This window comes from Streptomyces sp. NPDC002309, assembly GCF_053593375.1.
In genome coordinates this window covers 1-57,671 of record NZ_JBSFCI010000041.1, presented here as the reverse complement: position 1 = coordinate 57,671, position 57,671 = coordinate 1, and the positions used below count along the sequence as shown (strand labels likewise).

Annotated in this window: 45 protein-coding genes and 2 pseudogenes (1 of these 47 running past the window's edge); 18 read left to right on the top strand and 29 right to left on the bottom strand. The window is 68.9% G+C overall.

The window, feature by feature from the left end:
- The 3 genes from ACWCPM_RS28520 to ACWCPM_RS28510 all read right to left on the bottom strand — a co-directional run.
- Nucleotides 1-313 carry the beginning of a class I SAM-dependent methyltransferase gene (locus ACWCPM_RS28520; RefSeq protein WP_450979128.1) on the bottom strand. The gene continues 416 nt to the left of window position 1, outside the view, so the window shows 313 of its 729 coding nt (coding positions 1-313); it begins with the start codon at nucleotides 311-313; the stop codon falls past the left edge of the window.
- 210 nt (nucleotides 314-523) lie between these two features.
- On the bottom strand, nucleotides 524-1,696 hold the full coding sequence (locus ACWCPM_RS28515) for a hypothetical protein (protein ID WP_450979127.1): 1,173 nt from the start codon (nucleotides 1,694-1,696) through the stop codon (nucleotides 524-526).
- A gap of 676 nt (nucleotides 1,697-2,372) precedes the next feature.
- Nucleotides 2,373-2,840 carry a hypothetical protein gene (locus ACWCPM_RS28510; RefSeq protein ID WP_450979126.1) on the bottom strand — a complete coding sequence of 156 codons (468 nt, stop codon included), beginning with the start codon at nucleotides 2,838-2,840 and terminating at the stop codon, nucleotides 2,373-2,375.
- A 241-nt stretch (nucleotides 2,841-3,081) separates the two neighbouring features.
- Between ACWCPM_RS28510 and ACWCPM_RS28505 the strand changes: the two genes are divergently transcribed.
- Entirely contained in the window at nucleotides 3,082-3,783 is a 702-nt protein-coding gene (locus ACWCPM_RS28505) for a bleomycin resistance protein (protein ID WP_450979125.1), read from the top strand.
- 240 nt (nucleotides 3,784-4,023) lie between these two features.
- On the opposite strand, the gene ACWCPM_RS28500 is transcribed toward ACWCPM_RS28505, so the two are convergent.
- A complete protein-coding gene (locus ACWCPM_RS28500) occupies nucleotides 4,024-4,614 on the bottom strand; it encodes a hypothetical protein (protein ID WP_450979124.1) in 591 nt (196 codons plus the stop codon).
- Nucleotides 4,615-5,057: 443 nt separating this feature from the next.
- Between ACWCPM_RS28500 and ACWCPM_RS28495 the strand changes: the two genes are divergently transcribed.
- A complete protein-coding gene (locus ACWCPM_RS28495) occupies nucleotides 5,058-5,513 on the top strand; it encodes a hypothetical protein (protein WP_450979123.1) in 456 nt (151 codons plus the stop codon).
- Nucleotides 5,514-5,805: 292 nt separating this feature from the next.
- Here the strand turns inward: ACWCPM_RS28495 and ACWCPM_RS28490 are convergent, their stop codons facing one another.
- Nucleotides 5,806-6,459 (bottom strand): hypothetical protein, encoded by a 654-nt coding sequence (locus tag ACWCPM_RS28490; protein ID WP_450979122.1) that lies wholly within the window; start codon nucleotides 6,457-6,459, stop codon nucleotides 5,806-5,808.
- Nucleotides 6,460-6,687: 228 nt separating this feature from the next.
- Here ACWCPM_RS28490 and ACWCPM_RS28485 point away from each other — a divergent pair, with 228 nt between their 5' ends.
- Entirely contained in the window at nucleotides 6,688-7,896 is a 1,209-nt protein-coding gene (locus ACWCPM_RS28485; RefSeq protein ID WP_450979121.1) for an acyltransferase family protein, read from the top strand.
- A gap of 19 nt (nucleotides 7,897-7,915) precedes the next feature.
- Here ACWCPM_RS28485 and ACWCPM_RS28480 read toward each other — a convergent pair whose 3' ends face one another.
- Nucleotides 7,916-8,293 carry a transposase gene (locus ACWCPM_RS28480; RefSeq protein WP_450979120.1) on the bottom strand — a complete coding sequence of 126 codons (378 nt, stop codon included), beginning with the start codon at nucleotides 8,291-8,293 and terminating at the stop codon, nucleotides 7,916-7,918.
- Between the two features lie 513 nt (nucleotides 8,294-8,806).
- Between ACWCPM_RS28480 and ACWCPM_RS28475 the strand changes: the two genes are divergently transcribed.
- Nucleotides 8,807-9,871 carry an IS110 family RNA-guided transposase gene (locus ACWCPM_RS28475; RefSeq protein ID WP_053756754.1) on the top strand — a complete coding sequence of 355 codons (1,065 nt, stop codon included), beginning with the start codon at nucleotides 8,807-8,809 and terminating at the stop codon, nucleotides 9,869-9,871.
- A 27-nt stretch (nucleotides 9,872-9,898) separates the two neighbouring features.
- Here the strand turns inward: ACWCPM_RS28475 and ACWCPM_RS28470 are convergent, their stop codons facing one another.
- The 4 genes and pseudogenes from ACWCPM_RS28470 to ACWCPM_RS28455 form a co-directional block, all read right to left on the bottom strand.
- Nucleotides 9,899-11,098, bottom strand: a complete 1,200-nt coding sequence (locus ACWCPM_RS28470; protein ID WP_450979119.1) for a hypothetical protein — start codon at nucleotides 11,096-11,098, stop codon at nucleotides 9,899-9,901.
- A 356-nt stretch (nucleotides 11,099-11,454) separates the two neighbouring features.
- Nucleotides 11,455-11,748 (bottom strand): annotated as a pseudogene (locus tag ACWCPM_RS28465) (transposase); the annotation flags it as partial.
- 22 nt (nucleotides 11,749-11,770) lie between these two features.
- Nucleotides 11,771-12,055 carry a hypothetical protein gene (locus ACWCPM_RS28460; RefSeq protein WP_450979118.1) on the bottom strand — a complete coding sequence of 95 codons (285 nt, stop codon included), beginning with the start codon at nucleotides 12,053-12,055 and terminating at the stop codon, nucleotides 11,771-11,773.
- A gap of 344 nt (nucleotides 12,056-12,399) precedes the next feature.
- The gene (locus ACWCPM_RS28455) at nucleotides 12,400-15,927 is read right to left on the bottom strand and encodes a S8 family serine peptidase (protein WP_450979117.1); all 3,528 of its coding nucleotides are present in this window, start codon (nucleotides 15,925-15,927) and stop codon (nucleotides 12,400-12,402) included.
- Nucleotides 15,928-15,970: 43 nt separating this feature from the next.
- Between ACWCPM_RS28455 and ACWCPM_RS28450 the strand changes: the two genes are divergently transcribed.
- A complete protein-coding gene (locus tag ACWCPM_RS28450) occupies nucleotides 15,971-16,156 on the top strand; it encodes a hypothetical protein (protein ID WP_450979116.1) in 186 nt (61 codons plus the stop codon).
- A gap of 150 nt (nucleotides 16,157-16,306) precedes the next feature.
- On the opposite strand, the gene ACWCPM_RS28445 is transcribed toward ACWCPM_RS28450, so the two are convergent.
- Both ACWCPM_RS28445 and ACWCPM_RS28440 read right to left on the bottom strand, forming a co-directional pair.
- Nucleotides 16,307-16,840, bottom strand: a complete 534-nt coding sequence (locus tag ACWCPM_RS28445; RefSeq protein WP_450979115.1) for a CbrC family protein — start codon at nucleotides 16,838-16,840, stop codon at nucleotides 16,307-16,309.
- A 607-nt stretch (nucleotides 16,841-17,447) separates the two neighbouring features.
- A complete protein-coding gene (locus tag ACWCPM_RS28440; protein ID WP_450979114.1) occupies nucleotides 17,448-17,861 on the bottom strand; it encodes a hypothetical protein in 414 nt (137 codons plus the stop codon).
- 523 nt (nucleotides 17,862-18,384) lie between these two features.
- Here ACWCPM_RS28440 and ACWCPM_RS28435 point away from each other — a divergent pair.
- The gene (locus ACWCPM_RS28435) at nucleotides 18,385-19,485 is read left to right on the top strand and encodes a hypothetical protein (RefSeq protein WP_450979113.1); all 1,101 of its coding nucleotides are present in this window, start codon (nucleotides 18,385-18,387) and stop codon (nucleotides 19,483-19,485) included.
- 252 nt (nucleotides 19,486-19,737) lie between these two features.
- Here ACWCPM_RS28435 and ACWCPM_RS28430 read toward each other — a convergent pair whose 3' ends face one another.
- Nucleotides 19,738-20,364 (bottom strand): TetR/AcrR family transcriptional regulator, encoded by a 627-nt coding sequence (locus ACWCPM_RS28430; protein ID WP_450979112.1) that lies wholly within the window; start codon nucleotides 20,362-20,364, stop codon nucleotides 19,738-19,740.
- A gap of 216 nt (nucleotides 20,365-20,580) precedes the next feature.
- On the opposite strand from ACWCPM_RS28430, the gene ACWCPM_RS28425 reads away from it, so the two are divergent.
- Nucleotides 20,581-21,441 (top strand): MBL fold metallo-hydrolase, encoded by an 861-nt coding sequence (locus tag ACWCPM_RS28425; protein WP_450979111.1) that lies wholly within the window; start codon nucleotides 20,581-20,583, stop codon nucleotides 21,439-21,441.
- A gap of 230 nt (nucleotides 21,442-21,671) precedes the next feature.
- On the opposite strand, the gene ACWCPM_RS28420 is transcribed toward ACWCPM_RS28425, so the two are convergent.
- On the bottom strand, nucleotides 21,672-22,286 hold the full coding sequence (locus tag ACWCPM_RS28420) for a DUF6000 family protein (RefSeq protein ID WP_450979110.1): 615 nt from the start codon (nucleotides 22,284-22,286) through the stop codon (nucleotides 21,672-21,674).
- 619 nt (nucleotides 22,287-22,905) lie between these two features.
- On the opposite strand from ACWCPM_RS28420, the gene ACWCPM_RS28415 reads away from it, so the two are divergent.
- On the top strand, nucleotides 22,906-26,238 hold the full coding sequence (locus ACWCPM_RS28415) for a S8 family peptidase (protein ID WP_450979109.1): 3,333 nt from the start codon (nucleotides 22,906-22,908) through the stop codon (nucleotides 26,236-26,238).
- A 424-nt stretch (nucleotides 26,239-26,662) separates the two neighbouring features.
- Here the strand turns inward: ACWCPM_RS28415 and ACWCPM_RS28410 are convergent, their stop codons facing one another.
- The 8 genes from ACWCPM_RS28410 to ACWCPM_RS28375 form a co-directional block, all read right to left on the bottom strand.
- Entirely contained in the window at nucleotides 26,663-27,433 is a 771-nt protein-coding gene (locus ACWCPM_RS28410; protein ID WP_450979108.1) for a DUF3152 domain-containing protein, read from the bottom strand.
- Nucleotides 27,434-27,855: 422 nt separating this feature from the next.
- Complete coding sequence (locus ACWCPM_RS28405) at nucleotides 27,856-28,569, bottom strand: hypothetical protein (RefSeq protein WP_450979107.1); 714 nt, start codon at nucleotides 28,567-28,569, stop codon at nucleotides 27,856-27,858.
- Between the two features lie 16 nt (nucleotides 28,570-28,585).
- Nucleotides 28,586-29,086: a SigE family RNA polymerase sigma factor gene (locus ACWCPM_RS28400; RefSeq protein ID WP_450979106.1), complete on the bottom strand. Its 501-nt coding sequence runs from the start codon at nucleotides 29,084-29,086 to the stop codon at nucleotides 28,586-28,588.
- Between the two features lie 234 nt (nucleotides 29,087-29,320).
- Nucleotides 29,321-30,523 (bottom strand): ABC transporter permease, encoded by a 1,203-nt coding sequence (locus ACWCPM_RS28395; RefSeq protein WP_450979105.1) that lies wholly within the window; start codon nucleotides 30,521-30,523, stop codon nucleotides 29,321-29,323.
- Nucleotides 30,524-30,690: 167 nt separating this feature from the next.
- Nucleotides 30,691-31,425 (bottom strand): ABC transporter ATP-binding protein, encoded by a 735-nt coding sequence (locus tag ACWCPM_RS28390; RefSeq protein WP_450979104.1) that lies wholly within the window; start codon nucleotides 31,423-31,425, stop codon nucleotides 30,691-30,693.
- Complete coding sequence (locus ACWCPM_RS28385; protein ID WP_450979103.1) at nucleotides 31,422-32,876, bottom strand: peptidoglycan-binding protein; 1,455 nt, start codon at nucleotides 32,874-32,876, stop codon at nucleotides 31,422-31,424. The genes ACWCPM_RS28390 and ACWCPM_RS28385 overlap by 4 nt, the downstream gene beginning before the upstream one ends.
- Before the next feature lie 20 nt (nucleotides 32,877-32,896).
- Nucleotides 32,897-33,835: a hypothetical protein gene (locus ACWCPM_RS28380; protein ID WP_450979102.1), complete on the bottom strand. Its 939-nt coding sequence runs from the start codon at nucleotides 33,833-33,835 to the stop codon at nucleotides 32,897-32,899.
- 382 nt (nucleotides 33,836-34,217) lie between these two features.
- Nucleotides 34,218-34,961, bottom strand: a complete 744-nt coding sequence (locus ACWCPM_RS28375) for a class I SAM-dependent methyltransferase (RefSeq protein ID WP_450979101.1) — start codon at nucleotides 34,959-34,961, stop codon at nucleotides 34,218-34,220.
- A gap of 796 nt (nucleotides 34,962-35,757) precedes the next feature.
- Here ACWCPM_RS28375 and ACWCPM_RS28370 point away from each other — a divergent pair.
- From ACWCPM_RS28370 to ACWCPM_RS28360, 3 genes are all read left to right on the top strand, one after another.
- Nucleotides 35,758-36,237 carry a YidB family protein gene (locus tag ACWCPM_RS28370; protein ID WP_450979100.1) on the top strand — a complete coding sequence of 160 codons (480 nt, stop codon included), beginning with the start codon at nucleotides 35,758-35,760 and terminating at the stop codon, nucleotides 36,235-36,237.
- A gap of 199 nt (nucleotides 36,238-36,436) precedes the next feature.
- Nucleotides 36,437-36,835, top strand: a complete 399-nt coding sequence (locus tag ACWCPM_RS28365) for an ArsR/SmtB family transcription factor (protein WP_450979099.1) — start codon at nucleotides 36,437-36,439, stop codon at nucleotides 36,833-36,835.
- Nucleotides 36,832-37,323, top strand: coding sequence for an SRPBCC family protein (locus ACWCPM_RS28360; protein WP_450979098.1), 492 nt, complete (start codon nucleotides 36,832-36,834; stop codon nucleotides 37,321-37,323). Before ACWCPM_RS28365 ends, ACWCPM_RS28360 begins: the two co-directional genes overlap by 4 nt.
- Nucleotides 37,324-37,794: 471 nt before the next feature.
- On the opposite strand, the gene ACWCPM_RS28355 is transcribed toward ACWCPM_RS28360, so the two are convergent.
- Nucleotides 37,795-38,514, bottom strand: coding sequence for an enoyl-CoA hydratase/isomerase family protein (locus ACWCPM_RS28355; protein WP_450979097.1), 720 nt, complete (start codon nucleotides 38,512-38,514; stop codon nucleotides 37,795-37,797).
- Nucleotides 38,515-40,402: 1,888 nt separating this feature from the next.
- Here ACWCPM_RS28355 and ACWCPM_RS28350 point away from each other — a divergent pair.
- The 6 genes from ACWCPM_RS28350 to ACWCPM_RS28325 all read left to right on the top strand — a co-directional run bounded on the left by ACWCPM_RS28350 (nucleotide 40,403) and on the right by ACWCPM_RS28325 (nucleotide 48,668).
- Entirely contained in the window at nucleotides 40,403-40,693 is a 291-nt protein-coding gene (locus ACWCPM_RS28350) for a hypothetical protein (RefSeq protein ID WP_450979096.1), read from the top strand.
- Nucleotides 40,694-40,717: 24 nt separating this feature from the next.
- Nucleotides 40,718-43,774: a BTAD domain-containing putative transcriptional regulator gene (locus ACWCPM_RS28345; protein WP_450979095.1), complete on the top strand. Its 3,057-nt coding sequence runs from the start codon at nucleotides 40,718-40,720 to the stop codon at nucleotides 43,772-43,774.
- A 569-nt stretch (nucleotides 43,775-44,343) separates the two neighbouring features.
- A complete protein-coding gene (locus tag ACWCPM_RS28340) occupies nucleotides 44,344-45,960 on the top strand; it encodes a 4-hydroxyphenylacetate 3-hydroxylase N-terminal domain-containing protein (protein ID WP_450979094.1) in 1,617 nt (538 codons plus the stop codon).
- A 509-nt stretch (nucleotides 45,961-46,469) separates the two neighbouring features.
- Nucleotides 46,470-47,336, top strand: a complete 867-nt coding sequence (locus ACWCPM_RS28335) for a dioxygenase family protein (protein ID WP_450979093.1) — start codon at nucleotides 46,470-46,472, stop codon at nucleotides 47,334-47,336.
- Nucleotides 47,337-47,591: 255 nt separating this feature from the next.
- Entirely contained in the window at nucleotides 47,592-48,089 is a 498-nt protein-coding gene (locus ACWCPM_RS28330; protein ID WP_450979092.1) for a flavin reductase family protein, read from the top strand.
- Between the two features lie 276 nt (nucleotides 48,090-48,365).
- A complete protein-coding gene (locus tag ACWCPM_RS28325; RefSeq protein WP_450979091.1) occupies nucleotides 48,366-48,668 on the top strand; it encodes a contact-dependent growth inhibition system immunity protein in 303 nt (100 codons plus the stop codon).
- Nucleotides 48,669-48,670: 2 nt separating this feature from the next.
- On the opposite strand, the gene ACWCPM_RS28320 is transcribed toward ACWCPM_RS28325, so the two are convergent.
- The 4 genes from ACWCPM_RS28320 to ACWCPM_RS28305 all read right to left on the bottom strand — a co-directional run bounded on the left by ACWCPM_RS28320 (nucleotide 48,671) and on the right by ACWCPM_RS28305 (nucleotide 52,909).
- Nucleotides 48,671-49,549: a class I SAM-dependent methyltransferase gene (locus tag ACWCPM_RS28320; RefSeq protein WP_450979131.1), complete on the bottom strand. Its 879-nt coding sequence runs from the start codon at nucleotides 49,547-49,549 to the stop codon at nucleotides 48,671-48,673.
- A 95-nt stretch (nucleotides 49,550-49,644) separates the two neighbouring features.
- Entirely contained in the window at nucleotides 49,645-50,748 is a 1,104-nt protein-coding gene (locus ACWCPM_RS28315; protein ID WP_450979090.1) for an NAD(P)-dependent alcohol dehydrogenase, read from the bottom strand.
- Between the two features lie 2 nt (nucleotides 50,749-50,750).
- Complete coding sequence (locus tag ACWCPM_RS28310; protein WP_450979089.1) at nucleotides 50,751-52,145, bottom strand: aldehyde dehydrogenase family protein; 1,395 nt, start codon at nucleotides 52,143-52,145, stop codon at nucleotides 50,751-50,753.
- Between the two features lie 8 nt (nucleotides 52,146-52,153).
- Nucleotides 52,154-52,909 carry a (5-formylfuran-3-yl)methyl phosphate synthase gene (locus ACWCPM_RS28305; RefSeq protein ID WP_450979088.1) on the bottom strand — a complete coding sequence of 252 codons (756 nt, stop codon included), beginning with the start codon at nucleotides 52,907-52,909 and terminating at the stop codon, nucleotides 52,154-52,156.
- Nucleotides 52,910-53,505: 596 nt separating this feature from the next.
- Here ACWCPM_RS28305 and ACWCPM_RS28300 point away from each other — a divergent pair.
- Entirely contained in the window at nucleotides 53,506-54,039 is a 534-nt protein-coding gene (locus ACWCPM_RS28300; protein WP_450979087.1) for an EF-hand domain-containing protein, read from the top strand.
- A 264-nt stretch (nucleotides 54,040-54,303) separates the two neighbouring features.
- On the opposite strand, the gene ACWCPM_RS28295 is transcribed toward ACWCPM_RS28300, so the two are convergent.
- Nucleotides 54,304-56,667, bottom strand: a complete 2,364-nt coding sequence (locus tag ACWCPM_RS28295) for a glycoside hydrolase family 95 protein (protein WP_450979086.1) — start codon at nucleotides 56,665-56,667, stop codon at nucleotides 54,304-54,306.
- A 658-nt stretch (nucleotides 56,668-57,325) separates the two neighbouring features.
- A pseudogene (locus tag ACWCPM_RS28290) lies at nucleotides 57,326-57,466 on the bottom strand (IS256 family transposase); the annotation flags it as partial.
- Nucleotides 57,467-57,671 lie beyond the last annotated feature (205 nt).

The window sequence follows — 57,671 nt, the reverse complement described above, 5'->3', positions numbered from 1 at the left end:
ACGCCTGCCCGGCCACGACGGCGTCGACGGACTCGTCCGGCAATGGGATGTCCTCCGCGCTGCCGGCGAGCACCTGCGTGCCCGGGTGGCGTTCGGCGGCCACGGCGCGCATCTGCTCATCGGGCTCGACCACGATCACCTCGTGGCCGCCGGCGCGCAATGCACCGGTCAGTAGCCCGGTGCCCGCCCCCAGGTCCAGGACGCGCACCGGCTCGGCGCCGATGGCCCACGCGACCGCCTGTACTGGGTAGGTGGGCCGGATCGAGTCGTAGAGGCGGGCAGCGGAACCGAAGGACAGCGCAGGGCTGGACATGCTGGGGTACGTACCCGGACCGGTCGGCAATACCCGCGCAGCGGCAGTCCGAGCACGCGCCGATGGCTGCGGGCCGCGTGCACCGTCACCCGAGCGGTTGGCGTTGGGACGTCAGCACAACCTGCACCCACCTGGAACGACCCCTCGCCCCGACTTTGCCGAAGCCCTGACCCGCTCCCCGACCAGGAAAGCGCCTGGCCCGGAAAGGAACTATTGGCTGTCGAGGAGGGCGACGGCCTCGTCGAAGTCAGCATACGCGGGCTCATAGGTCCGCGCTGCGACGAGGAACATAGAGCGGTCCACCAAGGCCCGCGCGAGGCGTGCAGGGTCGTCGGGCAGGCGCCGGGCGAGCACCACGCCTTCGTCGAAGTACGGCTTGAACCGCTCCTCGAACTGGTTGAAGCGGTCGCCCTCCCGGAGGGCCGCGCGAATGCTGATTCTGCGCTGGATGTCGACCAGTTCGGGCAGTCGGCCGGCCTCGCTCAGTTCCGCCGCCTGTGCTTCGAGTTCGGGCAGAGTGCTGAGAAAGGCATCCCGTGTGACGCCCGGCCTCCGGAGGTCGGTGCCGAAGGGCGGCATCGGGGACTCAGCGTTCGCAACTGGTTCGTCGGCCCGTCCCGACAGGGCAAACAGGGTGACCCACCACCCCAGGATGTAGCTCAGGTTCTTCGGCTCGCCCGTCGTTGCCAGTTCCTCCAGGACGGTCAGGGCCTTCCGCCGGGTGGCCGAGGCGTCCGCCTCATGCCCGGTGGCCTCGCGCATCCGGGAGAGATGGACCAGCTCCCAGGTGAGTATGGCCAGCGCGTCGTGCTGGTCGGCGGCCTCGTGCCGGGTCCCGTCAATGAGCTCGCGGAAGACGGTCGATGCCTGATCGTGCAGGCCGGCGCCCTCCAGGTTCGCCGCCCACTCGACCATGTTCCAGAAGGAATACTTCGCTATGCCGTTCCGGACTGCCTTCTCATTGAGTTCCGCGGCCTCCCGGAAGCGCCCCTCCTCCGCCAGGACGTTCGCCAGCCTGTCGCTCCTTCCAGCCTTGGCCATTTCCTCGCAGGCCGCACGTCCCTCTGCTCGACGCCCGAGGGCGAAGAGAGCTTGCTGGTAGGCGTCCAGCGCGTCGCACAACCGCTCTGCCCGGGTCGGCGCCCCGGCCTCGATCCTCCGGGCTGCGTCGACCGCCTCGGCGCCCAGCACCAGGCCCACCTCCGTGTCCCGGCTGAGGTAGGTCATCGAGAGGAGCGCGTCGACCAGCTTCGGGAGGTACGCCTTCGGACTCACCTCCGCCAGAACCCGGTACGCGTGGACCTGTTCGGACAACCTGAGCTGGCCGGAGCCCAGCAGCAGTACGCGAGCCCGCAGCACCGCGTCGTGATCGATCTTGCCCATATTCCCCCTGTCCCCGGGTGATTGCACGAGGGAGATTCTGGGAGTTGTGGAGCGGGCCGGACAAGGCTCGCGAACTGTGCGTTCCGTCCTACGAAAAACGCCGCTGACCTGTCATGATGGACATGCCCACGTTGATCCTCAGGGACATCCATGGTGATGGAGGGCTGACAATGCCCCGCTTCGACCGCTCCCCTCCCTCGGAGACCACCGACACGGTTCCGTTGCCTTCTCCCTCCGGTGACTGAGGAGCACAGCACTTTCAGATCCGGCCGGGTGTGCGCCAGTACGCGCCCCCCGGCCTGCTGAATCGTCAGCGAGGCTGGAGCCGAGCCGACTGACCGGGGGCCGAAGCTCTGCAGTCTGCTCCCGGGCCGTTCAGGATCGCTCTTCGACGTCCGTCTCCGAGTCCGGCCCCAACTGCCCGGCTCTCTCGCACAACGGCATCGTCATGGGCTTGGCGAGCAGGAAGAACCCTGAGGGCCGCGGCGTCCTCGCGGCCGGCTCTGACCGTTATTCAGGCCGCCTTGAGGCATCACGCTGGTGGCCGCGACGACGGCGAGGTTGGAGCGCTCCAGCCAGTGGCACCGGCTCAGGGTGTGCACCAGGGCGGCTGTCTTCGCGTTGGGGCCGTCCCGGACGGGATGCTGATGTCGGATTCTTCGCGGACTGAAGTGCGTCAGCTGTGCGCCCTGACTTGCCGCACCGGATGTCCGAGTGCGCCCCCGACGGCGGTCAGTTCCTCATGGCTGAACCAGGTGCGCTCTGGGTTCCAGATGGCGATCTCGAATCGTGCGAAGCCACAGGGCCAGTCGTACTCCAGGGCGTCCAGCGAGGTCGCGGCGCCGCAGCAGGGGGTCGACACGGCAAGGGTCGCGAAGCCGTCCTCGCAATGAGCTTCGAGCAGGTCAGCCCACCACTCGGTGTCGATCGACGCGCCGCATCGGGGACAACCGATCTTCTGCAGATTCTCACCACAGTCGACGACGGTGAGTGCGTCGTGCCAAGTGACGTCAATCTCGACGTCGACACCGTCAGGGAGCCCGGGGGCCAGGTTCTTCACGAGCGACGCAGCACGCTCAGCCGCAGTCGGCTCAGGCTGCCAGTGCGGGTCGGTCGGAAAGACAGAGAGGACATCGTCACTCACGAGCTCACTCGATTCGTCAGGCGCAACCTCATCCGGGCGACGCAATGCTATGGGAACCCGCATTCGACTCACGCCCCCTACCAGGTGGGTCACGCCTCGAACGAGACGCCGTTCGAGCCCCCAGGGCGAAGATCAAACCAGGACCTGTCGGGATAGTGGACCTCGACCGTGAGGCATCGCCGACATGAGCGATGCCGACAACCTACCGACCTTGTGGTCAAGTTTGACTAGACTAGGCGTCATGGCTGAGAAAACCATTCCGATCCTGCCGTGCCGGGCCCTTCAGCCCGTTCTCGACTTCTACACCGCCCTCGGGTTCGAGGTGACCTTCCAGCAGAAGAGCCCCAACCCGTACGCGGTTGTGGAACGCGGCGGCATCGAGCTCCAGTTCTTCGGGGTGAAGCAGTACGAGCCGGCCGAGTCGGTCAGTACGTGCTACGTCCTGACCGATGACGTCGACGGGCTGCATGACGCCTTTCGGGCGGGGCTCAGGACGACGTACGGGAGGATCCCGTCCCGAGGGCTGCCGCGTATCGGGCCGCTCAAGAACATGTCGTACGGCGTGCGGCAGTTCCTCATGACAGATCCGGGCGGCAACTGCATCCGCGTCGGACAGCGGACGAGCGAGGACCAGCGCCATCGGCCGGCCCCTGAGGAGACCTTCGCCCGTGCCCTGCACCACGCGTCCCTGCTCGCGGACTCGAAGGAGGACCCAGCGGGCGCCGCGAAGGTCATCGACCGAGTGCTTCACCTTGAGGACGAGCGGCCCACACCCGCACAATTGCTCCGCCTCCTCGTGCTGCGAGCGGATGTGGCCGGGCGCCTCGGTGACGAACTGACCGCGACGACGGCACTCGCCAGGGCCGACGCGGTCGACCTCACCGCCGAGGACCGAGAGTCGGTCCGCGACGACCTCCACCGTCTCGACGAGCTGCGCAACTGAGGGCGGCTCACAACCACTGGAGCCGACAGGCGGTCCGATCCATGGAGAGGTCGGGACGATCTGCCGCATGTGTTTCGGTGGTGGCGCGGGTCGTGCGGACGGAGCCACCTGCCCCGCAACACCGTGCAGCGAGCACCGCGGCTGCTCAACGCGGCGCAGGCTGAGCTTCATTGCCAGACTGCTGCATTGAGAGCTGTTGACTGTTGAGCTGTTGAGCTGTCCCAGCGGCTACCGTGACTGCTACCCCCTCGACAGCGTACGCAAAGGCTCACCGCTCTCGGGGGTGAGATCGACAAGGTGGATCTGCGTGTCCCCTTCGCCCGCCGTTACCAGGCGCACCCGGTCCGGCCCCACCCACGAAGCCTCGACCAGCGCGTCGGAGGCGTCCCCGTTGAAGTAGCCGACCTGCCAACGGCGCTTGGTGAGCCCGGATCCTTCGTCGACGTAGACCCACCACAGCGGGTCGATCATCGCCGCCCCTTCCTCCACCACAAGATGCCGGTCGGAGCGATGGGGCGCCGCTTCGTTCATCGTCACCTCGCGCCCCGCTCCGGCGAAGAGCACCATCGGTACGGCGAGGAACCCGACAAGGATCGCCGCCATCAGAACCAGGGCCCGAAAGAGAAGGTTCCGTACGCCGATGACCACAGCGGCGGTCAGCGCAACCAGAATCAACAGGCCGAACAGCACGGGGTGATGGAGTACTTGTGCCACCACGAGCAGTCCGCCTGATCGGCTGGACCACCAGCCGACCAACCCTGCGACCATGAAAACGCCAGCGGCCACCACAAGCCCCAGCACCCGCTGTCGGGCCGTCATCTTCATCTCCACCAATTCGATCCCTCCATCTGCTCACGTGCGCGTCACGCGATAGAGGCTGGCTCTCCGAGGGAACGGGAATGAACTGAGCCTCACACCACGCCGTGGGCGTCGATCACGATCCACAAGAGGCGACGGGTCGAGCATCGATCTCGCGGACCGGGCCGCCGCCTCCGCCATGGAACTCCAGTAGGTACCGCAGCCCGAAACGATCGAGCAACCCGAGCAACCCGGCGAGCCCTTGGAACGCTGCGGATCGACGACTCCGTTCAGCAAGAGGTCCGAGCACTCGCCGGGGGGCGATCGCCACCTGGCGCCAACTGATCTCCGCCTCACGGCCGTACCAGGAGCCGCCCTCGACTTCCCGCCTGCTCGCACGAAACGCGCTCAGCGACGGCCGAGGTATCACCGCGACCACGCAGTACGCCGTCGACGCCGATCGGCATCATTAAACTGTGGACCTGAGACCGGAGTTGTTGCCCCCGCCCGTGAGTCGGCAGCGACTCGAAGAGCTGTGCGCCGAGGTGGTGCGGATCGCTGACCTGTTGACTGTCTCCCCGGAGGCGGCGGGCGAGGCGATCGCGGCCTTCAACGCGATGACCCATCACGACTACGTGGCCCTCGACTTTGCTGAGTACGACGGAAGCAGGAGCCTGGAGGAGTTCGCGACGGAGGCCGCCAGGCCGGCTCGCCCCGTGGTTGCGGACGTCACTCGGGACGAGCTCGCTGAGATCGTTCGCAGGCTCCTGACGGCCTCTCCGGAGAGCGACTACTACCTGCGGCTCCTGGAGGCGAACGTGTCGCATCCCCGCGTGGGTGACCTGGTCTTCCACCCTTCGGACGACCTTGAGGGCGCGTCCGCGGAGGAGATTGTCGATGAGGCCCTGAAGTACCGACCGATCGCGCTTTGAGCTTTCCCGAGGAGTCAGCCGACCGTGGCCTGTTGTCCGGCGCGGGCGCGAGTGGGGGTCGACTGATGGCCTTGGCCGACGACACCCCCCTCGACGGGGACGACCGCCTGGCGGCGGCCCAGGAGTTGGCCCCCTCCGTGGCAACCGGGGTACGGGCTCTGTCGATGGAGAGTTCGTCAGAGCCCCAGCGGGCTGGTTCACGCGCTCCGGCATCCGCGACATCGGCCACTCCCCCAATCGCCGGGCTCCTCCGCTCTCCAGCAGCGGGACGGGTCCCGGGGCGGCCGCCCGGTCAGCCGTCGAGCGCTGCGGAGGGTGCGTCCCCGTTCTGGACCTGTCGGGCCCGCTCGGCGAACACCGTGGCCAGGTCCCGGACTCCGTCCCTTTCGATGCCGCCCTTGTCCGCGGCAGCCGCCAGGGTCCACAGCAGCACCGTGCCGACCCGGGTCTGGATCAGGGCGCCGGGCTCGCCGCGGTAGCCGGAGGAACCGAATCGCGCGTCACGCTCGTCACCGATCGGGCCGACCCTGAACGGCTTCGCCCCCTGTCCCATCATCTTGCCGTAGTAGCCGTCCCAGAGCGGGTCGTACGCCGCCCGGGCGCCCTGTTCGCTGCCGTAAGCGATGATCAGAAAGGTGACGGTGGCGGGATCACCGTCGTGCCGGAAGGTCGAGACGCCGTGAAAGCGGGAGTTCTCGCATCCCGCGTCGTCCTTGATGGGACAAGCCAGCGAACGGTAGAACTCGTTCATCTTGACGGCCCTGGGCGGAGCGGACTCCTTCCAACCCGTCATAGCCTCGCCGTCCGGCAACGTCTTCCGTACTTGTTCCTTCGTGAGCGCCACCGCCTTGTCGTTCCCGCTGTCGCTCTCCACGCCACCGCTACAGCCGACCAGCAGCAGTGCCGCCGCCATCGCCGCACACCACGAATATTTTGCCCTGGCCATGCCACCACCCCTCGAACGGTGATCTTACGCCACGACTACCTGGCCCTTCTCGGACTCGTCGCCGCCAGCGGTTGTTGCAAGCGCCCCGTCCGCCTCACCACGTAAGACACGGGTCGTAGGGCGCTGTCGAAAGTTGATCTCCGGTGTGAGCGGAGTCCGTTGCGAGGGGTGGCGCCCGGCGGCGGCATTTCCCACACTGGTGACGTGCAGGCGACGGGGGGCACAGACATGGCGACGCGTACAGAACCGGCGCGGGCACCGCTGCCGGAGCGGCGGCCGGAGCTGGACACGATCCGGATGCTGGTCGTGATCGGGCTGGTCTTCTTCCACTCGGCGCTCGTATTCGCTACCGACGACGACTTCTACGTCAAGAACGCCGAGACCACCCAAGCCATCATGATCCTCGCCGGGTTCGGGGTCGTCTGGGCCATGCCGCTGCTGTTCCTCATCTCCGGCCTCGGTGCCTGGCACTCGCTTCAGCGCCGCGGCGCGGGCGGCTTCGTCGGCGAACGGCTGCTGCGGCTCGGCGTTCCACTGGTCTTCGCGACCCTCGCGCTGAACCCGCTGCCGCAGTGGCTGCGGCTGCGCTCGGCCGACGCCGACTACCACGAGTCGTACCTCGGCTTCCTGCCCCGCTTCTACGACGTGCACCTGGAACCCGAAGAGTTCCCCTTCCTCGTCCAGGGCGAGCACTTCGAGACCGGCCATCTGTGGTTCGTCGTGCTCCTCCTGGCGTTCTCCCTCATGCTGGTGCCGTTCCACCGGTGGTTGCCGCGCGAACGCGTCCGCCGCATCGGCGGCCGGGTGGCGGAGGCGACCCTGCACCGGCGGGGCCTCGTGTTCCTGCCGGCCCACGCCTTCGCGGCGATCTGCGCCTTCGCACGGCTGGAGGAGGACTACGCCGGCTGGCACCGCTGGTCGTACCTGCTGTTCTTCGTTGCCGGCTTCGCGCTCGCCGCCGACGACCGCTTGCGCACCGTGATGCGGCGCGACGCCGGGACCGCGGCCTGGCTCGGCGCCCTGCTGTTCGCGGCAGCCGGCCCCGGCTTCGCCCTGGCCGACGAGCCCTTCACTGAGATGACCGCCCTGGCCACCGTCTCACGGGCGCTGTTCGGTGCGGCCGGATGGTGCCTGGTGGTCGCCATCCCGGGCCTCCTCGACCGTCGGCGGCCGGACCACCCGCGTGCGGCGCCGAATCCGGCCCCGACGACGCGTCGGCGCCTCTATGACTATCTCTCCGCAGCCGTGTTGCCGGTGTACGTCCTGCACCAGCCGATCGTGGTCGCTGTCGCCTACTTCGTGATCGGCTGGTCTGCGCCGATCCTGGTCGAGTACGCCGTGCTCGTGGTGATCGCCCTCGTCCTCACCCTCACCGCGTACGAGTTGCTGGTCCGCCGCACGCGGGCGACCCGCTTCCTGTTCGGGATGCGACCCTAGGGCGTCTCGAATGTGCTGGTCACAGGCACTCGTTGAGGGGCGCTGAGAGGACGGTCGCCTCATAGCGGGCCGCGAGCTTGTCGTACCTCGCGGCCACCTCCCGGACCGCCTGGTGACCATCTCCAGCCCGGGTCAGCTCGCGCACCGCCGCCAGGGCATGGGTGGAATCGGTGCGCTCGCCCACCAGACCGGCCTCCTCGAGGCGGGCCGGTGCGAGATCGAGGGGGCGGTCGGCACGACCGTCCTCGGCGAGGCAGTCGCGGAAGTCGGTCGGCGCACTGTGGTGGAAGCCGGGATCGTCCAGCTCTTCGACCATGGCGTACATGAAGTCGATGCGGCAGCGCACTGCCTCGGCGGCCTGCCGGTCCGACAGGCCGAGCACGCACCGCGTGCCCACAGACAGAGGCCGTCTGGGCAGGCGGGAGACCCGGACGCCCGTCACACGGATACCAGTCGGTGAAATTTTCGTCACGCCACAGCCCGTCCAGGCGGTCTCTGACCCACATCGCCGTCGTACCGCCCGGGTTGCTCGCTCACGCGATCTGCGCGGTCAGAGGCGGGACTTGCTCATCCGAACGAGGACGGAGCGACGACAGACACCTCGACAACCGCACAGGCTCCCGGAACACCCCGAGCATGCCCACCGATCACGCAGGCGCACCGGGCAGCTCCAAGATCCCCGACTGTGAGGATGTGGATGGCACCGCTCGAGGGTCTGACCCGATCCCCGATTGACGCTTCGGCTGTCCTCACTCTGAATCGTCGACCTTCCGAGCGGTGCCACCGCGTGTACCGGCTGGTGATCGTGACCTCATAGAAGCTTGACCCGCGTGGTCCCATCACAGTCGTGTCCGTCCGCCGGCCGGTGCGCGCGAGCCAACTCGCCGCGCACGGAAGGAACCCGGCCACCATGTCACAGCCCATCGAGGTGATCGGCGGGGTCGATACCCACACCGACGTCCACCAGGCCGCCGTCATCGACACCATCGGCCGGCACCTGGCCACCGAGGCATTTCCCACGACGCCCGCGGGCTACCGGGACCTGCTGGAGTGGCTCCACTCCCACGGCCGAGTGCTGGTCGTAGGGATGGAGGGCACCGGCTCCTTCGGCGCCGAACTCGGCCGCTACCTCCGAGGTAACCAGATCGCCGTCATCGAGGTGGACCGACCCGACCGTCGAGCTCGTCGGGCGGCAGGGAAGTCCGACCCCATTGATGCTTACGCCGCCGCCACCGCGGTGCTCGCCGGCCGCGCCACCGGAACGCCGAAGCACCGCGACGGCGCGGTCGAGGCAATCCGCGGACTGCGTGTCGTACGCGCCAGCGCCGTCAAAGCCCGCACCCAGACCGTCAACCAGATGAAATCACTGATCATCACCGCACCCGCCGAGGTCCGCGAAGCACTGCGCTCGCTGACCACGACCGAGCTGGTCCGGCGGCTGACCGCAAGCCGCCCGGGCACCGATCCGGCCACCCCGGCCACAGCCGTCAGACTGGCGCTCAAGCGCCTGGCCAGGCGCTACCGACACTTGAACGAGGAGATAGCCGACGCGGACGCCGACCTGCGCGGGCTGATCACCCGCGCCGCGCCTGCCCTGCTCGCGCTGACGGGCGTCGGACCCGAGACCGCCGGGCAGCTGCTGGTCACCGCCGGCGACAACCCCGACAGACTCGCATCCGAGGCTTCCTTCGCCCACCTGTGCGCTGCCGCACCCGTCCCGGCATCCTCCGGACGCACCGACCGGCACCGGCTCAACCGCGGCGGAGACCGCCAGGCGAACCGTGCGCTGCACACGATCGTGCTGGTCCGCATGCGGCACGACCCGCGCACCCGCGACTACGTGGCACGACGCACCCTCGAAGGACTCAAGAGCAAGGACATCTTCAGGTGTCTCAAGCGCTTCGTCGCGCGCGAGGTCTACCACCACCTCACCAGCGCACTCAGCGGAACACCCGGCCCGTCCCCTACAGCTTGACGATCTATAGAAGCTTCAGAGTCAGGTTCAGTCCTGCCAGTAGAACAGCAGAGCGTCAACGGTGAGGGGCGACCGCCCACCGAAGTAATAGACGCAGAGGTCGGCGACCTTGATCGCACCGGTCTCCCAGTCGATCCAGCGGAACCCGGCCGCTTCCAGGGCCTGACGGGCCATGGGGTCGGCGTCGTCGCTGGTGGCGAACCGGCCGAGGGTGCTGATCTGCACCAGGCTCTCCCCGCACTCGATCACGTGGTAGGTACCCTCGCCCTGTTGGTGGTGGTCACCGGCGGAGACCGGGGATGCCGGTTCGAGGCCCGCCTCGGTCAGCGCGGCCATGGCACGGTCGATTTGCTCGTCCTGGTCGGGCCGGTCCGGGGGTTCGGTGCAGAGCGCCTCGACGCGCCAACGCGGGTCACTCCGCTCCTTGCAGTCCCTGGCGTACTCGTGCACGATCGCGCCGCGCAGCTCCTCGTCCAGGCCGGCCACCTCGACGCGGGGGCGGCCCAGACGGTCGTAGATCGCCCGCGTCTCGGCCGCGTCCTCGGTCAGGCGGTACAGCGCGTACGCGGCCCAGAGCTTCGCCTCGGTGGTCGACGCCTCGTTGAGGTAGGCGCGCACGCGGTGCTGGTCCGTCAGCAGAGACTGGGCCAGGAAGGCGACGGAGCGGTCGGGGTCCGCCAGGGCGATCACGCTGAGTTCCTCGTCCTGCAGCCGGAGGCGGGCCGCCCGGTCCTCGGGCCGTTCGTCGCCGAGGTCGGCCAGGATCGCCTCGTTCCCGTACCGCCGGGCCAGCCCGTACAGGCCTGCCTCGCCGAGCAGGCGCCGCGGCCACCACTCGGAGGCGGCAAGGGTCGCCAGCTCCGGTAGAGCCGAGCGGTCGCCGAGCCGTCCACGGGCCTTGAGGAAGGCCTCGCGCATGCCGAAGTCGCCGTCCGCCTCACGGTTCTCGTGCCGCAGCCACGGCAGCAGCTCCACCCGGTCCCCCAGCAGGTCGAGCAGCGCGATGCGCACGCTGGACGAGTCGTGCGGGTCCTGGACACGGGCGATCAGCTCGGGGACCCGCTTCTCCGGCACCCGACCGGCCAGCGCGCGGACACACGGTTCACGCCGCCACCACGGGTGGGCCGGATCCGTCACGTACCGGGCAAGTTCGTCAGCGTCCAGCTCGCGCAGAGCGACGGCGTCGATCCGCTGAGCGGCCGGCACCAGTCGTTCGATGTTTCGCACGGGCAGAGGCTACACACCCGATCTCACCTCCCTCCGCGGAATTTCGCGGCTGCGGTACCGCGGGAGTCGACGTGGGGTGCGTTCCGATTGCAGCACGGCACGCAGGCCGCTGACGAGTCCGCGCTGCTCCACCTGCTTCTCCACTCCCCGAGGCGTGGCGACGATCGCGCCCTTGCCGCGCACCAGGGTCTACTACTGTCCGGAATCGCCGGTGTGGCTCCAGGGCTGCCAGGCCCTGCTCCACCGGTGGAAGGAGGAAGAGAGCACCTGCGTCCACGCCGTTCCCCGCGGCGTAGACGCCGAAGTGGGAGTCACGAAGGGTTCCAGCTCGGCCGACGGGCCACGAGCGGTCAGGCCTGTCGGCGGAGGACATGGTCGAGGTCGTCCGGTGTGTCGAAGGCGGTCTCGGCCCTCGCTCCGCGCACCAGTGACCAGACGGCCGCGACGGGGTTGAGGTCGGGTCCGTGCGGCGGGAGGCGGACGGTGGTGAGGCAGTCATGCTCGGGCCCGTACCGCTTCAGCCCTGCTGCCCGATGGGTGTCGAGATGGTCCCGGACCGCCACGATCGGGCCGCCGGGCTGTATGTGGGCCCGAACGAGCAGGTGGCGGCAGTCCTTCCGGGAGCGGCTCCTGCGGGCATCCTTGGGCAGCGGAGCGCCACTGCGCAGTTCCCTAACCGGCAGCCACGACCTGGCCGGCCGCGACCTGGGGAGGGCTGGGGAGCAGCGGGGCGAGGTTGGCCCGGACGAAGTCCGCCGCCCTCCTGGTCGACTCCTCGGCCCCGGCCTGGTCTTCGAACACTCCGGTGGAGACCATCACTCCGTCCCCGGCGTCGACCCAGTAGTAGGCCACGAATCCGGAGACCTGCCGCAGGATGGGCACGAATCCCTCGTTCACTCGCCGTCCCGCCTCGGCAGGGTCGGTCACCCCTTCGTAGCGCCGAACTACCGCGTACATAGCTGCTCTCCTCATGGGTCCCAAGGTCACCTTGCGCGACATGGCATACCCCCATCGCGCGTCTCCCGCTCGCAGGACGTCGGGAGAGCGCTCGGACAGGTGTATTGGTGGTCCCCGAACCCGGCCTCGGCCATGACCAAGGCCGGGCGACCGACGACTCACGGAACTGCCGTCAGGGCCGTGAAGTGGCCGGCCCGCGACGGGTGTGCGGGTCTCGGCATGGGCAGCGTCCAGGACACTGCCCGTCTCATGCACCCGGCTGCTCGGCTCAGTGCCCGCCGGCACATGGCGGGGCCCTGTCCGCGGTGTGTCACACGGACAGGGCCCCGGGTAGTGAGCGCCTGCTACTTGAGGCCGAAGGCGCGGATCACCGTTTGGCTGACCGTGTTCCCGCTGTCGTCCGTCGCTGTGGTGCGCAGGCTCGCGAACTGAGCGCGGCGCGGAGCGTGGAGCGATGTCCTCCAGTCGTCACCGCCGGCACGCATCGGCGTGCGGTGCCACGTGGCACCGTCGTCGTAGGAGACCTCCAGGGTGACGGTGCGGATCGATCCAGCACCCGGCGCGCCCTTGAAGTGCGACGGGGTGACGGCGAGGCCGGTCCGGCGGTGTGCCCGGCCGGAGAGGTCCGTGGCCACCGCGTAGTCGAGCTGGATCAGCGGCAGCGGGTGAATCTCGACGTCATCGGGCGAGGCGGAGGTGTATCCCCATTCGGTGCGGGTCCGGGGCGAGTACGGGCGGCCCGGCACGGCGCGCTCACCCTCCACCACGAGCCGGTACGGCAGCGGTTCGGGCGCGAGGCCGTTGATGCTGAGCCCGTCGTTGGTGTTCTCCGCGAGGAGGTTGTCGCCCTGGTAGAGGGACACCTTCGTGGCTCCCGGGGTCGACGAGGTGCCCGCGTGGCCGCCGGAGTCGCCCCAGGCCGTGACGATGGACGTGCTCATGCCCTCGCCCGCCCGGAAGGGCGTCGCGATATCTCCGCCCTGGACGAAGCGGGGGTGGAGGACAGGGCTGAACCAGACTTCGCCGGAGACGCTGCGCGGCTTGTACGACCGTGCCGTGCTGGACTGGATGAGTTCGGTGTTGTCGGCGGACGCGGTGGACATCCAGGTGAGGTCGGGGTCCGCCGTGACCCAGGAGGTGAGCTTCCCCTGGGCAGGAACCAGAGTCGGGTCGACCCCCAGGTGTACACCGCTGAAGCTCAGGTCCCAGCGTGACTGGGCAACCCGGCCCTGCCTGGTGTCACGGAACGAGTCGTCGATCCTGGCGAGGTCACCCGGACCGGGTCGGTACGAGGGGTCGCTCGGGACGGCGCCGTCGTGGCGCCGGACCAGGTCGTACAGGTAGTGCGGGTAAGGGTGCGAGACGACCTTCAGCACGTCGGTGCCGGGCTTCTTGAGCCGGGTCAGCAGGCGTGCGCTGTCGTCGGCGCCGAGGGTGGCCACCGGCAGTGGCGGGGCCTCGAGCAGGTGGGCCAGCCTTCCGTAGCCGTCGTTCAGGATCAGCAGTTGCCTTGCGCCGGCCTCGGCCGCCGCCTTCGCCTGGTCCGGCGCCGGCACGGTGTCGCTGCGGCGGACGACCACCACCCGGCCACGCACCTTGGCCTTGCGGAAGTCCTCGGCGGAGCCGTCACCGAGCCACACCGCCCGGTACCCGCCGGTGCCCTCGGGCAGGACCGGGGAATTGGACTGGACGGCGACGTCGTCGTACGTCTGCGAGCCCGAGGCGAACGTCAGCGGGGGCTGGACCTGCCGCCAGCGGGTGTGCAGGCCGTACGCGCCCCGCGTCACCTTCTCCGTCGGCAGCAGCCAGAGGCTGTCGTAGTCCCGGTGCTCCGGCAGGTAGCTGACGCCGTAGGGGACCCGGTCGCCGTACGACCGGTACTGGTCCACGCGGAAGCCGCCGTTGGCCGTCTCCTGCGGGGTCAGCGCGGCCGCCTTGCGCAGCCGGGAGGTGTCGAGCGAGAGCGTGCGGCTCTCGCTCAGGTCGATCTGCGGAACGGGGAGCACACCGAGACCGAGCGCGTGCGTGCCGTCGACACCGGGCACGTCGGCGATCATCCAGGCCGCATAGGTGCTCGGGACCAGGGTGAGGTCCAGGGTGCCGGAGGCGTCGACGGTGTACACCTCGGGGACGGTGTTCCGCTCGATGTCCTTGAGGAAGAAGATGCCGGGCAGCCCGCCGCCACGATGCTTCGTCGTGACGGAGAGAGTGACGCGCTGGCCCTGCTTGTTCACCCCGACGGGCGTGCGGGTGAGTACCTTGCCGTCGGGACCGGTGGCGGTGAGGAAGCTGCTGTAGGCGGCGTTGTCCTGCCCGCGGTCGAGATGGGTGAGGAACTCGACGGTGGCGGTGCCGTGCGCGGGTACGGTCAGTCGGTCCGCCGACAGGCCGAACAGGCCCTCGGGCAGGCCGGGCGGCCCGGCGAGAGCCAGGTCCACGGTGACCGGTGTGTCCGCGGTGTTGGTGTAGGTGACGTCCTCGCGGGCGGTCTGGCCGGGCGCGTACGGGTACCGGGCCTGCGAGAACACCGAGGTGGGGGCGATCAGTGTGGCCTTGGTGGCGGCCGCGATGTCCAGACGGCCGGCGCCACCCTGGTAGGGGCTGTAGCGGCTGGTGCCCGTGGTGGTGCTGACCAGGGCGTCCTTGAGCTGTCGGCCGGTCCAGTCCGGGTGCTCGGCGGCCAGCAGGGCCGCGGCGCCGGCGACGTGCGGGGTGGCCATGGAGGTGCCGCTCATCGTCGTGTACGCGCCCTCGCCCTCCGCGAACTGCGAACGGGCCGCGAGCACATCGACGCCGGGGGCGGTCAGGTCGGGCTTGAGCCCATTGTCTCCGACGCGCGGGCCGCGGCTGGAGAACACCGCCAACTGGTCGACACCCCTGCCCGGGCCGTTCACCGCGCCGACAGTCAGCGCGGCGTCCGCGGCACCCGGTGCGCCGACGGTCCTCGCGCCGGGGCCGGAGTTGCCGGCCGCGACGACGAACAGCGCGCCGGTCTCCTCGCTGAGCCGGTTCACGGCCTGGCTCAGCAGGTCGGTGCCGTCGGTGGGCTCACCGCCCAGGCTCATGCTGATGATCTTCGCGTGCTGGTCGCGGGCCGCCCATTCCATGCCGGCCAGGACCGAGGAGTCTCCGCCCTCGCCCTTGTCGCTGAGGACCTTGCCGATGTGCAGCCTGGCGCCCGGGGCGACGCCCTTCTCGGTTCCGCCGGCCGCGGCACCCGTCCCGGCGACGGTGGATGCGACGTGCGTGCCGTGACCGTTCCCGTCGGTGACGTCCTCGTCGGGTACGAAGCTCCGCGTGGCGGCGATCCGGCCCTCGAAGTCCGGGTGCCCGGCGTCGATCCCGGTGTCCAGGACCGCGACATCGACGCCCTCGCCGGTGTTCCCGCTCTCCCAGACCGCCGGGGCTCCGATCTGCGCGGTCGTGTCGGACAGCGTGGCCTTGACCTTGCCGTCCAGCCACACCTTGGCGATGCCCCCGGCCAGGCGCCCGGACGGCTGCGAGGCAGCTGCCGCGGAGGCGCTCTCACCTCCGGTCAGGGAGGACCAGAAGTCTGCCGCACGCCTGTGCTCGGCCGATATCGCGGCACCCTGGACGCTGCTCAGCGTCAGCGTCTTTCGCGCCCCCTCAGGGGTCTTGGTGCTGCGGGAGCGGACGGCGGCGTCGGTGTAGGTGACGATCAGCGGGAGCCGGTCGCTACGGGCGTCGTCGTAGCCGGCCTCCAGCAACTCGGTGACGTTGAAGAGCCTCTCGTCGAGTGCTCCCGACGCGATGAACGGGACCGCGGCGTCGGGGTAGACGTAGGTGTCGTCGCCCACCGACATCACATGGGCTCCGGCCGGCCCGCCCTGCGGATCGAGGACCGACGTCATCGGACGCCCGCTCCCGGTCGGGGTGACCGTCACCTTGTCACCGGTGATCAACGTGATGACACGTTTGGTGCCGGTGCCTCCGGCGGAGGACACCGTGGTGGGATCCGGTGTGGAAGACGGTGTGCCGGCCGAGGCGGACGGTCCGGTGGCCGTGAACGCCACCAGTGCGGCGACAGCCGCTGTCAGCCCGCGTCTGCGGGGCGGAGGCATGCGCAAGGGAACCTCGTGAGCTTGAAGTGCATGAGACCCACGCAGTCACTCACTCTGACGCAATGTTGTGAAGACAGTGCGTTGGCGCTTCGACGCCATGTCACAAAAGCGCCACCTCATGTGGGCGTGGCTATCTTCACAGGGAAAGGCGCGTCAGGGCTGGGCGTGGCTATGAAGCGTCGGCGTAGGCGAGGTGGGTGCCGCAGACGGTGCAGCGGAAGAGCATGGCGCTCGTGCCGTGCCCGAGGTGGGTCAGGAAGCTCTCGACCTGGGATGCCTCGCGCCGACCGCCGATCCGTAGGTCAGTTCGGAGCTGGTCGAGTGCGTCGGGGTGGGCGGCGAGATCGGTGTGACCGACCTCGGCGATGAAGGCGGCCGCGTCGTCGCAGTGGACGAGCCAGCGCGGATCCTGCCAGGCGTGGAGGCCGGGGCTGCGGTGGGTGACGTGCTCCAGAGTCTCCTCGCTGACGCCGTCGAACCCGTATGAGTCGGTGAATTCACCTTCGAACCGTTCAGCGGCGCTGCCATCGGCGATGCACCAGGGGGAGAACTGCCCGTTGACGTCCTGGGCTGTATAGAAGGTCGCGGTGTAGATCCACCCAGTACTGCGCGTGCGACAGGCCCAGGTCTCGGCGCTCTCGCTGATGGATCCGCTCGCGACGGGATCGGGGTGGTAGCGGAAGGAGGGCAGTTCGGCGCTCACTGATGAACCTGCCTGTGCACCGCGGGAGCCGCGTCGACGCGGGTGGTCCGCGCGTTGGTGGGCATGCCTGTGAACCTCATGGGTCGCACTCTGTCCGCAAGGAGTCCCGTGATCAAGCCGCGAGTTCCAACCACCGCTGGTTCAAGGCAGGTAGAGGCGTTCATACTCGCGTACGGCGTGAAAGCGCCCGTAAGGAATCGAGGTTCGCCGTGGGACGCGAGGGCACGCCATCGCAGGACGGCCTCGGCTCCGGGCAGGTCACAGCGGGCGCCGGTGACGCAGAGGCGGTCGGCGATCAGGTGGTGAACGGGCGCCTTCGACCCCGACAGCGGCGATCGGCCGCCGCTGTCCAGCGCGACGTCGCAGTGGAACTCATCGAGGTGGCCGGTCAGGTAGCAGCGACAGGCATCGACGGCCCTGCCCCGGGCGGCTGACAGGTGTGCCCGCTCCGCCTGCGCGGTCATCTTGACGGCGGTGTGAACGGTGTGGCCACGAGAGGGTCGCGGTCAGACGGTCGGCCGCTCAGGCTTCGGCCTCGGTGGTGCCGGGTTCGTGGAAGGCGTGGCGGCGGCCCAGACGTCCTCCGCACAAAGCCGCCTCGTCGCGATCACGAGGTCCCGGGGCCGGCCTCTGGCCCCGGGGCGGGATATCCGATCTGCGAAAGATCCTCATCGAGATCGGCGAGCTCGACATCCGGGTTCAGTGCGGACACGACGCTCCGGGTGAGCGGTCGCAGCGCGTAGGCGTGACGAACGGCCTCGATGTCCACCGCGACCTCGTAGCACTCCTCCGCGAACTGCTGATACGCCTCGGGACGGCCATCGGTCAGGACGTCGAACAACCATTCCGTGCTGTCGCCGTCTTCCACTCCCGCAGGAACGGCCTCGATGGCCCCGGCCCTCCACTCGGAGTCCGCCTGTTCACGCCAGAAGCACACGGTTGCCCGCGGTGTCCCCTCCCGCTCGCTGAACGCGGGCTCCGCAACGTGGTGGAGAAATACCGTCGGCACCCCGTCGAACAACCCGGGCCACGGGACCGGAGGCGTGACCCGATACGGGCTCATCGGCGACTCGTGACGGCAGCACGATCGGGGCGGAGCTGCACCCTGAGGAGGAGGATCGACTCAACTCTCAGCTGCCACAAGCGACTTGTCAGCACATTCCGGCCCAGGCACCACGCCCGGACAAGGACGTGGTTGGGGCACGCGCCGTGTTGCTCCCGCACGTCTGACTCCAACACTCGCGACAAGCAAGGTCGGCACCACCGTCCGCTGAGCCCTTCATGGACAGGCCAGGGGATCGTCGTTTCTCGGAAGCGCTCGTCAACTGCGGAAAGTGCGGCTTGGATTGCTGTTGCTACCTGCTTCGGCAAGCGTGGGCAATGCTGCCAGTGCTGACTGAGCCCTCTTGTCGGCCGGTTGGGTAGGGGTGGCGCGCCCTCACCGTCTGCCCTGTCGGCGTTGCCGTCAGTGTGCTGTGTCATCATGCGGTCGCGGTGCGGGGGTGCGGGCCGCTGCGATGGGCTGATGGTCAGGGGGGTTGGGTATGGGTACGGATTCGGAGCCGACCGGCTCGTCCAAGTCGGACGAGGAGTGGGAGCGGTTTGTGCGTGAGTCGGTGGCGGGGGTCACCGACGCGCCCACGGAGCCGTCGGCCCGGGCCCGCGAGGTGACGGGCCGGCTGCGTACGGAGCCCGGCCGCCCAGACGGCTGGCGCAGCTACACTCCACCGCGACCCAAGCGGCGCACGGCCTGGTACGCAGCCGGATTGCTGGCCTCGCTGGTGCTGCTGGCGCTGGCGCTCGCCCCAGGGCGCATCGTGGACCTCTTCGCAGGCGACGCACCTGCCTCCCCGCCGCTGGCAGCCGAGACCGCCCGCCCGACCCAGGCACCCTCGGCAGGGGCGGCTGAACGCCCCACCTTGGACGAGCCGTTCCGCGGCTCGCCGGCGGCACGCTGGGCGGGCGGAGCAGCAGGGATCACAGTGCCGGAGGCCAGGGCGGTCGGCTGGATGAGTGCGGCCGAGGTCGAACGTGCCCTGGCCCACAGCCGGGACTTCCTCGTCGCGTCCAGCCTGGATCGCGGGGTACTGCGAGGCGAGCGCCCAGAGAAGGCGATCGCGCTGATCAACCCGCACCAGAAGGACGTCCAGGAACTTCTGAGGACCGCCTTGCGAACCCCGGACGAGACGAACGACCCGCTCCTCCTCTTCAGCCGCTTCCAGCCCTCCCGCACCCAACTCGTCGGCGACGTCGTGAAGACCCGCGGCCGTCTCACCTACCGGGAAGGCGAGCGCGGCGCGCTCCAGGTGAGTGCCGACGTCACCTTCGTCTATCCGGTCACGCGCGTGAACGCGGGCGGTGACGACGAGATCATGCGCACGATCGTCCGACGCGAGCTGGTCCTGAGCTGGGACGATCCCGACAAGGTGATCACAGAGCCGGGGACGTTCTCCATCGTCTCGTACAAGTACGACATGACCAACGGCGGCTGCGGCACCCCCACCGGCTACCTCACCCCGCCGTTCGGCACAGACGGCACGGCGGACGAGGCCGACGGCGCGGCGGTCGACCCGTACGACCGCAGCGCGCCGGTCGGGCAAGGCGATCCTTCCGGACAGGAGTGCCGGAGGGCCACGCGATCGTAGCGGGCGGCGACGGGGCACGGGCGCCGGCCAGTGGACGACGCCGATCACGATATCGAGCGCGCCATGACAGCCGCACGCCAGGCGCAGTCACGGCCGACTGGCGGTTCCGCGCTCACGGTCCGACAGTGATGCTCACTGGCCGACGAGAGCCTTGAGTCACACGTCGGCGTACGGTGGCTGACCGGGAATGCCCAGGATATTTCGGGAGGACGGGGCAGACCCGGGTCCAGTCACCGATGGAGGCAACTGGGTTCAGTGCTCCCGGTCTTCAAGGCAGGCGAGCGTGGCGTCCAGGCCCGCGTCGGGCGCAAGCCGGCGCGCGGCACGGAGCGCTCCGGACAGCAGGTCGACGAGCGTGTCGACCAGCACGTCGACCGTGAAGGGGCGTCCGCCCAGCAGCCAGTTCAGGGTGAGGTCGTCGACGGCGGCGGCGAACGCCCGCATCGGCAACTGGACGGCGGGCGCCTCCGCGTCGAGATCGAGCAGGCGGCAGAGTTCCCGTACCCCTTGCCGACGCGTCGACTCGAAAGCCTCCCAGGCCACTTCGGTGGCCCCTGCTCGCCGCAGGATCAGGTGGACCGCCAGCCCTTCGTGCAGCGCGAGGAACTCGGCGTGTGCACGAAAACGTTGGCGAAGACGGGTGACGGGCGGGGCTTCGCCGGCGACGCCGGCCCCCTGCGCGGTCCGGAGCCGGGCGTCGGCCTCGTGCACCACCGCGACGTAGAGGCCTTCCTTGCCGGCGAAGTGGTGTGACAGCAGCCCTTGCGCGACCCCGGCGGACCGGGCGATCTCGCTGACGGTGACTGCGGCGTAGGGCCGGTTCGAGAAGGCGTCGAGAGCAGCCGTGAGGATCCTTCCGCGGGTCGCCTCGGCGGCCATCTGCCGCCGGGTCGGCGGTTTGTCGCTCCCCGGCTGCGTCACGGCTTTCTCCAGGTGGTCCAGGTGAATCGCGGTGCCAGGGTAGCGCAAGGGTGATCACGGACGACGGTCGATCTCCGCACGAGAAGTGATTGAATTCAATTCATTGAATTGAGATCAGCGAAAAGATAGGGTCCGAGCATGGGACCAGGACCTTGCGGAACAGGAGCCGGCCGGATGAACGCGTTCACCATCGGTGACATCGCCATCACGAAGATCACCGAGTTGGAGTCGACCGGCGACACCGAACTGATGCTCCCGGAGGCCACTCCGCGGGCCGTGCGGGCGGTGCCGTGGCTGCGCCCCGACTTCGCCACGGAGGAGGGCCTGCTCAGGACCAGCGTCCACGCCCTCGTGGTGGTGACGCCCACGCGGCGGATCCTCGTCGACACCGGACTGGGGAACGACAAACAAGGGCGGCCCGTCCCCGCGTGGAACGGCATGACCGGGAGCTTCCTGCGCGACCTGACCGAGGCCGGATTCCCACCCGAGACCATCGACACCGTGCTGTGCACACATCTCCATGTCGATCACGCGGGCTGGGACACCAGATGGGTCGAGGGGTCCTGGGTTCCGACGTTTCCCAACGCCCGGCACCTTTTCGTCCGTGAGGAGTTCGCGCACGCCCAGGCTGCTGAGGGCCACGGAACCGACGAGCTCTTCGCGGATTCGGTGACGCCCCTGGTCGAGGCCGGGCTCGTCGACCTCGTCGCGGCGGACGTACGCATCACTCCTGAGATACGGCTGATTCCGACCCCAGGTCACACCCCGGGTCACACGAGCGTTCTGATCGAGTCCCAAGGAGAACGGGCCCTCATCACCGGTGACTTCATCCACCACCCGGTCCAACTGGCGCACCCCGAGTGGACGTCCGCCGGAGACCACGATCCTGACCTGGCGGTCGCGACCAGACGCACGATGCTCGACGAACTGGCAGACACCGGAACGCTGCTCATCGGTACCCACTTCCCCGGGCCCACCGCGGGGCATGCCGTCTCTGACGGCGACGGTACATTCCGCCTGACGCAGATCCACTGACGCCTGCGGGCCGTCAGACGGCGCGGTCCCTGAGGAGACGAGCGACGCACCGGCGCCCGCGTCCGTTCCCGTCTGAACTCGCTGACGAGAGATGGCATGTGCCGCGGCTTCCCCTGGACCAAACGGCCCGGGCGACGACCGCAGGACGCGGCCTCGAATTCACCGGAGCGGCGCATCGAACTGCCCTGTAGATCAGAGCGAATGAGTCCAGCTCGCCGAGAGCGGTGACGTCAACTCGTCTTGGCGCACTCATCCACGACGGCGCAGAGCCGACGCATCAGGCTCAGGGAAGACGGGGACGGGTCTGTGCTGCCTCGCATGTGAGGCGCATCCTGCAGCCACCGTTGCCACAGGGAGCCGGGGCCCAGGAATCGGGCAGCTTGGGCACCCTGGAGATTCAGGTCGATGAACAAGAGAGCGCCCATGGCGACCGTCTGGTCGTACGCGAGGTCGGGTCGGCGGAGATAGCGATCAAGGTAGGCGACCAGTAGTTCAGAGTCGTGCCGTGTTCCGAAACTTGCCAGGGCCACGCAATAGGCCAGACCAGCGCAGCAGACCTCGCTGGCCAGCAGCAGTTCCCCGAGACGCTCTCGGAACTCGGTTCGGCCAGAGACGGCCACGAGCCATGCCGCAGTCCTCCGCTCCCGCCATCCGCCCTCAAGAAGGGTGGCGATCTCGGCCGCGGTGATGGCTTTCGAGTCCTCGCTCAGCCTTCGCACGAAGCGGTCGTACTCAGGACTCCGCATGCGCAGCAGGCTGCCGCTGAGCTTCAGGTAGCGCCGCTCGGGCATGACGTAGCGGCGGACCAGAGCCAGCAGTTCGGGATCCTCATGGGCGTGGCGCATCACAGGGCTGATCCTGCCCCGCTGACGGGCAACGGGGCCACCTCCTTGCTATTCCTGGAGTTGCCCGGTCCAGCGTGCGGGCCTCGGAGTCGAGGACTCCCGCTGGGCACGGGCGACTCGTATGCCGCGATCCTGGTGGCCCTGGAAGGACGGTGCGTGGTGGATGCGCTGCCGTGATGCGGCCGAGCGAATTCGACCACGGTGGTTGCGTCCGTGGAAGTGGTGTACGGGCTCCCGCTGGATCCGGGCGTTCGGCCCGGCGCCGGAGTGAGGGTCCGGAGATGAGAACGGCCACCGGCTGATCCTTCCGCGACAGCTTGCCCGCACCCTCGCGTCCAAGTCCACGGTGTCGCGGGTCATCGACGGCGAGCCACAGTTCTCGGCCCGCCCGGATCCATCCGGCGGGCGCTTCTGCCCTCCCGGGCCCCACCGTCGAGTTCGTCGCCAGTCGAAGTCGTTCGTCCTCTTATCGCCCCTGGCGGAGAGGTGACTTGTCGCCGGTTGGACACGCGGGAGGTGCTGACCTACGCCCTTGGTGACGCCACGCTGGCCGCCCATGAGACATGTGACCGACAGGGAGCGTCCGAGGGTCCACAGATCCCGGCCGCGGTATGTGGCGGTGGCCGCTCTCGCAGCGCTGCTGGCAGGGATGACCGCCACTCCCGGTGTGGCCCACGAGGCCGACCGGACCGCCGAGCAGACCGACTCGGCGACTCGGAGCAAGGGCGCCGAGAAGCCCCGATTCACTGGGCGGCACGTCACCCTGATCACGGGTGACCGGGTCACTGTGGAGAAGGACCCGGCCGGCCGGGAGAGTCTCTCGGTGGAACCGGCCAAGGGCCGCGAGCACATCAAGTTCCTGAAGCGTCAGGACCGTGGCGAGTGGACGGTGATACCCGTCGACGCGCTTCCGCTGCTGACGGCGGACCGCCTCGACAAGGCCCTGTTCAACGTCTCGGCCCTGGTCGAGGAGAAGTACGCGGACCGGGCGAGCCTGCCGCTGATCGTCGAGTACGCGGGGGCGGCGGCCTCCGCCGAACGCCGGCTGACCACGGCCGGCGCCGACAAGGTCCGCACCATCTCCGGGACCCCGTTCGCAACCCTGCGCGAACACCGCGACAACGCCGCGGAGTTCTGGAGGAGCATCGCCCCCGCCGAGGCCGGCGCCGGGGCCTTCGGGGCCGGTGTCCAGCGGGTGTGGCTCGACGGCCGCTCCAAGGTCCAGCTCGATCGGACGGTGGCGCACATCGGCGCGCCACAGGCCTGGGAGAAGGGTTACAAGGGCGACGGGGTCAAGGTCGCGGTGCTCGACACCGGTTACGACCCGAACCACCCTGATCTCAAGGGTCTCGTCGTCGAAGCGGCCAACTTCACCACCGAGCCGAACACTGATGACACTCACGGCCACGGCACCCATGTGACCTCGACCGTCGCGGGTTCCGGCGCGGCCTCCGGCGGCGCGTACAAGGGCGTGGCGCCCGGTGCGCGGATCCTGTCCGGCAAGGTGTGCACCGCGAACGGATCGTGCGACAACTCCGACATCGTCGAAGGTATGGCCTGGGCGGCCGAGCAGGGCGCCAAGGTGATCAACCTGAGCCTTGGCGACACCGACACCCCGGAGACCGACGTCATCGAGGCCATGGTCGAGACCGTGACCCGTGAGCACGGTGTCCTGGTCGTGGCCGCGGCCGGCAACAACGGTCCCGGCAAGGTCAACTCGCCCGCGTCCGCCGAGGGCGCGCTGGCCGTCGGCGCCACCGAGATCAACGACGAGCTCGCCTTCTTCACCGCGCTCGGTCCCCGGGTGGGCGACTCCGGCCTCAAGCCCGACCTGGTCGCCCCCGGTGTCGGCGTCGTCGCCGCCAAGGCGGGCGGCACCACCGCTGACGACGGCTACATCGGCATGTCCGGCACGTCGATGGCCACGCCGCACGTCGCCGGTGCCGCCGCCATCCTCTTCCAGCAGCACCCCGACTGGACCCCGGAGCAGGTCAAGCGTCAGCTGATGCAGACCACGACCGGCGGCTCCGAACGCGGCGCCTACCATCAGGGCGCCGGACGCGTCGACGTCGCGCGGGCGGTCGGCCAGCAGGTCACCGCCGAGCCCACCGGACTGTCCTTCGGGCAGATCCGCTGGAACGACGGCGGGCGGCCGCCGGTGAACAAGACGCTGACCTACCGGAACCCGGGCAGTGAGCCGGTCACGCTCGGCCTCGGGCTCAAGGCGAGCTACCCATCGGGCAAGCCCGCACCGGCGGGTCTGTTCCGCCTCAGCGCCGACAAGGTCACCGTGCCCGCGCACGGCACCGCGGACGTCACCCTTACGGCCACCCCGGAGATCGCCACGACCCCTGCGGCGTACAGCGGTGTGGTCATCGCCTCCACCGCGGACGAGTCGATCTCGGTGCGTACTCCGCTCGGTATGGACGTCGAGCAGCCGGCGTACGACCTCCGCCTCAGTGTGAAGGACCGCTCGGGCCGAGCCCCCGACCACGCCTACCTGATCGTCAACTCGAACGACCGCCAGTCCTACGAGGTGGAGCTGCACGGCAAGAGCGGCACCGTGCTGAGGCTGCCCAAGGGCAAGACCTACTCCGTGGGCGGCTTCCTCTTCGACGAGGCGTACACCGAGGGCACCATAGTCGGTGTGCCGGAGGTCGTGATGACCACCGACCGGGTCGCGGCCATCGACGCCCGGCAGGCCAAGCCCGTCACCATCTCGGCCCCGAGCCGCTCGGCCCGGATGCTCTCCAACGAGTTCGGCACGATCGGCCTGTCCGACCACCTGTTCTCCGTCAACATGCCCGGCGCGATCGGCGGAGACCGCGTCGAGGGCCTGTACGCGGCGCCGAGCGCGAAGGTCAAGAACTCGAAGTTCACCTACCTGGTCAGCAGCATCTGGGCTGAGCCCGCCGCCGACGGCGCGAACCCGTCGTCGGTCTACTACCTCACCAGGCCGGTACACGGCGGCATCCCGGCGGACCCGTCCTACCGGCCCCGTACGTCGGAGCTGGCCAAGGTGACCACCTCGTTCGCCGCCACCGCACCGGGGACCACCGCATACCGCTTCATCTACATGCACGTCGACAACGTTCGTTTCGCCTCGCACAGAATGGACCGGCTCCCGGTCCCGAACCGGCGGGTCGACTACTTCTCGGCGGCCGACGGCCTGCGCTGGCAGACCGCCTTCGACCAGTGGAACATCTTCGACCCGAACAGCCCCCGCGGACAGAGCTACCTCGGCACCCTGCACGGCTACAAGGCAGGCGCCAGGGTCGAGGAGCGCTGGAACCAGGGTGTGCAGGCCATGGGCTTCTCCCCCGAGGGCGTGGACATCTACCGTGAGGGCGACGACATGTGGTTCGCCATCCAGGACGCCGCCAACGGCAACCTCGACCTGGTGGCGGGAACGTCGACCGGCAGCAATCCCGAGTACGAGCTGCGCCGCAACGGCGAACTGGTCCCGTACCAGTGGGGCTACGCGGCGGTACCGACCGACGCCACCCCGGCCGACTACCGCCTGACGTTCCAGCAGAAGCGCGACCTCTCCCCCGTCAGCTCCGTCTCCACGGACCTGCGGGCGGAATGGCGGTTCCGGTCGCAGACCGCGACGGAACGCAAGGCGCTGCCGCTGTACGCCGTGCGCATGGCGCCCGAGCTGGACGAGTGGAACCGGGCCAAGGACGGGCGCAAGTTCGACATCCCGGTCCTGATCCAGCGCGCGGTCGGCGCCACCGAGTCGTCGATCCGTACCTTCACCACCGAGGTCTCCTACGACGGGGGCAAGACCTGGCGGACGGCCAAGGTCAAGGGCTCCGGCATGAAGCGGACCGTGACCGTGGACCACCCGCACCGCTCCTCGGGCGGCTCGGTCTCGCTGCGCACCTACGTGAAGGACGCCGCGGGCAACTCCTTCAAGCAGACCGTGATCAAGGCCTACCTCCTCAAGTAGACACCACCAGCAGTGGGGGCCCGCCGGAACCTTCCGGCGGGCCCCCACTGCTGTTCCCGCGTCACAGGATGTTCGCGGCGAGACCTGGCCGCGACCATGACGAGGCCGGCTGTCCTCTACCTACCGTGATCGCTCCTGCGCTGACTCCGTCGACGCTGTCCGCACGCGCGCCGTCAGACGATGCCTCTGGAGCGCACGCCGATGTCCGAAGGGCAGTGACCCGTGCCGCAAGGCGAAAGGGGAGTGCCGCCCGCCGCCGGTCCGGTCATGCGCCCGCACCCGCCCGTGTGGACGCCTCAGGTGCTCACCTCGTCGAGCGGCAGCCGATTGCCAGGTGGTTCCGCCGAACAGACGGGATCAAGCGGCGGCGAACACGGTCAGCAGGGTGTCGATCTCCGCCTGCTGGTCAGCCGGCACGGCAACGTCAGTACACGGTCGGACCCGAGATGTAACCGCCGTCCGCATCGTACGGCCAGGCATTCGACAGACAGCCGTTCAGCCCCTTGATCTGCTGCATCATCACCGGCGCGAGCCGCCCCGGGCCTGAGCAGCCCAGGTGCGTGCGCATACCGATCTCATGGCCGACCTCATGGTTGATGATCAGGTGACGGTATTCCGCCGGAGTGCCGTCGAACTGCGGCGAACCCTGTGCCCATCGGCGCAGGTTCACCACGACACCTTCGGATGTCTCACAGTTCAGTTCGCCCCGGGTGTCGAGACCCTGTGCCAGGCAGAGCCGGTCTGCGGTGGCGGGTGTGGCGATCTTGATGGTGAAGTCGGCTTGGGACGGGACCAGTTGGAACGAACCACGGCCATGGGCGGCCCAGCTGCGCTCGTGGGCGAGGATCGTCTCGATCTCCGCTGCAGCCTCCTCGGCCGATATGTCGATGCCGTCCTCGACCTGCACGCGGTAGCGGCGCAGCGGACCCGAACCCACCGGACTGCCGGATGACTGTGCCGTGGTGAACGTGCCGGGTCCCGCGACCGGAATCTCGGGCGTCGGCGCCGACGCCGGCCCAGAGCTCCTGGCCGGATGTGACGGCTTGAGTGAGGGGCTCGTGGAACGCCTGCTCTTCTGGGACGGAGACGGCACATCCGGCACCGAAAGCGCTTGGACACCCCCGGCCGCCGTCTCGGCGCCGGGCTCGGTGGCGTACCGTACGGCCAGAGCGCCTCCTCCGACGATCGCGCCCACCACGACCGCGGTGAGAGCGATCCGGCTGCCGAGGGAGCGGTGAGAGGCTCTGCGGCGACGCTTTCCCTGCCTGCTCCGACGTGCGACTCGGTTACCCACGGCGATCCACTCCGGCAGGATCGCCCTCGCACACGCCGTTGACGTGGTCCGGCAGCGCCGCATCTTTCTCGTCGGCCGCCGTCGGCGAAGCGAGCACCCCGGCGACGGCGGGAGCGGACGAGGTGTGCCCGTGTGGTCCGACCATCGGAAATATCACTGCCTTTTCAGAGGGAAGAAATACGAACGCTGCTTCAGCCATGCGCAGACGTCGTTGACAGATCCCGCGTGCGCTCGCGGCGTGATCGCACGCGAAGGCACGCCACAGGTGCTGTCGGCGCGCCGGCGGTCGCCGGAACCGCCACAGCGCAGGGGCCAGGGTGCGGCTAAAGAATGACGCCCTTGTCGAGGATGGAGATCAGCACGGAGCCGGCCTCCGGACTGAGCTCGCCCACACAGGCCAGACCGGTGAGCACGGCGTTCGGATGCTGATCGCCTCCGGACCGCTGCACCTTGTACATTTTCGTCCCGGCCAGGGATCGGCAGGCGGGAGAAGGTGCGACCACCTGCGGCGCGGTGTGGCGCCCGGCCTTGGCTGCCGCCACTGGGTCGTCCTCGACCTGAAAGGCTACGAGGGCTCCGAGGGTGCGGCCGGAGACAGGCAGGCAGTCCGGGTCGCTCCAGTCGTCCGGCCGGAGGTCGGGGCACGACTTCGTCGGCGTGCTGAGGGGACCGGTGGAGATGAAGCGCACGGAAGAGGCTCGGTCGCGCTGTGAGGGGACGGTGAGCTGGCTCCAGTGCGGTGGAACGGGCAGTTGCAGGCCGTAGAGGTTCTGCAGGCTCGTCGGATCCGGTGACGAGGTCGGTGCGGCCGCCGGACCGGCTACGTCGGCGGTCCGGTCCGGAGCAGCCAGTTGCTGTGGCAGGAACACGGCCGCCAGCAGTGCCAGTGGCACCGCGGTCGCCGCGACGCGCAGCCGCCGGGTGCGGCGGAACCGGTTGCGTACCGCTGCCATGCGGTCGGGCGGTGCCGGAAGATCGACCGGTCGATCCAGCAGCGCTGCTCGGAGCGTCTCGATCTCCGGCCCGGGCTCGTCCATGCCGTCACTCACCTGATCACCCCCGCAGACCGACGGTACTCGGCAGCGCGCCACGCAGCGTACGCAGGGCCTTGGCCGACTGGCTCCTGACCGTTCCGGTAGAGCAGTTCAGCAGCGCGGCGGTCTCCTCGACGCTTCGGTCCTCCAGATAGCGCAGCACCACCACGGCCCGCTGGCGCGCCGGCAGCCGTCGCAGCGCCTCCCGGACCGTGCGTTCGAGATCCACTTCCCCGTACCGGTCCCCCGGCACCGCGGACTCGGGCAGCGACTCGTGCGGTACCTCCCCGCGCCAGCGCCGCCGCCACCAGGAGGCGTGCACGTTGATCATCACCCGTCGCACATATGCCTCGGGGTGTTCGTCTTGGATGCGCCGCCACTTCGGCCAGCTGCGGGCCAGGGCGGTCTGCAGCAGATCCTCGGCGAGGTGCCGGTCGCCGGTAAGCAGCCAGGCCGAGCGAAGCAGTCGCGGTCCGCACTGGGCCACGAACTCCTCGAACTCCGTCCAACCGCTTCGCATGCCGTCCTCGTACCGTGTGTTCCTGTGCGCCGGGTGCTCTCACACAAACTGAACCGTTTCGGGCGCCCGAGATGTTGCCCGCTATGGCGCACCTCACAGAGTTCCGACGCCCGGAGTCCACTCCGACCGGCAGAGGCGCGAGGGGTCCCTGAAAGCCTGCCGCGGTCTCCGGATCGCGATGCGCCGGCACCCGTGCGCGCGCTCGGCGGCGCGTCCGGGCCTGTGCGTAGCGGGTCACGAGGCTGCCCGCAGTGCGTCCACGGGTTCCATCCGGGCGGCGCGCAGTGCGGGATAGAGACCCGCGAGGAGTCCGACGAGAGCCCCGGCCACCGGGGCGCCGAAGGCGAGGCGCAGGTCGAGCACGGGGGTCCATTCCCTGACGCCGGCGACGCAGACCACTGCGACGATGCCGAGGGCCGCGCCGATGACCCCGCCCAGGAGGCCGATCATGGTCGATTCCGCGAGGAACTGACCTGCCACCTGGCGCCTGGACGCGCCCAGGGCGCGCCGTAGCCCGATCTCGCCGGTCCGTTCCACCACCGTGACCAGGGTCACATTGGCGATGCCGATGGCCCCGACGACGAGCGAAACGAGTCCGAGCACCAGGAACAGCCCGTTGACGTCGCCCTGGACGCTCTTCCTGGCTTTGGACAGATCCGGCGGGGCGACCACGGTGAGTGCGTCCTCGTTCCCGGGGGACAGGGCGATCGGCGCCTGCCGGGCGACCTGCTGGGCGGCACCGACCGAGGTGTTGACCAGGACCTGGGTCACATGCGCCAGGTCCATCCGGTCCGCCGCCGTGGTCGGCGGCAGGATCACCGACGTGGACAGGCGGTGCTCGCGCTGGATGCCGCCGAGCACGCCGATCACGGTGAAGGAATGGCCGCGGAAGAAGACGGCGGGCGCGTGCCGGAGGTCGCTGATGCCGAGCAGCCGGGCTGCCTGGTCCCCCAGGACGGCCACCCGGTCGTGGCGGTCGATGTCACCCACGTCGTAGAAGCGACCGCTGAGCATCGTGCCGCGGACCGCCTCGGGCAGGCCGGGGCCGGCTGCGACGACCGCGAGGGTCTGTGACGTCAGCTCCCCCGGAGCGACGACGTCGTTGGCCCGCACTTGTACCTGAGCGGCGCCGTCGGAGTCGGCGAGCGCCTCGGCCGACACGACTCCGGCGAGGCGTTCGACCGCTTCGACGCCTGCCCAGTCCACCAGTGGCGGGCTGTCCGCGCCGGGGCGCTGCGGCGGCACCCTGACACTCACCGAGGTCGCCGTGAGGGCGTCGAACCGGCCGACGATCTGGTTCGCCGCCGTCGATGCCACCCCGATCGTGATGACCAGGGTGCAGATGCCGAGTACGGTGCCCAACGTCGTCAGTGCCGAGCGCGCGGGGCGGGCGAGTACTCCCGCCAGCGCTTCCGACCACAGGTCTCGAGGGTCCATCCGCGGTCGCCCTGGCCGGTCGCGGCGGCGACCCCGTCCCGCGCGGTCGGCTTCCGCGCCGTCCGCTTCCCCACCGTCGCCGATGTGTACGGACGACGGGCGACGGTGCTTCGCACCGAGCCCGAGCCGCCGCTCCCCCGAATCCCTGAGGGAACGGATACCACTCCTCATGCGCTCTCCTGACCGAGTCGGCCGTCACGTATGCGCACCCGCCGGGTCGCGCGGCGGCTGACGTTGTCGTCGTGGGTGATGACCAGCAGTGTCATGCCCTGCGACTGCAGTTCGTCGAAGAGCGCCAGCACCGACTCGGTGTTCTCGCTGTCGAGGTTGCCGGTCGGTTCGTCGCACAGCAGCAGGGCCGGCTCACCCATCAGGGCACGGGCGATGGCCGCACGCTGACGCTCGCCGCCGGACAGCCTGCCGGGCAGGAATCCGGAACGGTGCCCGAGACCGACCCGCGCCAGGTTCTCCCGGGCCCGGGCGGCCCGGGTACGGCGCCCCCGGCCCGGCCGGGGAGCCCGGTAGGCCTCGGCCAGCATGACGTTCTCCTCCACGGTCCGGTACGGCAGCAGGTGGAAGGACTGGAAGACGAATCCGATACGGCTTCCGCGCAGAGCGGTGCGTTCCAGGTCGCTCAGGGCGTTGGTCAGCACCCCGTCCAGCCAGAAGCTCCCCGACGTCGGCCGGTCGAGCAGGCCCAGGGTGTTCAGCAGCGTGGACTTCCCCGATCCCGAGGGGCCGACGATCGAGAGGTGCTCTCCTCGGTGGACCGTCAGGTCCACGTCCCGCAGCGCGCGCACGGGCGGTTCGGCGTCGAAGGTCCGGCAGACCGCGCGGAGTTCGATCACGCTGTCCGCGTCCGGTGGCTCCTCGAGCGGGGCCGCCGCGGTACGTCGCCTCATCGTCCGACCACCACCTGGTCACCCACGTCCAGCGAACCGCTGTCCGGGGTCACCTCGACGAGTCCGGCGGCGGCGATTCCCACGCGGACGGGCACGGTGACAGTCCTGCCGTCCCGCCGCACCTGTACCCGGGCCTTCCCGTCGGTGGACGTGCGCACCGCCGCGAGGGGCACCACGAGGACCGACTCTTCGGAGGCGCCCACCTCGATGGTCACCTTGGCGGACCCACCCGATTGGTTCCGCAGCGGCCCGGGATCGGGCACGGAGATCTCCAACGGCACGGGAGCCGTCGGGTCGGCCGGGCCCGATCCGTCCCCGGCCTCACCGCCGGACTCCTCGTTCGTGCCGGCCTCCTGGCCGTCCCCCGAAGCGGCACCGCCCTTGTCATCGCTCCGGTCACTGCCCTGGCCGGCGCTCGCACCGCCGATCCGTGACACGACACCGCGGACCTCGCGGCCGTCCGCCGTCTCGACTCGCGCCGCCATCCCCTCGCGCAGTGCGGCGCCGTCCGCTCCTGGCACCGTGGCCTGCACCACCACGTCGGAGGAGGTCACCGTGACCACCTCACCTTCCAGGGAGCCGCCGAGTCCCACCTTGACCTTGTCGACACGCACCGGAAGGTCGGGCAGGAAAACCACCTCGCCCGCCGGGACTTTGGTGCCGTATGTGGCTTCGAACGCGTTCAGCGCCGCGTTGGCCTGGTCCAACTGCTGTTGGGCGGCGCGCAGTCGGAGTTCCTCGGTCTCGCCCGACTCCGGAGGGGACGTCGTGCCGCCTTCCGTACCGCCGTCTTTGCCGCCGTCCGAGCCACCGTCTGTGCTGCTCCCGCCCGACCGCAGTTCAAGCAGGGCCAGTTGAGCGGACGAGACCGCCGCCTCCAGATCGGCACGTTGTTGCTGATCCGCGACACCAGGGCTCTGCGGCGCGTACCCCTTGCTCTCGTACCAGCGGCCGACGGCTGCCGCGGTGCCCTCACGGTAGTTCCCACTGACGGCACCAGGGTCGTGACCGAGCCTGCGCAACGCACTCTGCAACTGGCGGACGTCGTCACCCGAACTGCCCGGGCCGAGCAGGCGGTACATCGGTACCGGGCCGCGCAGCACGAACACCGGGCGGCCGCTGACCTGCATCAGGACACTGCCCTCGGTCAGGGTCTGCCCCTCGGTCGGCAGTTTGGTCACCCGTTGCGCGATCCCGTCGTCCCCGGAGGAACCCACTGGACCTGACAGCGAGATGCCCTGCGGTGCTCCGAACTCCACCGTCCCCTGGGCCACCACGGTCGCGGTCAGTTTCTGCCGCGCGACCGCGACCGTCACTGAACCGGCCTTCGGCGGCTGGTGCGCGGCCGCGGCGTCGGCGGGCGACTGCATCTGCGTACCGGTGACCCAGCCACCCACGCCGACTACGGCCACCACACCGACGATGATCACGACCTGTCTGCCACGGCTCACAGAACCGCTGCGGACCCGGCTCATCCGCCGACTCCGACGAAGGGGTTCTTGGCCAGCTTCGGGAAGTACGCGGCCCGGAACTTCTTGCCGCACTCCAGATCCGCCAAAGCGACGTTGATCTCCTGAGCCAGCTTGGCCCTCGCGGTCTCCTTGCTCATCTTGTCCACATTCTCGCCCTGGCCGTTCACCGCGAACTTCACCATGTCACCGATGGACGTCGGCTGCGTCGTGGTGACGGTGATCCCCTCGCCGCGCAGGCAGGAAGCGAAGTCCTGGGCCAGCGACACCAACTGCGGGTCTCCGTCGAGCGCCTGCTGCGCCGCTCGGTCCGCGGCCCTGGCGGCGTCCGCTTCACGGGCACGTTCGGCCTCGGACTTCTCGGGACCGTACGCCTTCACCATCGCGTCCGTGTGGCAGCCCGGGAGCTGCGTCTTCTTGCCGTCCACCAGTGCCACCTCCCCGAACGCCTTCTCGTAGGCTCGCTGCTGGGCCGGGGAGAGCGAGTCCCGATACGCCTGGTCGGGACTTGTGTCGTACTTCTCCGTGTACGCCCGCGAGCCCATGGCATTGGCGTCGTTCGGGTAGACGACCCGGGCGTAGGTGACGCCGTACCCGTACTTGGCCCGGTACTCCTTCGCCAGCTCGTAGTCCTGACCGTCGAACGGGAACTGCTCTGCTTCGACGCTCGCCACGCGAGGTGTGTAGGTGAAGCCCTTGCCCCGCATACAGGCGGCAACGGCGTTCTGGTAGAGGTACTCCTTCTTGGTCTCCTCGTCGATGTCCTGAGGAATCGTCAGTTCACCGTTGGCGGCGGTTGCCGGAGCCGACGGCGAGCCTGCCGCGGAGGCGGCGTCGGGTGAGGCATTGCCGTTCTGGGAGCACCCGGCGAGTACCAGCACACCGGCAGCGGCAACGGCAGCGCCCGGCAAGGCAGCGCGCATCTTGAATTGAGAAGTCACGTCGTTCCATCGTGTCGAGCGAACATGGCCGTACGGGCGAAACACCCCGTCGACTGCTCAACCCGGTGGGCTCCCCTTCAGAGCAGAGCCTCCGAACGGAAAGTGACACACATCACGCTTCCGGATCAGTGGTGCGGACCGCATCCATGGTTGATCCGCTACTGGCGTGCCTTCCACTGCTCGCTGGTCTTTCGCACGACCCGGTCGCGACCCGTGGTGACCACCGCGCCGCCGGGTCCGCGATCCAGACACGTGACGTTCGCCGAGGCAGTCACCCGGCGTGACCCACGACGGGAAGTCGTTGCGGAGACGAGTCTCTGCCTCGTCACGGCGCGCGTGTGAGGCAGGGGACAGACGCGGCATCGATCCCGGCCGTGCGAGGTCACTCCGCGGGTGGGATCCGGTAGACGGAGACGTGAGAGCTCGACTCGGCGGTGAATTCGGCCCCGGCCCAGTCCGCATGCCTGGTCTCCAGCTCGAATCCGGCCAGCTGGGCCATGAGGTCGAGTTCGGCCGGCCAGACATAGCGATGCGGGCTGCGGAACAGCCGCGCCTGCTGGGTCTCGTCGAAGCGGAAGTGGTGCGATACGACGTGCTGGTGGAGCACGTCGTAGATGTCCAACCCGATGTAGCCGGGTTCGGACTGCCAGACGGTGGCCGTACGGCCCGGTGGGAGCTTGCGCAACTCGGGTACCCAGAGCTCGATCACGAACCGGCCACCGGGCACGAGGTGACGGGCTGCGTTGCGGAAGCACTGGACCTGCTCATCCTGGGTGAGCAGGTTGGAGATCGTGTTGTAGACGAGGTAGACGAGGGCGTACTTCCCCGGTGCGACGGTGGTCGCCATGTCACCGACCATCACGGGGATCGTCGCCTCATCGGCCTTGGTTCGCAGTTGCTCCAGCATCGGCAGCGACAGCTCGATGCCGGTCACGGAGACTCCTCGCTCCGCGAGCGGGACGGCTACCCGGCCGGTCCCGATGGCGAACTCAAGCACCTCTCCGCCACCTGCGAGCTGAGCAAGACGGTCCACGACTGGTTCCAGGACCTCGGGCGCGAACATTCCGGAGCCGGGCGTGTCATAGCGCTGAGCGGCACCGGCGTCCCAGATCTTCTCCTGCTGCATTCCGTCAACACTCGCGGCCGGCCCCTGCGGTGTCCACCGAGTTTCCCGATCTCATGTCATGCAGGAACCAGGAGCAGCTTCGCACCTTGTTCTTCGAGGTCCGGACCCAGTTGTCGTACCCGGCGTCCAGGGGGCCGGGCCGGCACCGGGGCGGCCGGCACTGAAGAACTGCGGCCACCCCGATCCAAAGGAGGCCCGTAGATCCTCAGCGCCATCGCGTTCCCCCCTCACGCACTGTCACGAGATCACTCGCGAGTCGGGCCACGCGGCTGTATGTACTTCGGCACTGCTCAGTGGCTCCACGAAGGCCCTCACGGCGAGCTTCGCCCGCTCTGGTTCGCTGTCGCTCCACCACCTGTCGCTCGAACAGAGCAAGCGAGTAGAGCCTGACGCGTCGCGAAGAGCTGGGAGTGCCCATGGCGCCGTGGCAGCGGATGCGGAACACCTTGCAGAACTCGCGGGTATGTGTCACCGTCCCCGCACTCGTGCTGCGCCGGGGGGACTCGGCGTCTGCTTCGCCTCGGTCCTGCCGAGCAAGCCGACCTTCTCCAGGGGCATCGACATTCGGGAAGTGCTCCCTGCGCCGGCCGCAGCGGGCGACGAGGGCGAGCCCGCCGCCAGGCCGTGAACCACGCGTAGCCGCCGCAGGTGAAGCCACAGACGGCTGTCCGCGCGGCGACCCAACCCAGGAGACCGTGCCCCGAGTGGCGTATGGGGCTATTTGGGTGGCAATGTCGATATCAAGCCGGGCCTGACACCGACACGCGCCCGGTCTCCCTTCGAAAGGCACACGATCATGGCGGGTAACGACCTCGGCTCCCTCCTTGGTGGTCTCCTCGGCGGCCAGGGCGGCAGCGGCGCGGCGGGCGGCGGCGCGGGCAACATTCTCGGCGCGCTGCTCGGGGCACTGATGGGCGGCGGCGCGGGCGGCGGCTCGGGCGGTGGTGCGGGCGGTGGTGCGGGCGGCGGCCAAGCCGCCGGACGCGCGAACGACCCCCTCGGCGGCCTGCTGGACATGCTGACCAAGTCCGGTCTCGCCGACCAGGCGCAGTCCTGGATCGGCACCGGTGAAAACCAGCCCGTCAACGGCGCCCAGGTCAAGGAGGCGCTGCCGGACAACGTCCTCCAGCAGGCTGCTCAGCAGGCGGGCGTCAGCCCCGACGAGGCCGCCGGCCAGCTCGCCCACGACCTTCCGCAGGCCGTCGACAAGCTGACCCCGGCGGGCCAGGTCCCCACAGAGTCACTGGAGGACATCATCCGCAAGCAGATCCACTGACCCGACAAAATCGTCCACGGGGGCCTGGCGGCGCCCTCCCGACCGCCAGGTCCTTTTGCCGACGGCCCTCGGGAGGTCGGCGGCGGGCGGTCCCCCGGGCCGCCCGCCGTCCCGGTTCGGACCAGGGCTCGGCCGCGGCGCCGTCTCCGAACGACCGGTGCGATGACATGACGCGTAACCCATGGGTTACGCTTTTCCCGTGGACGAACTGACCGACGTGGCCGCCGCCGTCGCCGATCCGGTGCGCCGGGAGATCCTGGTCATGCTGCGGCACACCCCGCTGACGGCGGGCGAGATCGCCGCCCGGTTCTCCATCAGCCGCCCGGCGGTGAGCCGTCACCTGCGGGTACTGCGGGAAAGCGGACTGGTGCGCGACGAGCAGCACGGGCGGCACCGGCGCTACACGCTCGTCCACCTACCGCTCGGCCGGCTCATCGAGTGGCTCGTCCAGTTCGAGGTCCGTCAGGCCCCGGACTGGTCCCGCCAGCTCGCGGCACTGGACACCGAGGTCCACCGCGCGCGCCGGGAACGCAGCCGATCCGAGCCCGTCGGCACCCCGATCACAGCACGACAGAAGGAACAGAAGGACACGGCATGACTCTCGATCCCTCCGGGCAGCTCGTCCCCACCGCGACGGGCCACGACCTGATCCTCACCCGCACCTACCGCGCCTCCGCCGACGACGTCTGGGCGAGTGTCACGGAGCCGGAGCGCACCGCGCGCTGGTTCGGCCCCTGGCGCGGCGAGGGAGCTCCCGGCCGCACCATCGAAGTGCAGATGGCGTTCGAGGAGTCGGACGACTGGATCCCGGTCCGCGTCGACGCCTGCGAAGCACCACACCGGCTCGCGGTCTCGACGCAGGCCGAATCCGGCTCGTGGTCATTGGAGCTGCTGGTGGCCGAGAGCGACGGCGTCACGGAGCTCCGGCTGATCCACCACCTCACCTCCACGGAACACCTCGGTGAGACCGGACCAGGCTGGGAGTACTACCTGGACATGCTCACCGCGGCCCGCACAGGTGGGCCCCGCCCCGACTTCGCGGACTACTACCCCGCGCAAAAGGCGTACTTCGAGTCACTGCTCTGACCCTGCCCGCACATCGGCGCGTCGCAGCGCCGCTACGACCGGGCGGTGTAGCCACAACCGGGCGGCGCGGTGACGACCGGGCGGCACGGTGACGACCCGTTCGCCGAAACCGCGCGGCGCGAGCCCGCGCCGAGGGCCTGCGGGACTGTGCTCGCTCGGACGCACAGGAGCCCAGGCCCAGGTGCTGGAACGCTTGAGCCACGCTGACGAAGCAATCCGGGTACTCGGCGAAAGGACATGACCGGGCGCCGTTCACTCGCCCCCCACACCCTGACCGCCTACACCGAACTGCCGGCACGCCTTGGCCGGCTCGACGAACTCCGCGAGCCGGCCACCGGGCAGGACACCCGCACCGTTCTACACCTCTGCGCCGACGCCCGCCCTCCGAGACGGCGGCCGAGCCGAGGAAGCCGAGAAGGCGAGGCGTAAAGCCATGGCGTCCTGCCTGGCTACCGCCTGCCGCCTGCCGTCCTACTTGTCGAACAACTCGACGAAACGCGGCAGCGACGCGTCGAGCGCCTCGTCGTATGACATCGACGCGAGATCGTAGACAAGGCGCCGGCCAGGAGCACCTGCGTCGGCCGCCCTCAGCGCGTTGTCGAGCCACTCCTGAGCAACCGCAGTTGCTCGGCCGGCTCCGACGACGGTCTGTACGAGACCGACCTCGCGGGCCCTCTCGGCGGTGAACGGCTCACCGGAAGCGATGTTCTCGATCGCCAGACGCGGCCCGAGCCGCTGAATAATGGGCACCTGGGCGATCATCGGCCACCCCCCGAAGCTGACCTCGAACGTGCCGATTCGCGCACTCTCCACTGCTGCGGCGAAGTCGCAGGCCGCGACGAACGCAGCGCCCGCGGCGAGCGCGTCGCCGTTGACGGCCGCCGCGACCGGCAATCCAAGGCGAGGGAAGATCCGGAGGGCCTCCGTCAGCGTCTCGCCGAACAGGGCCGGATCTGCGCCGGCTTTGATAGCGGCGACATCGAGACCACCGGAGAAGGTCTCGCCGGCACCGGTGAGCAGGACCGCGCGGATGTCCGGGTCGTCGTCACACTTTTGCAGGCGGGTAAGGATGTCGGTGAGGATGCCTGGGTTCAGCAGGTTCCGCTCGCCGTTGTGAATGGTCAAGACGGCGGTGCCACCGACCACTTCCTGCTCTACGCCACCGCTCCAGTCGCTGTCCACGCTGTTCATGACCCGAGTCCTCTCCATGCGTTCAGATCTTTACCGAAGGCTGACGTGGTGATCTTCTCGTCGAACGTGTCCAGGAGGTCGATGCGAGCTGTCGTCCGGCGTTGTTCTCGACGACGCCGAAGCCATGCCGCCCCGCATCCACGTCTGCCGGAATGCAGTTGATGGATTTCACCGGCTTGACGCCACGCCGACCAGAGCCTGTGCGATAGGCGAGACCCGTATCTCGACTGCTATCGGTCACAAAAGCCCATGTGGCCTTCCACATTTCAACATGCGCCGTGCTCGATTCCTCCAGGCAACGGTCCACTGCTTGTACGGAGAGTGGATCTGAAACGCCGGGACCACCGCAAGCGCGGCTAACGCCGAGTTCACAGGTGGGCTGTCGAGCCACCTCGCATCTTCCGAAAGGTGCGTTCCTTTGACGGCTGCTGGTCGAAGCAGGCGGCCGAGGCCGAATCACTCTTGGTAGCGGCTGACATGGACTCGGTTGGTTCCGTCATCCGGCCGGATCCCCCTCGGCCCGGTCAGCCGTGCGGCACGACCGCTGTCGGAGCAACTTGCGTGCTGAATCGCCACGCGCCCCCGTCGCTCGGCGGTGGACATCAGCAGCCACCTCCCCGCCGGCGCGACCGGATCCTCCTACCAGGGCGGCAGCGCCGGTTCCGAGATCACCGGATGGGCCCATCCGACCAGCTCACGATGCTTCGACACAAGGCTCCCGCAACGGCATCGCTAACGGCGCCTACGTTGTGATTAACGCCCCACTAACACCCCTCGGCTAAACTGTAGGGAATCAACAGCTCCTTGCAAGTGTCCAATCCACGGAGAGACACGGTCTCGTCGATTCCGGTCGAGCAACTCGAACGGTCACTGACTGCGCCGCTGGTTTCCAAAAACGGTCCGTGAACGATGGCTTGAGTGAACGGAGAGGGTGGCATTGGATGCGAACTGGCGACCAGTACCCCGATGCTCGCCACTCTGATGCTCGCAGGGAAGCGTTCGGAGCCGTCACACTCCGGGTCGTTCACGCGCCTGCCCGCAGGGCCCGTGGCCTCCCGGAGCCCTGGGCTCTGGGTCCTGAGGTGACAACCTCCACCGAGCAGGCCGAGTACGCCCGAAGCCTTCACGGCAGGCGACTCAAGGGCTTACAGATCCACTGAGCCGACGACGGTGGGTCGGCAGGCGGTTCGCGGCCGCCGTCGGCCGCGAACCACGGTCCTCAGCACCCCCTCGGGCGGAGCCCCATGAGGATCACCCGGCAGCTGGGCAAGCGATGAGCGCCCAGGACATCTTTCCGTGTGTGATCGGAGAGGTTGAGATGGCTTACTGCATCGCACATGCGGCGGATGGGAAGTTCTACCATGCCGAGGACGCGCCAAGTCTGCGGCAGGCGTTCTTGGTTGGGCATGCGCATGGTGCCGCGCGCCTGGAGACCGGCCCGTACCAGCCGGCTCGTGGGGCGACGACAGGCTGGACCCGCACCCCGTCCGAGGAGTCGTCGTTGCTCGCGAGCCGAAACAGCCAAGCCGCCTTCGCCGCACCGCGCCACGAACCCGGTTCCGGCGGCTACGGAGTGACGCCCGTGCGTGTCGCCCATCCGCTGTCCGCCGTGGTGAGGGGATCGCCCTGGGCTGGTGTCCGCGCGTCGAAGTCGCCGACGTCCGGCGGATCCCGTAGCGGCGTCGCCGTCGAGCCCGCTCCTGGTGTGAGTCTCGGTCGACCGACGGAGACGGACTCCCCGCATCGCAGCGTCGGACCCTGCTGGACGCCGTCCACGGCACCTGACGCGTCGCTGTCGATGCCGGCCACCACTGTTGCGACGTCAAGCACATCAGCCTCAGGCTGATGGCCGACCCATTGCTGGGGGCACAACACACCCACGGTCTTCGTGTGCGAGGTCGCGCCGCAGTCCGGGCCGGGCCTGCCGGCGAAGGTCCGGTATCACCCGTTCAAGAAGATCAACTGCTTCACCTCCGGCGGAATGCGAGGGGCCCTCGATGGGAACGAGGAGGTCATCGACACCGGCGAACTGGCACGGGCAGGCACCGAAGGCACGCATGGATTGGTCAACGAACGTAACGAGAACGCCCGTTGGATCGAAGCGTGGTCGCCGGCCCCTCCCCCTTCGGATGGCTTCTTCTTCCCGGAGGACCGGCGAAAGCCCGCGGAAGGGCACTGAGGCGTACGGAGGGCGCGAGAATTGATGGGTGGCTACGATCTCGATCGGCCGAGCGGTTTGATGACTCCACGTCGACAGCATCGCGCGATCATCAGGCGAAAACTGGCGATGCCGGAGTCGGCGAAAGGCATCGTCGTCCGTGAGAGGCTCAGTCAACGCTTGAGGAAGCTGCTCGACCGCCACTCCGTGGTGAATGTCTTCGCGGCAGCCGGTGCCGGCAAGACCACCGCGGTGGCTCTGGGTGTCAGTGACCTCGACAGGCCCGTTGCCTGGCTGACCCTCGACGGTACGGAGCAGGCGGCGGGGCGTCTGCTCGTGTACCTCGAGGCGGCAGTCGAGGGCGCCGTGCCCAGCGCGGCCAACGTGGCGTCCGACGCGCTGAGCAACAGTCTCCACATCGGTGAGGCAGCCGGGCTGCTGGCGGAAAGCCTCCAGGGAAGCCGGCTCGTCCTTGTGTGCGACAACGTGGAGCGAATCGCCCCCGACGAGACCTGCGTCGCCGTACTGTCCTTCTTCGCGCGCTACCTGCCGTCCGGCGTGAACCTCGTGTTGATCTCGCGCATCGACGTCCGACTCGACTGGGGCTCGACCAGCGCGCATGACCGGGTGGGCGAGCTGGGCGAGGACGATCTCTCGTTCGACACCCAGGAAGCCGGCGCAGCCCTGCGCACCGTCGGCCGCGGCGACGTGAACCCCGCCCAGGCGGTGGCGGCGACAGGGGGCTGGGTCACCGGCGTCCTGTTCGAGGGCTGGCGTCATACGCAGTCACACGACCTGGATCCCGACATGCTGCGGTCCTATGTCGCGGCGAACGTCTTCAACTCGCTCTCCCTGAAGGAAAGAACGTTCCTCCTCCACACCAGTCTGCTCGACGAGGTATCGGTCGAGGGCGCCCGCGCCCTGGGCCAGGAGAACGCGGCGCAGGTCATGGCAGGCCTCCGCGCCCGGCACCTTCCTGTGACATGGTCCCCTGACGGTTCGAGGATGACGCCGCACCCGGTGTTCCGCGACTTTCTGCTCGAAGCCCTGGGACGGGAAGACGCCACGACGCACGGCGCCCTTCGTCGCAGACACGCCGAAGTCCTGATCGCCAACGGCGCGCGCGAGGAAGCCGTCGACGAACTGCTCCGGATCGGCGACCTGGAGGCGGCCGGGCGGTTGGCCGCCGACGTCCTCCCTGGTCTGGTCGCGCGGATGGACTTCGCACCGGCGGCACGCTGGCTCGACGCCCTGGGCACCTCGGTCCGGACCCCGACTCCGGAGGTCGGATCCGTCGTCATGCGCGTCGCCTTCGCCCTGGAGCAATGGGGTCGCGGAATCGAGTTCATCGATCGACACGGCTACGACTGGCTTCCAGCACCCGGGGCTCCCGACTCCGAGGAGGCCCGCGTCCTGACGTGCTGGTGTCTTTGGCACTCCGGGCGGCTCGAGGAGGCGCAACTCATCGCAGAGCAGCTGCCACCGGGGCGAGGCCGCGGCATCGCCGACTCGTTGATCGCGGGCGCGACCGGCGAGGAGCCACCGCCCTTCCCGGGGTACTCCACCGTGCCCTCCGGCCCCCTCGACGGTCTCCTGATGCGCGTGGCCTTCTTCCGTGGTCGCCTTGAAGGGCTCGACGCACCCCACTCGTTCGACCCTTGGCGGACCGTACTCGGGGCCCCCTGGGTCGTCGCCGCGCTCCGTGCCACCGGGCGCCTGGACGCCGCGATGGCGATGTACGAGCCTCGCCGTGCTTCGTCGCAGCCGGTCTGGTTGCATGCCGTCGACGCCGTCGATCTCATGCTTGACCTCGGCCGCGAGGACGAGGCCTACGCATCCATCAAGCGAGGGAGAGAGCTCATCGCGGCAACCGGCTCGAAGGTGTACCAGAACATGAGCCTTCTCGCTGAAGCCAAGCTGTGGCTGCGCCTCAAGGGTGACACCCGACGTGCCGACCGCGCATTGGCGGAGGCGACCTCCGGTGGGGCCTGCGCGTACGCCCTCACCCGGGAGACGTGGCTGATGTGGTCGGGCCTGTCGCTTCTGCTGCAGAACAGGGACGCCGAAGGGCACGAGTACCTCGCGGAATGCCTGCGGAGCATGCAGAAGGGAGACCGCCGTCTCGAACTCCCCACGGTTGCCGTGTACTTGTCCGAGGCGCAATGGCGCCTCGGGCTCGAGGACGAGGCCGACGCCACGGCCGACCTCGCGATGGCTTCCGCCTCGGCGCACGGAACACAGCACTTGCTGCTCACGGCCCTGGCGGACGTACCGTCGGTCGCGGCCAGAGCCGCGGACACGAAGTCCAGTCGCATGTCACCCTGGCACGAGACCCTCACCGTGCTGTCCGGCCAACATCGCGTACGCGTGAACGTGAGTACGCCCCGGCTCGTCCTAGAGGAGTTCGGTGAGCCGGCCCTCACGGTCGACGGAAACACGGCCCGGCCCCGACTGACGAAAAGTATCGAGCTCCTCAGTTACCTGCTCTGGGCGCCCGAGCGCAGGGCCACGCGTGAAGAGCTTCTCGGGGTGCTCTTCGGCGGCCGCAGCGATGCCGCCTGCCGCAGTTACCTGAGGCAGGCGCTCTTCCGGCTTCGTGAGGTACTGCCTGACAGCTTGGGTCCGGCGCAGCAAGGCGATGCCTTTCAACTGGTCGGCCCCGCCTTGGCCGTGGGTTCGGCACAGCGGGCGGTCGACCTCCTCGCCCAAGCCGGGAGGCAGGACGGAGAGGTTCGTCTCAAGACTCTGTCGCACGCTCTCAGCATCGCCGAGAGCGGGCCCTACCTGGCGACGGCTTCAGGGGAATGGGTTGTCGAGCGTCGCGAGGCACTGACGGAGACCTTCACCTCTGCTCGCGTCGACGCGGCCAAGCTCGCGTTTCGCATGAACCGTTATGGTGAGGCGAAGCGGCTGGTGGACCGCGTCCTTCGCGAAGATCCGTACCGCGAACAGGCGTGGCAACTCGCCATCAGTCTCGCGCATGCCAGCGGCAGCGACGACGCCGTGCTGGCGCTCTACCAACGGTATGTCGCACGAATGCGGGAGCTCGGCGTGCCACCGTCCGACGAGGTCCGGCGGCTCGTCGCGCAGCTGCGCCGATAGGAGCGCGCCGATCTCGGTCCTTCCACCGCATGTGGGGACGCTGACCAGCCGTGGTGCATGAGGCACCGCGGCTGCCGGCCCGTCCTCCGGCCCTGTAGGGCAGCGGCGCGGTGGCACTCGTCGGCTCCGTCGATTGGCTGTCGGCGGCGGATTTCCAGGTGCCTGATGCCGGATCAGCACACCTCACCGGCACTTCGGACAGCGCACACCTCTTCGCGCGCCGCATGGCAACACCGGCACTCCGCCCCGTGGAGCGGTCGGCCGACCCCACCGCCTCACGCCCGCCCGCGTGGTGGGAGCTCCGCGGGACCCCAGCCCGGCCCGGCGGCCGCATCGACACCGCATCGGCCGGGGCCGGGACGCCTCTCTCGCGCGCAACGCACACCGGCTCGGGCACCACGACGTCGACCGGCTGCAATCACCTCTCCTTACGCGCGGAAACGGTCCACCGGAAATTGCCGAACCTCGAGCAAGATCGCAGTTAAACGCCGGGCTAACACCGTCTCGCGGATGGTTAACGCATTGATCACGACGATGAGATGCATCCCCGGAGAACTGGAGAAATGACCATGAGGACCGGTTCGGATTACCTGAATTCCCTGCGTGACGGGCGCAATGTCTACATCGACGGTGAACGCATCGACGATGTGACGAAGCATCCCCTGACGCGTGGCTACGCCGAGCAGGCCGCGCGCTTCTACGACCTGCATCACGAGGCCGAGAACCAGGACTCCCTGACCTTCGTCGACGAGGACGGCACGCGACGCCCGATCGGGTGGCTGTACCCGCGCAACCAGCAGGACCTCGAACGACGGCGCGACTACGCCGACCAGGTGATCCGCCGCTTCGCCGGCGGCGCCTTCGGCCGCCTTCCCCAGAGCAACAACGGCAACTGGTACGCCCTCGTCGACGACACCGCTCCTTGGGCCGAGCTGTCCAAGGACACGCCCGCGCACGTCGACCTCGCCGCCAACATCATCGCCGACTTCGAGGTCAACCGCGACGCGGACCTCTGGACGGTCCCCCTGTTGAACGACGTGCAGCGGGACCGCTCCGACCCCGGGGCGGCCGCACGCAACCCGATGCTGCGCGTCAAGGAGCGCAATGACGAAGGCATCGTGGTCGAAGGCTGGAAGGGGGTCTCCACCGCGGTCATATTCGCCGACACGATCCTGCTCGGCAACATCGTGAAGCCCGGGACGGAGCCCGAGCACATCATCTGGGCGAGCGTGCCGGTGAACCACCCGAAGGTCACGCACGTGGGACGCCGTTCCAACGCCACGCCCGCCGAGGCCGACTTCGAGCGGCCGCTGTCAAGCCTGGGCGACGAGCTCGACTCCATGGCGTACTTCGATGACGTGCTCATCCCGTGGGAGCACGTCTACCACCTGGGCAACGTCGATCACTCCCGGCTTTACGCGCAGCGTACGTTCGACTTCGAGCACGCCGACACTCTGCACCACATGATCGTCAACGCGGAACTCATGACGGGGCTGGCGGTCCTCGTCGCGCAGACGACGGGAACGCTCCAGCACCCGGTCGTGGGATCCGACATCGCCGACCTCGTCCGCTTCCACGAGACGCTGCGTGCCTTCACCATCGCATCGGAGGCGACCGCGTTCGTGACGCCGCGGGGCCTGTGCAAGCCGAACAACATCTTCTACGACTTCGGCCGCGCACACTACCTGGAGAACGTGAGCCGGCTGACGGAGAAGATCGTCGAGATGTGCGGCCGCTCGGCGGTGCTGTCGCCGAGCGGGAAGGACTTCGAGGTTCCCGGGATCGGCACCAGGCTTCTGGAGATGTTCCACGGCACGACGATGAGCGCACACGACAAGGTGCGGCTCTTCAAGTTCGTCCAGGACCGGTACCTGAGCGACTGGGCCGGTCGCTTCAGGTCCTTCGAGAGGTTCCAGGGCACGCCGCTGTTCCTCATCAAGCTGCTGACGATGCAGCGCATCTCGACCGACCCCGGGGGCTCCATTACCGACCTGGCGCGCCAGGCGACCGGTCTCGGCACCGCCGACGAGATGACGGCGCGCGTCCTCGCCGAACGCGAGGAGTTGTTCGGCTCGGCGACTCCTGCCGCCACCCGGTCGGCGTCCGCTCGCGGCGCCGATGCCAACCAGGGCTTCTCGCTGGACGACAAGGACCAGCCCGACTACATCAAGACCCAGGACGCATAACCGCCGCCACCGATGTGCTCGGCCCGCGAAACCCTGCGGGCCGAGCACATCGGCAGCGTGCCTCGCCGGCCCGCGATTCACGAACCATGGACGGGTGAGTCCCTCCGCGCGTCAGGTAGGGGGCGGCCCGGGCACGTTCGATCTGCCCTCTGTCGAGTCGCGCGGTGGTTCCTTCGCACGTCTACGCCTTCAGCGCGGCGGCCGCTCCCGATGCCGTCGAGCGTGTCGCACGCACGCTTCCGGGCTCCGAGGGTGCAGCGGCTGCTCTCTTCGACTTCGCCAGAGACCTCGGTGTCCCCTGTGCCTTGAGGAACCTGGTCATGCCAGAAGCGGGGCCCGACCAGGCCACCGACCTGATCGTCCGCGACGCCTACGGGAACCCGCGGCCGGTGGCCCGCTCATCGGCCAGGGGCGCTGCTGACCCGGGCGTGGGCCGGCGAACGCCCCGCGGGCCGAGCTCCTCCTGCGCCCTTTCCACCTCACCGACTTCATCACCAAGGAGCGCCCTCTTGCGTGACCTCGACAGTGAGACCATCACCGATGCGGTGATCGCCACCTTGGACGGCGCCGAGGACCCTCGTACCGCCGAGATTCTCATGGCGCTCGTCCGTCACACTCATGCCTTCGTGCGCGAGGTAGGACTGACCGAGGAGGAGTGGGCCATCGGCATCGACTTCCTCACCCGCACCGGTCATCTGTGCACTCCGACGCGGCAGGAGTTCATCCTGCTCTCCGATGTCCTGGGCGTCACCATGCTGGTGGACGCGCTGAACCACCGGCGCGAGTCGGTGGCCACCCCGAACAGTGTCATCGGCCCCTACTTCCGCGAGGACCGGCCTGAGCACCCCCATGCCGCAGACATCTCCGCGGGCCTCACGGGTACCCCGCTCTTCTTCGAGGGTCTGGTGACCGATCCCGAGGGCGAGCCGGTCGCCGACGCGGCTGTCGACGTGTGGCACAGCGACTCCGACGGCCACTACGACGTCGACGTCCCAGGGCTGAAGGGGCCCGCGATGCGTGCCCTGCTGCGGAGTGACGGCGAGGGTCGCTTCGCCTTTCGCTCCATCCGTCCGGCGAGCTACCCGATCCCGGGAGGCGGAACAGTGGGCGAGCTCATGCGGGCCGCTGACCGGCCCTTGACGCGCCCCGCTCATGTCCACGTGGTCATCGACGCGCCCGGCTTCCAGCGGGTGACGACGATGCTGTGCCCGTCCGACGACCCGTACCTGGAGCGGGATCCGGTCTTCGGCGTCAAGGACTCGTTCGTGGTCGATTTCGCCTCCCACGACGCCGGAACCGGACCATACGGCGACCGCACGGACCAGCCCTACACGTCGCTGCGGCACACCTTCGTTCTCTCCCCTGCCCAGGGCTGAGCCTTCGCCGGTGAGCGTTGCCCGCGGTGAAAGGCCGTGTCCAGGAGCAGGGCCTGCGGCCGGCCGGAGCGTACCTCGCTCAGGGAGAGATCGGGGACCTGGTGGACCGGCTACGGCAGTGGCCGCTGCCACCACCCGACCGAAATACCTGCTTCGTTGCAGGGATCACATCAGTTTTCCCGCCATTAACGGGTACTGAAGCACGCTGCAATTCACCCGCACAGCGCTCAGATCAATATTCAGGGAGGTCTGCCGATGTCCGAGAGCCTTGAGATGCCGCAAACCCTTGACACGAAGGACGCCTTCCGGGCCACGATGAGCCGGCTCGCCACGGGGGTCAGCGTCATCACGACCCGGTCGGGGAACGCCCCCATCGGCATGACGGCCAGTGCCGTCTCGTCCCTTTCCATGGAGCCGCTGCAGCTGATCGTCTGCATCAGCAACCGCCTCTTCACCCGCAGCGCGATCGCCGATCACGGACGATTCGCCGTCAACATCCTCGGGGAAGGCGATCAAGCGCTCGCCAGGAACTTCGCGACCCCCAAGGAGGACAAGTTCGCAGGCGTGAGTGTCAGTGAGGAGCACGGCGTTCCGGTGCTCACGGACGCCATCGCCTCCATCGTGTGCGATGTGTCGGCGGCACTCCCCGGAGGCGACCACACCATTTTCGTCGGCGACGCCCGGCACTTCGCGCATCGGGTGGAAGCCCGGCCACTGGTGTACTTCGCCGGCGCGTTCGGGGCCATGACCTGAGGCCAGCCTCATCCGGCCCCGCCGGCGGACGCCAGGTCGTTGCTGTCCCGGCTTTCGTTGCCCGGCCCTCGGTTGGACACCGAGGGCCAGAACGACCTGTCGTCCAAGGGCTCGCACCCCAGCACTGATCAGACGTCCGCAGATCCGTCGACGAGACCGACTCGGCGGAGCTCTCGACGAGTGCCGGGCTTCGAGAACGAGGACGGAGGCCTTCTCCGTACCCTCAAAGCCCGGTTCGGGACGGCGCTTTGAGATCTGACGTGGAACGATCGGTGCGTGACGCGACTCGTGAACCGTGACCGCAGCCTTGAGAAACTTGAGGACAGCAGTTGGGCAGCGGACCCGTCGGGCGGCGAGACCCGGCTGATGGCGACCGTGCGCGCGCTTCGGCGCCGACCCATCGGCAGCTTGACGGTCGAGGACCTGCGGTTGCTGATCAGGCAGGACGTGGGCCTCGCCCATCTCCTGCCTCTGGCGGTCGATGTCCTCCGGGCCGACCCATTGGCGGTGGTCAGCCGGTCGTCGCGCTCGCGACGGGGTCGGCTTCGGCCGGGCAGGAGCCGGGTCGTCCGGCCGTAGCGTCACGGGCGGGGCTTGTTCGCGAACACCCACCGGTTGCCTGCCAGGGCGTCGTTCTGCTCGGGCAGTGGGCCACGTCCGTGCCGACGAGTGAAGTCGAAAGGGGTGTGGACCGTAGTGGACCATCCCTTGCCGGCCAGGTCACCTGCGGAGTCGGGCCGCGGCTCCCTGGCGAAGAGATTCAGGAGGTCGATGCCGATCTGCTGTGCCGTCGCCGTGTAGAGCGGGCTGTCGCGGTATTCCAGCAAGTCCTTCTCGAGCTTCACCTCGAACGCCAGAGTGCTCCCTGCCGCGCTCAACCGGTCGACCATGTCGATGAGATACGTCTCGGCGGCCGCCGGCAGGTAGAACAGCAACCCCTCGGCCAGCCAGGCGCTCGGTGCGGCCGGGTCGAAGCCCGCGTCGGCGAGCGCCGCGGCCCAGTCGGCACGGAGATCGATCGGAATGGGGACACGCCCTGCCTTCGGGACGGCCGACAGTCCATCAAGGACCTTCTGCTTGAACGCCAGCACCCCTTGCCTGTCGATCTCGAAGACCACGCATCCGGGAGGCCAGGCGAGCCGGAAGGCGCGGGAGTCCAGCCCCGAGCCGAGCAGCACCACTTGACGGGCGCCACCCGTGTGCACCGACGTCAGGAGAAAGTCGTCGAGGACCCTGGTCCGCAGACCGAAGTAGCGCGCGAATCGTCCCCAGAGAGGGTTCGCGTCCCCGTCCGGCACCTGTTGAATGCGGACCGGCCAGCCGGTGGACCCCGGTGCGGCGCGCACGAAGTGCTCCGCGTACACGTCCCGCGCCAACGTGTCGTCGCGGTGGGTCTCGATCGCCCGCGCCGCGGCGACCAGCAGAGCGGTCACCCCCACACCCCCTTCCACACCTTCCATGCCGATGTCGTGTTGCGTCGTGCCGACCACGTTTCCTCCGTTGGTGAGGGGCTCGCGAAGGGAGGATCCGGAGGCAAGACGCGCTGTACGTCCGCTCATGGCCTCCTCCCTTCCGGAATCACGACGGGCTTGACCACGCGGCCCGCTTCGCAGTCGCGTTCGGCCTCGTTGATGTCGGCGAGCGGATAGGTGCGGATGAGCTCGTCGAAGGGAAATCGTCCAGCCCGCCAGAGCCCGGTCAAAAGGGGAATCAGCAGCCCTGGTACCGCGTCCCCCTCGCAGATGTGGGAGATTCTCCTGCCGCGGTCCAGCGCCCCCGGCTCGAGCGGCAACGTGGTGTGGAGCCGGGCCACCAGTCCGAGGTGACCGGTCGGACGGAGAGCCAGTAGTGCGTCGTTGATCAGCCGGGCGGAGGCCGTGGTGTCCAGCGCGTAGCACGCGCCGCCGTCGGTCAGTCGTCGTATGTGGCCGGGCAGGTCAGGTGACGCGGCGTACAGCGGGGTCGCGCCGAATCGTTCGGCGAGAGCCAGCCGTCCCGGGTGCCGGTCGACTGCCACGGTCACCGCTCCGGAGGCGGTGGCCGCCATCACTGCGGCCAGGCCCACCGCTCCTGCGCCGAAAACCGCGAGGGTGTCTCCGGGCCCGGCGCCGAAGGAGTTGAAGACCGCTCCGGCGCCGGTGAGGAAGCCGCAGCCGAGCGGCCCCAGCAGTTCGATGGGCAGCGAGGAGTCGACCCGTACCGCGTTGCGGGCCGGGACCACCGCGTACTGGGCGAACGAGGACTGGCCGAACCACCGCGGGGCCAGTTCGTCCCCGGCCACGTCGGTGAACCGCGCGGCGTTCTCCTTGCGTCCTCCGAAGAGATTGAGCGAGGCGAAGGAGTCGCAGTGGGCGGGGGCGGCGTTCATGCAGTTCCGGCAGTGGCCGCAGGAGTCGAAGCTCAGTACGACATGGTCGCCGTTGCGCAGGCCGGTGTGCGGGCTGCCCGTCTCCACCACCGTCCCGGCACCTTCGTGGCCGAGCACGGCCGGCAACGGTGAGCGGCCCGCCGAACGCCGGACCGCGAGATCGGTCCGGCACATCCCGCAGCCGGCGATCTCGACCAGGATCTCGCCGTCGGCCGGACCCGTGGTCAGGACCACCTCCTCGACGGCGAATCGGCTCTCGTACGTACGCAGTACCGCCGCACTGAACCTCATCGTCATGCCTCCCGCGGGCGGTGCACGACGAACGGTCCGAGGTTGCCGTAGAGCCCCCAGGAACCACCGGCGACGCCGACACCGCTCTCCTTGGAGCCCGCGAACGGCTGGGCGAGGGACAGTTCGGCGTGGTGGTTGATCCACGCCGTTCCGCACTCCAGCCGTTCGGCGACCTCCTCGGCGCGGTCGAGGTCGGTCCCCCATACCGAGCCGCCCAGTCCGAATCTGGTGTCGTTGGCGGCCTCGACGGCTTCGTCGACGCTCCCGTACCGCAGGACCGGAAGGACGGGCCCGAACTGCTCCTCGGTCACCACCGGGCTGCCGGCCGGGACATCCGCCAGGATCGTGGGCGCGAAGAAGTAGCCCGGACGGTCCAGCCGACGACCCCCGGCCGCGGCTCGGGCGCCGTCTGCCACGGCCTGCGCCGTGTAGCTCTCGACCCGAATCAGTTGGGACGCGTTGTTGACCGGCCCCAGCTGTGTCTCCGGATCCAGACCGGCTCCGACGACGACGGTCTTCGCGCGCTGGGCAAGTGCCTCGACCACGTCGGAGTAGAGCCGGTCCGGGACGTAGACACGCTTGACCGCCATGCAGACCTGCCCGCAGTTGCGGAACGCCGCCCAGAACAGCCGGTCCGCGATCCGCTCCACCTCCGCGTCCTCCAACAGGATGGCCGCGTCATTGCCGCCGAGTTCCAGGGTGACGCGGGCGAGTGAGGTCGCCGCCCCCTGGGCGACGGCCCGTCCGGTGGGAATCGAACCGGTGAAGGTCACGTGGCGGATCCCCGCATGGGAAGCGAGGCGAGCGCCTAGAGGTTCACGACCGGTGACGATCGTCAGCACGCCCTCGGGGAGGGCGGCCGCGACAACCGTGCCCAGCAGCCGCGTTGCGAGGGGGGTGAAGGGCGAGGGCTTGAGCACCATCGTGTTGCCTGCGGCGAGCGCGGGCGCGAACTTCGCCGATGCGAGCTGAAGCGGGAAGTTCCATGGGACGATCGCTGCGACAGGCCCGAGCGAACGCCAACGAATCTCGCTGCGGACCGGTCGACCGTCCGCGATCGGCTGTGGCTGCGACTGTGACTGCGGCGCCAACTCCGCGAAGTAGCGCAGGCGGGCGGCCGTCCGGGCGACTTCCCCGTACGACTCGGTCAGGGGTTTGCCCTGCTCGCGGGTCAGCAGGGGGGCGATGTCCGCCCCGGCCGCCTCTACGGCGTCGGCGGCCTCGAGTAATGCGGTCGTGCGGGCGCCGGCGTCGGCCTGCCAATCGCGCCATGCCTCGTGGGCCTGGCCAACGACGGCGTCCAGTTCGTCCGGCGGCAGGTCGGGAGCCTCGTCAAAGGTCTCTCCGGTTGCCGGATCGACTACGTCGAAGTGCTTGCCGGGTTGATGCCTGGCCATGCCGGCGGTCAGCTCGCGGTGGATGCGGTGGCCGGGTGTTCCCGGGCGTGCCGGTCCATTTCCGCCCGGAAGGCGGCGACCAGCTGCGGCTTGATCCTCCCGAAGTTGCGGTCGCCGCCTTCGCACACCGCCCCGCGTACACCCACGATGTCCGTGCCGATGCGGTACAGCGCACCGAGGTCGCCCACCTTCACGCTGCCCGCGAGGGCGGCGAGCAGATCGGCTTCGTGCGCCCGCCGCACGAACTCCGCGCAGATCTCGGGCGGTACGTGGTCGAACAACCGCGTCCCGTCCTTGACCGCGGTGTCCAGCATGGCCGCATCGGAGCCGGAGCGCAGGGCGATGTCGGGCAGAGCGAGCGGGTTGACGCAGCCGATCCGGTGGGCATCGGCGTAACCGGAGGCGACGACGAACGCGTCCGGCCGATAATCCTTCACCGCCCGGACGACACCTTGCATGACCTCGACAGCCTGGTCGGGCGTCGTGCATCCGTAGAGGCCGACCTTGATGTAGGTGGCTCCGGAGACGGCGGCACCGAGCGCCGCCTGTGCCACGGTGCCGGGTTTGTAGGGCACGTCCCCCACGGTCGCGGACACCGGTTTGTCCGCCGGGATCGCGTCACGGATCTCTCTGATGACCCACGGGAAGTTCGCGCCGAGCGATCCCTCATCGGGCCTCTTGACATCCACGATGTCGAGAGAATCAGCCGCCTTCGCACAGTCGAGGGCTTCCTCGATGCCGTCCGGCGAGATGAGAAGTAGCAACGTGGACTCCTCCCCCGCACACCCACCTGGCCGACAGGCAGGGGTGCGGAATGACTTGGATCTCGTGCGCTCGACTCATCATTGAAGGCAGCCCGCGACCACCGGTAGGGCGCGCGGAGATCGAACGGGGTGCTGCCCGTCCACCCAGTGCGCCGTGCACGCCGGTTCCACCAGCTCCCGTTCGGTCCCCCGGCGCACGGCGCCATGCGCGGAGCCCAGAAACGACTGGGCCACGTACGTGCAGGTGGCCGCAGCGACTCGGGCGAATTCTTGGGCGGTTCGCAACCGCCGTCACGAAAGCGTGCTTGGGCCGCGGTGCCGGCCAGGCCACGAGGAGGCCGGTTCATGCCGGATCGGCGCCGACTTCACCCTTTCCGATGACGCGACAGCTCTTCCCGGGACACCGGATTCCGCAGCCAGCACAGTGACATCGCGATGACCAGGCGACCAGTCGGCCGCAGACACTGCTCCCTCGCCCGCGCGATGTTCGCCGTACCTGTCCGCGGCTCACCGATCCGCCGGCGTGCCGTCGCACAACGAAGGGCGCGGCCGGCACGTACACCCGTCCCATCCGACCTGACGAAAGGTATGAGCCCATGCGCAGCGAAGCGGTCAACCGTGTGAAACTCGTCTTCACTCTGTTCGACGCCGACGGCAACGGGGTCCTGGAATTCGACGACTTCGAACTGATGAGCAACCGGGTCGCCGCGGCCGCGCCCGGAGCCGACGAGGCACGGAAGCAGGCCATGCAAGCCGGCTTCACGCGCTACTGGAACACGCTGGCCGACGAACTCGACACCAACCGCGACGGGCAGATCACCTACGACGAGTACCAGGCATGCGTCCTGTCACCGGAGCGCTTCGGCGGGGCGATCGACGAGTTCGCGGCCGGCTTCGCACGCTTCGGTGACCTCGACGACAGCGGTACCGTCTCGCGACCGGTGTTCACCGGCATGCTGAGGGGGGTCGGCTTCGACCTGCCGAACATTCAAGCCCTGTTCGAGGCCCTCGGGCCCGATGATGCCGACCGGGTCCGGGTGGATGCCTGGGAAGCCGAGATCAAGGACTTCTACGCGCCTGACAAGGGCGGCATCCCTGCGGACCTGCTGGCCCCCTCTCCGGCGGCCTGATCCGTCGCGGCCCAGCAGGTCGCTCCCTACCAGCCGCTTGCGGATCTGAGGGTCCAGGGACCCGGGGCCGACCGCCGCTGCCGCGACGGTCGTTCGGTCGTCCAGCCGCCTGCCGCACCGCAATGACTCGGGCAACGGCGGCCGGACGAACTTCCGCCCCACATCGAACAGTTCATGGCGACGCGCCATCCCGACCATGCTCCACCAGCGAAGTCAGTTCGACGGCAGAACCCAGGCCGCGGCACGCGCGGAAGCCATGGCCTGTCAGGAGATCTTCAGCGTCACCGACTTCCCGGGCTTGAGATTGATCTGCTTGCGGAAACTGCCGGCGCGCAGCTCCGTCGTCGTGCCGCCGACGCTGCGGACGGTCACTTCGGTCACCTTGCCCTTGCGCCAGGCCAAGTCGACCACGAAGCCGCCGCGGGCGCCCACGCCGCGCACGGAGCCCTTGGCGGCCCATGCGTCGGGGAGCGCGGGCAGCAACTCGATGACGTCGGGGCGTGAGTAGAGGAGCATCTCGACCGCCGCGGTGGCGCCGCCCAGGTTCGCGTCGATCTGGAAGATCGTGTAACTGCCCTGGCTGTACATGTCGAACCAGTTGGCCGAGGTTCCATTGCTGTTGGTGATCGACGGCCGCAGCACCGTCAGGTAGAGCTGGTACGCCTTCTCCGCGTCCTTCAGACGCGCCCAGCACAGCGAGCGCCAGGCGCAGGCCCAGCCGTAGCTGTCCATGCCGCGGGCGGTCAGCAGTTCGCGAACGCCCTCGACCAGGTCGGCCGGGCTCTTGTCGGTGGAGATGCGGTCGCCGGGGTAGAAGCCGACCAGCGGGGACAGGTGGCGGTGGGTGACCTCGCCCAGGTTGTCCGGGGTCATCCATTCCTCCAGCCACCCTGTCTTCGGGCTGACCCTGGGGAGGTAGAGCCTCTCCTGCATCTCAGCCAGGTCGGCGGCCAGTTCGGTGTCGCGCTGCAGTACGCGGGAGGCGGTCTTGAACTCCTCGAACAGTTCCCAGGCCAGCTCCTGCGCGTAGGTGATGCCCTTCCTGTCCGGACCGTGCTCGGGCGACCAGGCGGTGTCGTCGATCAGCACCTCGCGCGACGTACCGTCCGCGTCGGAGACCTTGGTGGTGATCAGGCGCGCCTGCCAGAACTCGGCCGCGCCCTTGAGGACCGGGTAGATAAGCTCCAGGTACTCGCGGTCCTGGCTGTACTCGTAGTGCCGCCACAGCGAGTTGCAGAGCCAGGCGTTGCCGGACGGGTGCCAGGCCCAGCCGCTGCCGCCGTGGATGTTCGTGGAGAACGCGACGGCCCAGCCTGCGATCTTCCCGCTGCTGTTGCGGAACCGGTTGCGTTCGCTGTTGTAGAGGCGCTTGGTGACGTCGGTCCAGACCGGGAGCTGGGAGACGCAGTAGCGGGCGAGGGCGTACGAGCTCTCCCCCAGGCCGGCGGGATCGGCCAGCCAGTAGTTCATCTGGATGTTGATGTCGGTGTGGTAGTCCGCGTACCAGTCGGGGGTGTTGTTGTGCACCCAGATACCCTGCAGGTTCATCGGGAGCCAGTCGCGGGAGCCGACGATGGTCAGATAGCGGCCGTACTGGAGGTACGCGGCCTCCAGTTCGGGGTCCGGTGTGGACTTGTCCGTGTAGCGCACGGCGATGCGCGACCAGGAGTCGAGCGACCGCTGCAGGGCCGTCGACTCGCCGAGATCGATCGAGAACCGGTTGTACAACCGCTGGTAGTCGGCGACGTGGGTCTTCAGGAGCTGGGTCCCGGACACGCGCGCGGCGGCCGTCACCTTGGCGCGGGCCGTAGCCAGCGGGTCGCTGGACGCGTCGCGGAAGTCCTTCTCCGCGTCAGGGGAGTAGTCGGTGCCGCCGCACACCACGACCAGGAGTTCACGGCAGCCCGCGAAGGACAGCTTGTCGTCCTTCGCGGAGACATGACCGCCGGTGCCCACCGCCGTCACCGCGGCGGCGTAGCGCAGGCCGTTGGCGAGTTTCCCGGTGAAGGAGAGTTGCCCGTTGCCGCCCGAGGTGGTCTCGTCGTGCGTGCCGACCAGCGAGATCGTGCCGGTGTGCGGTCCACCGGTGAGCCGGATGACAAGCACGTCGTCGGGGTGGCTGGTGTAGACCTCGCGGCGGTAGGAGCTCCCGCGCACCCGGTAGGTCGCGGACACCACGCCGTTGCTCAGATCGAGTTGACGGCGGTAGTCGGTCACCGTGTCGCTGGTGTGGCCCGACAGGGCGATCCGCAGCTTGGCCAGCAGGCCGAAGCTGCCGAAGTCATCTCTTCCATAGGGAAGTTGACCGTCATCGGTGAGGGTGTCGTTGCGTCCGCCCGACCAGAACGAGCCGTCCGTGAGGTAGATGAAGTCGTCGGCCGGGTCGCAGCCGACGAGCGCTCCCAGGCGGCCGTTTCCGACCGGGAGCGCCTCCTCGATGATGCGCTTCTCGTCCGCGGGCGTGCGGTACCAGATCGTGGTGGCCTTGCCCTCCGGGACGAAGGGGACGTCGGAGGGCCGGGGCGGCGCCGCATGCGCCGTGAACGGGCGGAAACCGCCGGCAAGAGCGAGCCCGCCACCGGTGACACCGGTGACGCGGAGGAAGTCGCGACGAGAGGAAGCGGGCACGGGGTTCCCTTCCACAGAAGCCGTAGCGCGTGATCGAGTAGATGCCACGTATATTTATCAGACCACTTTCCCAACACAACACCCATGCGTCGCGACTTTCCGCTGATTCCCTGCGTGGTGGTCGGACCACTTGCGTGGTGAGACTGCGCCCAACCCCGTCGACCGGAGGACGTGGGGTGGATGAGGAGCCGGCCCGGGCCAGGAGCGACGACCGCGCTGCAGCAGGGCACCGTGGCGCAGCGCGCCATCGACTGGTCAAGGCGAATTCCGGTGGGGCCGGTTCGCGCCTGCCGGCCGGAGGCGAACCGTCGTCGCAGGGCCGGGGGCAAGCTGCCGTCGCGGGTGGGAATCTGTCGACGGCGCGATCGGCACACGCGCCTGCGCGGGCCACCGACGCCCAACTCGACTATGCGGAAGAGCACTTGACGGTCTTCACCGCGAAGGGGCAGGCCCGCTTCAGATCCTGCCCAACCTCGCCTGACGGCCCTCGGCCCGTTCGGCGTGCCCCGCTCCGCAACCGGCCCAAGTCCCCTGCCTACCGGCCCCGCACCCTTGACGGCTTCACGGGAGGTGGCGGGTGGTCCGGCCCGTCGCGGCCCGCTGGTCACGTCCACTGGAGTGGGGTTTCGACGGCCACTCGGTGATCTCGCTTTTGAGGTTATGCGGTGAGTTCGGTGGGCAGGGCGGTGTCGTCGGTTTCTGACTCGATCGGGTGGAGTCGGGCTTTGGCGAGGAGTTCGCGGCCCATGTAGCGGCGGGCCTCGGTCCATTCGTCGTACTCCTCGGCCAGGGCCGGACCCGATGCCATGGCACGAAGTCCGTCTACCGGTCCCGGTACGACGGCCTCACACTGGTCATCCAGTGAGCCCTTTCAGCGTGGCCACTGATCGGGTGACGTCGGTCAGGTGAGGGTGGGTGCCGCAACGGACAGGGCTCCCGTGCCGTTGAGGGAGGTGTTCGAAGTCTCAACCCATCAGCACAGGAGCCCTGTTGGTTCCGTATCC

What these genes read in the sequence shown, in the direction of transcription:
- ACWCPM_RS28515 (WP_450979127.1), bottom strand. Translation starts at nt 1,696, where the DNA reads ATGGGCAAGATCGATCACGACGCGGTGCTGCGGGCTCGCGTACTGCTG.
- ACWCPM_RS28505 (WP_450979125.1), top strand. Translation starts at nt 3,082, where the DNA reads ATGGCTGAGAAAACCATTCCGATCCTGCCGTGCCGGGCCCTTCAGCCC.
- ACWCPM_RS28490 (WP_450979122.1), bottom strand. Translation starts at nt 6,459, where the DNA reads ATGGCCAGGGCAAAATATTCGTGGTGTGCGGCGATGGCGGCGGCACTG.
- ACWCPM_RS28485 (WP_450979121.1), top strand. Translation starts at nt 6,688, where the DNA reads ATGGCGACGCGTACAGAACCGGCGCGGGCACCGCTGCCGGAGCGGCGG.
- ACWCPM_RS28475 (WP_053756754.1), top strand. Translation starts at nt 8,807, where the DNA reads ATGTCACAGCCCATCGAGGTGATCGGCGGGGTCGATACCCACACCGAC.
- ACWCPM_RS28460 (WP_450979118.1), bottom strand. Translation starts at nt 12,055, where the DNA reads ATGTACGCGGTAGTTCGGCGCTACGAAGGGGTGACCGACCCTGCCGAG.
- ACWCPM_RS28455 (WP_450979117.1), bottom strand. Translation starts at nt 15,927, where the DNA reads ATGACGTCGGTCCTCGATCCGCAGGGCGGGCCGGCCGGAGCCCATGTG.
- ACWCPM_RS28435 (WP_450979113.1), top strand. Translation starts at nt 18,385, where the DNA reads ATGGGTACGGATTCGGAGCCGACCGGCTCGTCCAAGTCGGACGAGGAG.
- ACWCPM_RS28430 (WP_450979112.1), bottom strand. Translation starts at nt 20,364, where the DNA reads ATGGCCGCCGAGGCGACCCGCGGAAGGATCCTCACGGCTGCTCTCGAC.
- ACWCPM_RS28425 (WP_450979111.1), top strand. Translation starts at nt 20,581, where the DNA reads ATGAACGCGTTCACCATCGGTGACATCGCCATCACGAAGATCACCGAG.
- ACWCPM_RS28420 (WP_450979110.1), bottom strand. Translation starts at nt 22,286, where the DNA reads ATGCGCCACGCCCATGAGGATCCCGAACTGCTGGCTCTGGTCCGCCGC.
- ACWCPM_RS28405 (WP_450979107.1), bottom strand. Translation starts at nt 28,569, where the DNA reads ATGGACGAGCCCGGGCCGGAGATCGAGACGCTCCGAGCAGCGCTGCTG.
- ACWCPM_RS28400 (WP_450979106.1), bottom strand. Translation starts at nt 29,086, where the DNA reads ATGCGAAGCGGTTGGACGGAGTTCGAGGAGTTCGTGGCCCAGTGCGGA.
- ACWCPM_RS28395 (WP_450979105.1), bottom strand. Translation starts at nt 30,523, where the DNA reads ATGGACCCTCGAGACCTGTGGTCGGAAGCGCTGGCGGGAGTACTCGCC.
- ACWCPM_RS28390 (WP_450979104.1), bottom strand. Translation starts at nt 31,425, where the DNA reads ATGAGGCGACGTACCGCGGCGGCCCCGCTCGAGGAGCCACCGGACGCG.
- ACWCPM_RS28375 (WP_450979101.1), bottom strand. Translation starts at nt 34,961, where the DNA reads ATGCAGCAGGAGAAGATCTGGGACGCCGGTGCCGCTCAGCGCTATGAC.
- ACWCPM_RS28370 (WP_450979100.1), top strand. Translation starts at nt 35,758, where the DNA reads ATGGCGGGTAACGACCTCGGCTCCCTCCTTGGTGGTCTCCTCGGCGGC.
- ACWCPM_RS28360 (WP_450979098.1), top strand. Translation starts at nt 36,832, where the DNA reads ATGACTCTCGATCCCTCCGGGCAGCTCGTCCCCACCGCGACGGGCCAC.
- ACWCPM_RS28355 (WP_450979097.1), bottom strand. Translation starts at nt 38,514, where the DNA reads ATGAACAGCGTGGACAGCGACTGGAGCGGTGGCGTAGAGCAGGAAGTG.
- ACWCPM_RS28345 (WP_450979095.1), top strand. Translation starts at nt 40,718, where the DNA reads ATGGGTGGCTACGATCTCGATCGGCCGAGCGGTTTGATGACTCCACGT.
- ACWCPM_RS28340 (WP_450979094.1), top strand. Translation starts at nt 44,344, where the DNA reads ATGAGGACCGGTTCGGATTACCTGAATTCCCTGCGTGACGGGCGCAAT.
- ACWCPM_RS28330 (WP_450979092.1), top strand. Translation starts at nt 47,592, where the DNA reads ATGTCCGAGAGCCTTGAGATGCCGCAAACCCTTGACACGAAGGACGCC.
- ACWCPM_RS28320 (WP_450979131.1), bottom strand. Translation starts at nt 49,549, where the DNA reads ATGGAAGGTGTGGAAGGGGGTGTGGGGGTGACCGCTCTGCTGGTCGCC.
- ACWCPM_RS28315 (WP_450979090.1), bottom strand. Translation starts at nt 50,748, where the DNA reads ATGAGGTTCAGTGCGGCGGTACTGCGTACGTACGAGAGCCGATTCGCC.
- ACWCPM_RS28310 (WP_450979089.1), bottom strand. Translation starts at nt 52,145, where the DNA reads ATGGCCAGGCATCAACCCGGCAAGCACTTCGACGTAGTCGATCCGGCA.
- ACWCPM_RS28300 (WP_450979087.1), top strand. Translation starts at nt 53,506, where the DNA reads ATGCGCAGCGAAGCGGTCAACCGTGTGAAACTCGTCTTCACTCTGTTC.